Origin of the sequence: Ensifer sp. MJa1 (assembly GCF_037026475.1) — a bacterium.
Classification (GTDB): Bacteria; Pseudomonadota; Alphaproteobacteria; order Rhizobiales; family Rhizobiaceae; genus Ensifer.
Genome location: NZ_JAKUMO010000001.1, coordinates 1 through 56,296, shown reverse-complemented (window position 1 = coordinate 56,296; position 56,296 = coordinate 1). Strand labels below are relative to the sequence as shown.

Sequence of the window (56,296 nt, the reverse complement as noted above, 5' to 3'; positions counted from 1 at the left end):
GTATTTTCTGCGCGGCCAGATGCACATGCGCGGCTACGCCCCCGACGACAACCGGCTGGCCCACGCGATGTTTAAGGAAGCCGTCGACCGTGACCCGCATTTTGCGCTCGCCCACAGCTACCTGGCTCTCTCCGACCTGGCCCGGCATGGCTACGGCAACGCCCCGCCGGAAATCCTCGACGAAGCCCTGGCGATCGCCCGCAAGGCGGTCGCGCTCGATGAAAGCGAAGGCGGCTGCCAGCGCCTGCTGGCGCTTGTTCATGTCAATCGCCGGGAGTTCGATCTCGCCGAGCGCCACTATCGCCGCGCCTATCTCATCAATCCCAACGATGCCAATACGCTGGTGCAGATGGGCGGGCTTTATGCCCGGCGCGGCAATCTTGCCGAGGCGATGGAGTGGATCGACGAGGGTTTCCGGCTGAACCCCTTTCCGCCGCCCTGGTACAGCGCGACGCTCGGCAACGCGCTCTATATCCTCGGCCGCTTTGACGAGGCGGCAGCCGCCCTCAAGGAACTGCCCAATCCGGGGGCCTTCACGCTCGCCCGGCTGGTTGCCTGCCATGCCCAGTCCGGCAATACGGCCGCCGTCGAGAAGATCAGGCGCCAACTCCTGCAGCTAAAGCCCGATTTCTCGACCGAGGATTTCGTCCAGCATGGACTGTTGCTCGAGCAGGACGAGCTTCGCGATCTCTTTCGCCAGGGACTGCTGAAGGCGGGGCTCCCCGCTTGACGTCTGCCTTCGCCACAGCCGCTCGTTGTCTGAACCGCGAAAACCCGAGCAGCGGCGGCATGATGAAGCCGCGTCCGTCGTAGACCTCCAGTCGTTCCACGGTGCAGTGGGCGGATACGTCGTTGATATGCGCATCCGACATCTGCCAGTGGCTGAGCACGTCCCCGGAATTGCGATAAAGCTGAATGCTCACCGCCTGCATCGCCTTCTCGTCGATGAAGGCCTGCACCATCAGCCGCGGCGCGTGGTCTTCGACGAAGGCAATCGCGCGCGCCACGGCTTCACGAAACGCGTCGAGATGGCCTGGGGTGGTGATCGTCATCAGGTTTCGCAAAAGCAGCTGCTCGCTCATGCGTCCTCCATGCGGTTGCTCCCTGGAGCGGATTCGAACCGGGAAACCGACGCTCGGTGCGTCATCATGGAGGTGTGTAGGACCTCAACCGATCTTGAGGTCAAGCCGCATCGAAGCCCCAAAGTTTTTACGGGTCGGCGCCCACGCATGCACCTCGCATTAACACTTGCCGTGGAAGATTAGCATTGCTGCATGAAGCAGCTTCCAAACAAAGGCAATGATATGCTTGACCTCTCCGTGCTCACACCACTGCTTCTCAGTTTCGGCGCGATCTACCTGTTCTTCCGCTGGGTCGTGTTCGACATGAACGCCCCGAAATAGCCCCAAGCATCCCAGTCTGCCTCCGTGCAGGCCTGCGATCCATGCGGAGCGCACGGAGGCTTCCCCAACGCGTTGGCCCTATTCGCCGCCTCCTATTCGTTGACAAGGCGGGCGACGAGATCGCCAAGCACGCGCTCCAGCGCGGCGTCGTGATCCTTGCCGAGGGCTTGAAGCCCCACCACCTGGCGCATGATCTGCACTCCGGCGACGAGCGACATCAAAAGCCCCGCGCGCTGAGCGGCATCCGGGCCTGAAAGGGCCTCTGTCACGTTCTTCTGGTGGTGGCTTTCCACCACCTTTCGCGCGATCTCGACCGCGCGCTCATTGGAAATCGACCGGAGCATGATCAGGAAGCCGTCGAGCGCGGTTGCCTCCGGTTCCGTCACCTTCAAGAGCGCCTTGCTCATGCGGGCCGCCCTGTCCTTCGCAAGGGCCGACCTGACGGATGATGACGGCTGGGCCGAAGCGGTAAGCGGCTGTACCTACGTGCTGCATGTCGCCTCGCCGCTCGGCGTCGCCACCGGCAGCGGTCGCGACGCCTATGTGCGCCCCGCGCGCGAAGGCACGCTGCGGGTACTGTCTGCTGCCGTCGATGCCGGTGTGCGCCGCGTGGTGATGACCTCGGCTGCGGCGACGACGCGACCGCCGCTTGCCTCCGGCCTTGTCAGCGACGAGACCCGCTGGACCGACCCGGACGACCCGCAATTCGACAATTACCGCGTGTCGAAGATCCTCGCCGAGCGCGCCGCCTGGGCGTTCATGGCGGGCAAGCAGACGGAACTGGCGACCGTGCTGCCCGGCGCCGTCTTCGGTCCGGTGCTTGCGGCGGACAATCTCGGCTCCGTCCGGATCATCGGCGATCTTGTCGCCGGGCGTCCCCGCTTCCTGCCGCGCCTCGGCTTCTGGGTGGTGGACGTGCGCGATCTCGCCGATCTGCACGTGACCGCCATGATCGCGCCTGAAGCCGCCGGCGAGCGTTTCATCGCCGCCGGCGACTTCCAGTGGATGGGGGATATCGCCGCCACGCTGCGCACGGGCCTTGGCCCGGACGGTCGAAAGGTGCCGACGCGACGGTTGCCGACAACGCTGGTGCGACTGCTGGCACCGCTAAGCGCCGATTTGAAGCCGCTGGCACCGCTTCTTGGCCGCAAGTTTGCGCTGACATCGGAAAAAGCGCGGCGCGTGCTCGGCTTTGCGCCCCGGCCGGTGAGCACGACCGTTATCGATTGCGCCCGCAGCCTGATTGCGGCCGGCGGGCGCTGAGGTTCTCGGCCAGCCTTAGGGCTGCACCTGCGGCGGCAGCAGAAACAGCGTCATGGCGAAGATCACATAGACGGTGAGCGCCAGGACGCCCATGTACCAGGCGGAGCGCCCGCCGTTGGAAAGCAGCGTCGCGGCCATGGTCGCGACCAGCATCATCACGACGGCGCCCGGCCAGAACTGCAGGTCCATCGGCTGCGGCCCGAGCACGTAGCTGAGCAGCACCAGCAGCGGCGCGACGAAAAGCGCGATCTGCACGGCACTTCCAAGCGCGATGCCAACGCTCAAATCCAGCCTGTCCTTGCGCGCGGCGGAAAACGCCGTCGCCATTTCGGCCGCAGCACCAACCAGCGCCACCACCACGAACCCGACAAAGGCGGGCGTCATGCCGAGCTCTTCGGCTGCCACCTGCACCGAGCCGACGAAGACCTCGCTGACGAGCGCGACGAGCACGGTGACGACCAAAAGCACGCCGATACCGGTGGCCAACGGCCAGTGCGCTTCCTCCCCACCATGCTCGGCCCCGGCAGAGACAAAGAGTTCGCTATGGGTCCGGAGCGAAAACAGCATCCAGAGCCCATAGGTGACAATCAGGACGACCGAGAGGCCGGCGCTCAGTTGCTGGGTGAAGGCCGTCTGCGGCTGGCCGTCGGCGGCACCGATCAATGAGGGCACGAGTACGGCGACCGTCGCCATGAACAGAAGGCTCGCCAGGAAGCGCGCGTTCACCCGGTTGAACTCCTGCAGATGAAAACGGAGCCCACCCAGGAGAAACGAGCCGCCAAGCATGAACAGCGTATTGGTGACGATGGCGCCGGCGATCGAGGCCTTGACCAGAAGATATTGCCCGGCGGCAAGCGCCATCAGCGCGATGACGAGTTCCGTCAGGTTGCCGAGCGTGGCGTTGAGCAGTGCCCCGACCGTGTCGCCGGTGCGCGCCGCCACCGCCTCCGTCGCCTGGCTCAACAGTGCGGCCAGCGGCACGATCGCCGCAACCGACAAGAGAAAGAGCAAGGTATGCGCTTCCGGCCAGATGTGTTCGCCGGCAATGGCGATGGGCACGAAGATCAGCAGCCATAAAATGGGCGTCCGGATGATCGTGGCAATCGCACCGCTCATGGCTTCCCCCTCGCCCGTTGAGCATCCTCGGCCAGCGACACCTCTCACGGTCATTTGAACGCCGATGCTTGGCCTATGGTTGAATTATCCCGCGTCGGGCCCCGATCCGCATTGACTTTCGTCAAGTCGAACGGCGCCGTTTTCTCTCGCCTGGAACCAGGATCAAACCCGCTGGATCAGCGCCCGCCCGATCGGCTTCGGTGCTTCGCCGCTCAAGACCAGCGACGTCGTCACCGCCCCATAGCGCGCAATCGTGTCGACGATCGTCTCGAGTTCGCCGGGCGTCGGCACCAGCACCTTGAGGAGAAAGCAGTCCTCCCCCGTCAGCCGCAGCACCTCGATCACCTGCGGCATCTCGGAGAACTGCTTGAGGCAGGCGCGGATATGTTCGTGCGTCGTCTTCAGCCGGATCACCGCCATCATGCCAAGGCCGAGGCTCGCCGCGTCGATGCGCGCGCCATAGCCCGAGATGATGCCGCGCTCCTCCAGCCGCTTGACCCGTTCCGAGGTCGCCGGCTGCGACAGGCCGATGCGCCGGCCCAGTTCCGAAATCGCGATGCGCCCGTCCTCCTGCAGCACCTCGATGATGGCGATGTCGGTCGGGTCGATCGGGGAACGGTCGATGCGGGCAATTGCCATGTCTCACCTTTAATCCATCGGCAAACGGGTGCGTTTGCCGATGATTGCGCATTCCAGCTTCCAGCGGAAGCTGTCACTCTCGCGGAAATCGAAGATGAGAGGAAAGCATGAGCGAAATCATCATCCTGCCCGGCATCGGCGGCTCCGGCGAGACTCATTGGCAGACCCACTGGGAGCGTCATTACCCGCACGCTCGACGCTTCCAGCCGGAGAACTGGGACCGACCGGACCGTGCCGACTGGATAGCAGCACTCGACCGCGCCGTTGCCGAAACGGAGGCACCACCCCTGCTTGTCGCCCACAGCCTCGCCTGCCTGCTCGTCGCGCATTGGCAGAGGGTTTCCGCCCGCCTCGTCGCCGGCGCCTTCATGGTCGCCGTTCCAGACCCGGGCTCGCATGCTTTTCCGCTTGAGGCGGCAAGCTTTGCAGGCGTGCCTGAAGAAGCATTCCGCTTCCCCTCCCTCATGATCGCAAGCTCTGATGATCCCTATGGCAGCCTCGCCTATGGGCGGCTGCGAGCGGCCCAATGGGGCAGCCGCATCATCGAAGTCGGCGCGCTCGGGCACATCAACGGCAAGAGCGGGCTTGGCGATTGGCCGGCAGGACGTGCTCTCTTCCAGTCATTTGCCATGGAGGCAGTCTGTCCAAAGGCGGCGCCCGGCGAGTAAGGTTTGGCGCAATCCCATTTCGTGACACACTCTCCTTTGCGGCAACGCCAGGAAACCACTTGTTAAATCCCTTGGGCTAACATGAGTAGCGGTATTGCCGGGGTTTGTGCGTTGCTGAACAATGAACTTCATTCCTCGATCCGTGCCGGAGAGCAGGATCGCCGTGATGGCCTGAAACGAGGCAACCGGTTCCTCGGACGGGTGGTCGCGTGCAACGGCTCGCGCGCCACGGTCGCCGCGGTCGCCGAAAACGGCGAAACGTCACTCACCGAACTCTGGTCCGTCGGGCGGCTGATCTCGATCTCGGTCGGCAGGAACCGCGTCGTGGCGCTGGTCTATTCCATGCAGACCGCCTCCAGCGAATGGGGCGAGGAAACCAGCAACGTCTTTCGCATCGAAGTCGAGCTGATGGGCGAAGTCAACGTCGGCCCCGATGGACGCGAGACGTTTTCTGCCGGTATCAGCCAGTATCCCTATCTCGGCGCGCTCGTGCACCGCATTCGCGCGGCCGACCTTGCCCGCATCTACGATTCCGGCCGCAACGACAGTTGCATCATTGGAAAGCTCACGCAGGACGAGAGCCTCGACGCGACCATCCATGTTCCCTCGATGCTGGCCAAGCACTTCGCCATCGTCGGCACGACCGGTGTCGGCAAGTCGACCGCAGTCACGCTGCTGCTCAACAAGGCGATCGCCTCGGATCCGAAGCTGCGCGTACTGATCCTCGACCCGCACAACGAATTTGCCGCCGCCTTCCCGGAGCTTGCGGTCGTCATCGACACCGACACGCTCGACCTGCCCTTCTGGTTCTTCCGCCTCGATGAATTCGCCGAGGTGATCTTCCGCGGCCGCCCGGCACCGCCGGACGAGCTCGACATGCTGCGCGACATCATTCCCGAAGCGAAGAAGGCCTTCCGGGGTGGCGAATCCGGCCTGATGCGGCGCCAGACGGAGAAAAGCTCGATCACCGCCGATACGCCGGTGCCCTACCGCATCGCCGACCTTCTGGCGCTGATCGACGAACGTATCGGCCGGCTCGAGGGCCGCAACGAGAAACCGCACCTGCGCTCGCTGAAGGTCAAGATCGTCTCGGCGATCAACGATCCGCGCTACCATTTCATGTTCTCCTCGAACACGATCACCGACACGATCCAGGACACGATCGCCAAGATCTTCCGCATCCCCGGCGACGGAAAGCCGATCGCCACCTTCGAGCTTGCCGGCATTCCCTCGGAAGTCGTCAATTCCGTCGCTTCTGTGCTCTGCCGCATGGCCTTCGAAATCGGCCTGTGGAGCAATGGCGGCATCCATATGCTTGTCGTGTGCGAAGAGGCGCACCGCTACGTGCCGGCCGATCCCTCGCTCGGCTTCCTGCCGACCCGCCAGGCGATCGCCCGCATCGCCAAGGAGGGCCGCAAATACGGCGTCTCGCTCGGCGTCATTACCCAGCGCCCCGGCGAGCTTGACCCGACGATCCTGTCCCAGTGCTCGACGGTCTTTGCCATGCGCCTTGCCAACGACCGCGACCAGGAAATCATCCGCTCGGCCATTCCGAACTCCTCGACCTCGACCACCAGCTTCATCTCCTCGATCGGCAATGGCGAAGCGATCGCCTTCGGCGAGGCCGTCGCGGTGCCGATGCGCATGCGTTTCAACCGCATAGCCGAGGAGCGCCTGCCGCGCGCCCACGGCATCGTCGACCGGATCGACGAGGATGCACCGCCGACTGTCGATCTCAGATCGATCGTCAGCCGCATGCGGTCGATCAGCGGGCCGGATATTTCCGGCTTCCAGCAGAGCTACATGGCGGCAACGACCGGCAGCGAAGAGCGTCTCTGGGACAGCGAACTCGGAGCCACATCTGCAGGCGAGACGGAGCATGGCTTCGCCGACGCGGCGCTTGCCACAGAGCCCTATCGCCCGGACATGCTGCCACGCAGCACCATTTCCGCCAATCCGGAACTCGAACGCTTCAACCAGATCCGCCAGCAGTTGCTGAATGAAAAGCCCGCAGCCGCGGACCCGGCGCCCCGCTACGGATCATTTGCAGCATCTGCCGGCCAGGCGCCGTCTGGCACCACCAGCGATAGGCCGCGCGAAGGGTCGCTGCGTGAGAGCCTGTTGAAGCGCCCGCTCGGCAGCATCATTCGCAAGCCCTAGACGTGTCGCGCAAAGGTGCGCGGCGGGCTTGCGATAATGACGGGCAGCAAATGCGCTTTCGCCCTTGGTGTCCCGCAACGGAACCTTTGCGCGACCATGTCGTTGAAGGACCTGGAGCAGCCGGCTTGAAGGTGAAGTCGCTTGAAAGCAGGAAGATGCTCTTCAATCAAAGTGCTCCAGCGCCGCGCGTCTTTTAAGACGCGCTAAGGACGCTGTAACACTTTAAAGCTGCTGCATAACCTTACCCTTAGATCGATCCCGATCTAAGGAATTATGCAGTAGGACGCCCCTTGTGCGTTCGTGTCGGCGCAAGGCGCTATAGTCCCTGTGAGTATCCATCGGGCAGGCCCGCCAGTTTGGCCGCAAGCCCGCATGTGGAGGCCGGCATGGTCACAAGCGTTACCCCTTTCCTGATGTTCCAGAACGGCGTGGCCGAGCTCGCCATGGCGTTCTACGTTTCGCTGTTCCCGAATGCCGAGGTGCTGGAAGTCGAACGCTATGGACCGGGCGAACAGGGGCCGGACGGCAGCGTCAAGGTTGCCTTGTTCAGACTCGGGGATCAGCGTGTCAAATGCATCGACAGCCCGGTCCGGCACGCCTTCGATTTCACCCCATCCTTCTCCTTCTTCGTCGAATGCCAGAGCGAAGACGAGCTCATCAGCCTGGCAACACCGCTGGCCGAAGGCGGCATGGTGCTGATGCCGCTCGACAATTACGGCTTCAGCCAGCGCTTTACCTGGGTGAGCGATCGCTTCGGCGTGTCCTGGCAGCTCAATCTCGCCCAATGAGACCAAGCGACCGCATCGACGGCGGCGTCCCTCAGAGTGCGGCTGCGGCGTTTTCGATGCGCATCCAGCTCTCGTCGAGCTGGTTGCGGAACCAGGTCATCTGCCGCTTGGCATATTGCCGCGTGGCCGCCGACGCGGTCTCGATCACCTCGGCCTTGCCGATCTCGCCCTTGAGCAGGGATGCGATCTGGCTGACGCCAATTGCCTTCATCACCGGCATCTCCGCCGGCAGGTCGAGCGCCAGCAAGGCCTCGACCTCCCCGATCGCGCCGCCTGCAAGCATCATCTCGAAGCGGCGGTTGATGCGCTCGTGCAGCAGCTTGCGCTGCGGCAGCACCACATACTTCTGCGACCGGTCGGGGTCGACGATGACGGGGCCGCTCTGTTTTTGAAAGAAGCGGATCGGCCTGCCGGTCGCCTCGACCACTTCGAGCGCCCGCACGATCCGCTGACCGTCGCCGGCCCTAAGCGTCGCCGCCGTCTCCGGATCCGACGTTTCGAGCTCCCGATAAAGACCCTCCGGCCCTTCCAGCTTCAGCCGCTCGCGCAGCCGCTCGCGGATGGCAGCAGGAATTTCGGGCATATCGGAAAGTCCGCCCGTCAGCGCCTTGAAATAGAGCCCGGTGCCGCCGACGAAAACCGGCAAGCGCCCTTCCGTCTTCAGCCGCGCGACGAGCGCCTCTGCCTCGCGGACCCAGGCGCCGGTGGAATAGGCCGATGCCGCCGGAACATGGCCGTAAAGACAGTGCTCGATGCCGGCCATGTCCGCTTCATCCGGCCGCGCCGTCAACAGCCGCAGCGTATCGTAGACCTGCATGCTGTCGGCATTGACCACCACGCCGCCATGGCGCCGCGCCAGTTCGACGGCAAGCGCAGACTTGCCGCTGGCGGTCGGCCCGGTTATCAGGATCGCGTCGCTCTCGGTATCAAGGTTGTTGTCCATGGCTCTCGTTGCCACGCTTATCGCCAATCCGTCAAATCCTGTTCTGACGCCAGCCCTCGCGGAAGCCGCCGCCGATGCCGTCAAGGCATCCGGCCTCTACTGGCTGGCCGACGGCATCGCCTGTGATATCGCACTCACCGACGGCACCGATCCGGATGCCGCCGAAGCGCTGCTGCGTGGCCAGATCGGCAACGCGCCGGTTGATGTCGCCGTCCAGGACGCCGAAAGCCGCCGCAAGAAGCTTCTGATCGCCGACATGGATTCGACCATGATCGGCCAGGAATGCATCGACGAACTGGCCGCCGAAGTCGGCCTCAAGGACAAGGTGGCGGACATCACCGCCCGCGCCATGAACGGCGAGATCGCCTTCGAGCCGGCCCTGATCGAGCGCGTCGCACTGTTGAAGGGCCTGCGGCTTGGCGTCGTCGACGAGGTGATCGCCAAGCGCATCACCCTCACCCCGGGCGGGCAGCAACTGATCGCGACGATGAAGAGCAAGGGCCACTATACCGCGCTTGTCTCCGGTGGCTTCACCGTCTTTACCGGCCCGATCGCCGGCATGCTCGGCTTTGACGAGAACCGCGCCAACACGCTTCTTGCCGAAGGCGGTATCCTCACCGGCGAGGTCGCTATGCCCATTCTCGGCAAGCAGGCCAAGGTGGATGCGCTTCTCGACATCGCCGGCCGCCTCGGCATCTCGACGGCAGAATCCATGGCCGTCGGCGATGGCGCCAACGATCTCGGCATGATCCAGCTTGCCGGCACCGGCGTGGCACTGCATGCCAAGCCCGTGGTTGCCGAGCAGGCCAAGGTCCGCATCGACCATGGCGATCTCACCGCCCTTCTCTATCTGCAGGGCTATCGCAAGACGGACTTCGTCGGATGATCATCTCTGAGACCGAGCGGCTGCGCATCCGGGCCTGGAAGGAAAGCGACCGTGATCTCTTCTTTGCGATCAACAGCGATCCCAAGGTGATGGAGTTCTTTCCCTTCCGCCGCAGCCGCGCGGAATCCGACGCACTCTTCGAGCGCGTCGGCCGCGGCATCGCCGAAACCGGCCTGGGCTTCTTCGCGATTGCGCTGAAGGGCGATGACCGACCGATGGGTTTCTGTGGCCTCGCGCTCACGGATCTGGAACCGCACTTCCCGAATGGTACCGTCGAGATCGGCTGGCGGCTTTCGACCTCCTATTGGGGCAAGGGCTACATCACGGAAGCGGCCCTGGCACTGCTACGCTACGGGTTCGAGAAAAAGGGCTTGAGTGAGATCGTCTCCTTCGCCGTCGCCGCCAACACCCGCTCGACGGCGGTCATGCAGCGTATCGGCATGCACCGCGACGCCAGCCGCGACTTCGATCACCCCCGCGTTTCGGCCGATTACCCGGCGCTGGTGCGCCACGTGCTTTATTGCATCAGCGTCGAGCAATGGCGGGCGCAGCGCGCAGCGGACGCGATCTGACGCGTCTCCAGTCGTTGGCCGTCCCGCTTCCGCGCATTAAGTGAGGCGCCCAACCATCGACGTGGTGACGGAAAGCCCCTCATCCGCCTGCCGGCACCTTCTCCCCGCGCGCGGGGAGAAGGACGCAAGAAGCGAGCTTGCCGACGATGGCGACATCTTACAGGCCCGGTTTCCCTCACCGCACGACTGGCCGTTACATCCGCGGCATGTTCGGCATCTGGACCGGGCAGCGCCAGCGCTCCCAGCGGCTCTCTTCCTGCCTGCGGGGAGAGATGTCCGGCAGGACAGTGAGGGGCAGGTACCAACGCCTGAGCGTGCCTACCGCCCCGCCCCCGGATAGCTGCGTTCGATCCAACCAACAAATGCCCGCGCTGCATCCGTGAGCGCCTCGAAGCGTCGGGTCACAAGAAAGAAAGTTCCATAGGGCACCGAAACATCGAAGGGCTGGATCAGTCTTCCGGCATCGATGTCGTCGCGTGCATGGTCTCGATCGATCAGGCCGACGCCGCTGCCCCTCACCGTCGCCTGCAGCACCATCGAGCCATCGGCAAAGATCGCGCCGCGCTCCAGCCTGATGGGTGCGGCACCCGCGGCTGCGAACCATTGCTCCCAGAGCTGGCGGTTATCCTCGTGCAACAGCGCGTGCTGCAGCAGGTCTTCGGGCAGGTCGAGCGGTCGCCCGGCGGCAGCCAGTGCCGGCGCGATCACCGGGATCATCTCGACCTTGGCCAGCGGCCGCACTTCCACCCGCGGCCAGCGATCGGTGGTCAGGCTGTGGCGGATGGCGATGTCGGCCTCGCCTGCGCGAAACTCGGAAAGCCGCGGGTCGGCGTCGATCACCAGGTCGATCTCCGGGTGTTCCTCCTGAAACGCCAGCAGATGCGGCACCAGCCAGCATCCGGCAAAGGACGGCTCGGCGCTCACCTTCAGCGTCTGCGTGAGCCGATGTCCTGACAGCGCGTCAAGTCCCTCGCTGACCATGTCGAAGGCCGCGGTCAGCGTGCCGAGTAACGCCCGCCCGTCGGCCGTGAGCCGGACGCTCCTGTGATGCCGTTCGAACAGCGGTTGGCCAATCAGGTCCTCGAGTTCGCGCACCTGCCGGCTGATCGCGGCCTGCGACACGAACAGTTCCGCAGCCGCCAGCGTAAAACTCTCCAGCCGCCCGGCCGCCTCGAAACTCCGCAATGCTGTCAGAGGCAGGCGACCGCGCTTCATGCATAACCTCAAGTTATCCGAAGGCGACTGTAAACTCGTTTGAGGGATGCCGGCAAGTGCGGTGAAATGCTAGAGCATCCCGTTTTCAAGTGGATCCACTGAAAGCGGGGAAGATGCTCTGGAATCAAAGTGCTGGAGCGTCCTTTTGCGTTCATGTGAACGCACGGCGCTCCAGTCAGAAAGGAGATGCGGCCATGCTTGTGATCATCGAAATCCTGTTCGAAGCCCTGCGGCTGGCGACCTTCCAGCCGGCGCGCAAGTCGCCTCGCCCGGATCCCGCGCATGTCAGCGGCGACTGCTAAGATTGCCGAATTGCAGAGTTCGCCCTCCCAAGCTTCTCCCTCGCACACTGCCGGATTTCGCCCCTCACGCTAACTCTCCCCGTCAGCGGGGAGAGGGAACGCACACGGCCGCTCAACCTGCTTTAGGAGCTTCGAGAGCGGAGAAGCGGAGAAGCGGAGAAGCGGAGAAGCGTCCGTGGCGAAAACGGAGGGGTGCGACAACGTCTGTTCTCCCCACCTGTAGGGAGAAGGTGCCGGCAGGCGGATGACGGCCACCCCTCACCGCGCGAATTTTCGGTGCAATTGAAGATGGCAGCGACGCTGAATCAAAAGCTGAAGAACCGGAATCGACTTTTCAGCCGAATGAGCGATGCATCTGAAACGATTCCGGAAATCCCATTATGCACCAGTGCGCTGCAGCACACCGCAGATGCCGCAGCCACACGTCGTGGCGGAACTCCTACTCCACCCTCACCGTCACGAAGCGCAGTTCGCCGGTCTTGTTGGAAAGCATCAGCAGCGCATTGCGACGGCCGCTGGACTTCAGTTCCTCCACCCGGTCGGCAACGTCGTCGGGCGTGTCCATGGCTTCCTGCCCCACCTCGACAATCACGTCGCCAGGTTCAACCCGTCGTTCCGCAGCGGCGGAGTTCGGCGCAACCTCGGTGATGACGACGCCGTCCACATCCTCGGCGATTCCGTATTTCTTGCGGGTTTCTTCATTGAGCGTCGTCAGCTTCATGCCAAGGATGAGATCCGTTGCCGGCAGCGGCGCGGCCTCGGGCTTGTCCGATTTCTGCCCCTCGTCGGTGGTTGCCGCCGCAGGCGCGCTTGCGAGTTCACCGTCCTCAAGGCGTCCGAGCGTCACCTTGACGGTCTGCTCCTTGCCGTCGCGGATCACCACCACGTCGACCGCCTTGCCGACGGGGCTTTCGGCAACGGCGCGCGGCAAATCGCGCATTTCCGTGACATCGCGGCCGTCGAACTTGACGATCACGTCGCCCGCCTTGATTTCGCCGTTGGCAATGGGACCGCCCTCGATGATGCCGGAGACCAGTGCGCCCCGCGGCGCGGCCATCTTCAGGCTCTCGGCGATGTCGTCGGTCACCGGCTGGATACGCACGCCGAGCCAGCCGCGCCGGGTCTCGCCGAAGTCCTTCAGTTGCAGCACCACGTTGGCGGCAAGCTCCGTCGGCACCGAGAAGCCGATACCGATCGACCCGCCGGAGGGCGAGATAATTGCGGTGTTGATGCCGATCACCTCGCCCTGCATGTTGAACAGCGGCCCGCCGGAATTGCCGCGGTTGATCGCCGCATCCGTCTGGATGAAGTTGTCATAGGGGCCGGCATTGATGTTGCGGCCGCGCGCCGAGATGATGCCGACGGACACCGAACCGCCAAGGCCGAACGGGTTGCCGATCGCCATCACCCAGTCGCCGATGCGCATCTTGCGGGAATCGCCGAACGAAACGGCCTTCAGCGGCGCCTTCGGCTCCACCTTCAGCACCGCAAGATCGGTCTTGGTATCCTTGCCGATCAGCTTGGCCTTGAGCTTCGTGCCATTGGCGAAGTTGACTTCGATATCGTCGGCGCCTTCGATCACGTGATTGTTGGTGACGATGATGCCCGAGGGATCGATGACGAAGCCGGACCCGAGCGAATCGACCGTGCGCTGGCGGTTACCGCCCTGGCCGCCCTGCCCCTTGAAGAACTCGTCGAAATAAGGCTGGTAGGGCGAGCCCTCCGGCACCTGCGGCGCCGGCGCGTCGTCGTCGTTCTTGACCTTCTGCGAGGTCGCGATGTTGACGACGGCATCAAGCAGACCGGCAGCAAGATCGGCGACGGAAGCAGGTCCGTTCGTCGGCGGACGGAGGGCGGTGTTCTGGGCGAGCGCCGGACTTGCGAAGGCGAGCGCTCCCGTGAGCGCAAGGACCCCCACGGAGACGCCGAGCGAGTGAACTCGGGATTTCGATCGCGTGGACAATTCGCTTAAGCTCCTCTGGCTGATTACCGCGGGCGGCCGCCTGCGCGACCGCTCATTTCCTGCGCTGTGGCATCCCGGCATCCGCCAAGCGGCCCCGAGCGCCATAGCGCTTTGATTCCCCGCATGATTTGCCCGCGGACCGGATCAGTCCAGACGATTATGCGGCAGGTGTCGCCAACGCAATCCGCAGACCGCGCGACGTCCGATTTTCCCCTGAAGATAAGGCGGAATTCGGAAGCGTCCACACACGATTTTCTGATCTGGAGCGCAAGAGGGCAAGAGGCCTGATGACGTCGACCAGGGGCCCTTGAGATCAGGCCCGGCCGGTCAGGTGGTCAGTTCGTGACCGTGCTCTTTCAGCGCACGCACCGCCTTGTCCAGGTCGGAGCCGGCAACGAAGATATAGTCGGTGCTGAAGGTGGAATTGGCAAAGATGCCGACGCCTGCGGCCGAAAGCGGCTCAAGCACGGAAGCAAGTACTCCAGGCACGTCGAAGGCAAAGTGCTGTTCGATGCGGAAGCAGCGCCAGCCGAGCGAACTCTGGACACTGGACGGCACGCGGGCGGCGCGGCAGACCAGTGTCATCTCCTCGCGCGAGCTCGACACGGTCCAGAAGCCCGGCCCCGGCAGCCATTCCGGGAGGCTGGAGCCGATGTTGAGGCGGGTGATGGCGTATTCGGCATCGACCAGCCGGATCAGCAGTTTATGTGGCATTTCGCATTATCCTCGAAGCAACCATACAAGTCCGACCCCGGCAGCCACGGAAATGAGCCCCGCCAGTCGAAGCTGATGCTCGGGGACATACGGCAAACGCTTCGCCATTTCCACCAAAACCAAAGGGGCCAGTGCGTACACCAGCCCCTCGATGATCAGGAAGAAAGCAAATCCCGTCAGAAAGTCTGACATTGCCCGCCTAGTTCCCGGTTGTTGCCTGCGGTGCCGCGTCTGCCGGCGCGGTGCCTTCGGAATCGTTGAAGTAACGGAAGAATTCCGAATGCGGCGACAGCACCAGCGTCGTGTCCGAGCTGCCGATCGACTGGGTATAGGCCGCCATCGAGCGGTAGAATTCGAAGAACTTCGGATCGCGCGCAAATGCGTCGGCAAAGGTCTTCGTCCGTTCGGCTTCGCCCTCGCCTCGCAGGATTTCCGAATCGCGGTTGGCGTCGGCGACGATCTCGACGACCTGGCGGTCGGCAATCGCGCGGCGGCGCTGGCCTTCTTCGTTACCGCGGGCGCGGATCAGTTCGGCTTCCGCCAGACGCTCGGCCTTCATGCGGTCGTAGGTCTGCTGCGAGACTTCCTGTGTCAGGTCGGTGCGGCGGATGCGGACATCCTCGATGTTGAGGCCGAGCGACTCGGCGTCTGCCTTAAGGTCGGTGCGCACTTCGCGCATCATCGATGCACGCTCGTCCGAGAGCGCCGCCTCGAAGCCGCGAAGACCGTAGACGCGACGCAGCGAGGCGTCGAGACGGGTCCGGAGACGCGATTCCGCTGCGTCCCGGTCACCCGAGACGGTTTCGCGGAAGCGGCGGGGATCGGCGATCTTGTAGACGACGAAGGCGTCGACTTCATAGAACTTGCCGCCGGAGACCTGGACGCGGATGTTGTCGAGATCGAAGCGTAGCGCCTGGTCCTCGACATACTGCACGCGGTCAGCGTCCATGAAGGCGAACGGCAGCTTGAAGTACAGACCCGGCTCGGTCTTGACGTCCTTGATCTGGCCGAAGCGCACGACGATTGCCTGCTGGCGCTCGTTGACGACGAAGACCGAGGAATAGATGCCGACGAAGACCACGGCGAGCAGGATCAGGATGACGGAGGTACGATTGTTGATCACTGTGCTGCTCCCGACACTGCTGCGGCACCCGACGACGTGGCCGGACGACCGATTTCATTGAGCGGCAGATAGGGCAGAACGCCCTGGCCGTTCTTCTCGTCGAGGATGACCTTCTTCGACTTGCCGAGAACGCCCTGCATCGTTTCGAGATAGAGACGCTTGCGGGTGACGTCCGGCGCCTTGGAATATTCGTCATAGACCGAGATGAAGCGCTGCGCCTCACCCTGGGCTTCCTTGACGACGCGGTCCTTGTAGGCGGCCGCCTCTTCGCGGATCTGCGCGCCCTGACCACGGGCCTTACCCAGAACCTGGTTGGCGTACTGGTTGGCTTCCTCGACGAAGCGGTCTTCGTCCTGCTCGGCGCGCTGCACTTCGTCGAACGCATCGGCCACTTCGCGCGGCGGTGCTGCGTCCTCGATCGCAACCGTGTTGACGGAAACGCCGGTGCCATAGGTGTCCATGGTCGCCTGGATCGTGCTCTTCACGTCGGCAGCGATCGCCTGACGGTTGTCACGGAAGATGTCCTGTGCCGGACGGCGGCCGACCACTTCGCGCATGGCGCTTTCTGCGACCCGCTGCAGCGTGTCGGACGGGTTCTCGACATTGAAGAGGTAGGCCTTCGGATCGGTGACCGAGTAGAGCACCGAGAACTGCACGTTGACGATGTTCTGGTCGCCCGAGAGCATCAGGCCCGAATTGGACTGACCACCAGTGCGCCCGCCAATGTTTTGCTGCTGCTCCGTCACCTTGACGATCTCGACGGTTTCGAGCGGCCAGAAGTGATAGTGCAGGCCCGGCATCGAGATCTCGTCCTTCGGCTTGCCGAAGCGCATCTCGACGCCACGCTCGTCCGGCTGAACCGTATAGATCGAATTGATCAGGACGAAGCCGACGATCAAAAGGCCGATGATCGCAAAGATGCCGCCGTTGAAGCCGCCGGGAACGACGTTCTTAAGCTGGTCCTGGCCACGACGGATGATCTCTTCCAGATCCGGCGGGCCGCCCTTGCCGCCGCCGCGCGGCCGGTTCGGCCCCTGGCCCCAGGGCCCCCCCTGATTGCCACCGCCGCCGCCCCACGGGCCGCCGCCGCCATTCTGATTGCTCCAGGGCATCAAAACCTCTCTTTTGAAAACTTCCCACGCTGAACGGCCGCGCCACCGCACGGTCGTTCATGATGTGAAACCGTTATAGGTATCCCCTGCACCGCTTTCAACGCGATACGCCCGAGTTCACCGTAAATGGTTCAAAATAGTTGACGATCCGCTGCGTCAGGCTGTCGCACGTCGCCTGAAGGTGACGAAATGCATGCCGTGGCTGTCCCTTTCGCCTTGCGGCAGGTCTTCCTCGAACACCTTCTCGAAGACTTGCGGGTCGATATCCGGGAAACGCGTATCGCCCTCCACCTCCGCCTGAACCTCGGTCACATGCAGGATGTCGGCAAGCGCGATTGCCTGGCGATAGATCTCGCCGCCACCGATGACGCAGATCTCATCCGCCCCGGCTACCGCCGCCTCGCGGTTCGCAAGCGCGATCGCCGCATCGAGCGAGGGCACGACGCTTGCCCCTTCGGCGACGAAATCGGCATTGCGGGTGATGACGATGTTGGCGCGGCCGGGCAACGGTCGGCCGAGCGAGGCCCAGGTCTTGCGACCCATGATCACGGGCTTGCCGATCGTCAGTGCCTTGAAGCGCTTGAGGTCGGTGGAAAGCCGCCAGGGCAGATCACCGTCACGGCCGATGACGCCGTTGGCGGCGACCGCCACGACGATCGATATCCTAGGGGCGGCGCTTTTCGTATCAGTCATGAAATCCATCCGGTTTGCTGTCGATTTCCCGCGCCCGGTCATAGGCCGCCCGGTCCGTCACCACGCGGATGTAGCGATCGACCACCGTGCTCTCGGGCAGGATCTTGCGCATCCATTGCAGCGCACTTGCCAGAAGCAGGTCGGCGGCGCTCATCGTTTCTCCGAGCAGGAAGGTCTGGCGCGTGAGCACGTCGATCACGTGGGCGCACATTTCGCTGTAGAGCCGCGCCTGCGCCGGGTTGTTGATCGTCGCGCCGGAGATATGGGCAAGCGCCGTCGGCTCGATCACGCCGGCATAATAGGCAAGCCAGGAGAGATAGGCGCCACGCTCCTTGTGGCCGGGTGGCCGGCCGAGGCTGCAATCGGGATAGAGGTCGGTCAGATATTGCACGACGGCCGCCGACTCCCAGACCAACGCGCCATTGTGCAGGAGTGCGGGCACCTGCTTGTGCGGATGCGGATTGTTGTCGTCAGGCGCGCCCGAGCCATCCCAGCGGCGGATCGAGACGTAGCGGATCTCGTATTCGGCGCCCAGCTCCTCAAGCAGCCAGACGATGCGCGACGAGCGTGACCGTGGCGCATGGATGAGCGTGAGCATCGATACCTCCCTTGGGCGACAGCCCTCCCCGGCCGGCCCATGCGTTGACCGTCGCCCTTGGTCGGCCTCGGCGACGAAACCTCCCGCCGCGTCCCGCTCCAAGGGACTGCGCGCCACAGGCACGGAAACGAAACCAGGAATGCGGGCCTGGCCCGCCGCAGTGCCAGTATGTCAGACGGCGATCGGCGCCTTGATGGTTGAATCAGCTTCGTAGCCGACGAGCGTAAAGTCTTCGAACCGGAAGGAAAACAGGTCCTTCACGTCAGGATTGATCTCCATCCGCGGCAGCGCCTTCGGGGTGCGCGTCAGCTGCAGCCGGGCCTGTTCGAAATGGTTGTGATAGATATGCGCGTCCCCGAGCGTGTGGACGAAATCACCGAGCTTCAGGCCGGTTACCTGCGCCACCATCATCGTCAAGAGCGCATAGGAGGCAATGTTGAAGGGCACGCCGAGGAAGATGTCGGCCGAGCGCTGGTAGAGCTGGCAGGAAAGCTTGCCGTCGGCGACATAGAACTGGAACAGGCAATGGCACGGCGGCAGCGCCATCTCGTCGACCAGAGCCGGGTTCCACGCAGAAACGATGTGACGACGCGAGTTCGGGTTGGTTTTGAGGCTCTCGACGAGCCCCTCGATCTGGTCGATGTGGCGTCCGTCCGGCGCCGGCCAGGAGCGCCACTGGTAGCCGTAGACCGGACCGAGGTCGCCGTTGTCGTCGGCCCACTCGTCCCAGATGGTGACGCCGTTGTCCTTGAGATAGGCAATGTTGGTATCGCCCTTGAGGAACCAGAGCAGCTCGTGAATGATCGAGCGCAGATGCAGCTTCTTGGTGGTCAGCACCGGGAAGCCTTCGGAAAGGTCGAAGCGCATCTGGTGGCCGAAGACCGAGCGCGTGCCGGTTCCCGTCCGGTCGCCCCGGTCGGTGCCGTTCTTCATCACATGGTCGAGTAGGTCGAGATATTGCTGCATGGTCTGGCGCCGCCGATTCGTATCGTGCCAAATTTAGGGTGAAGCCGGCGGCGAACCAATGACCAGCGGATGATTTTCCCGCGATATTCGCGGTCATCCCGGAAGAAATGAGGAAGTGCACGCCTTTCACCCAGGCGCCCGGGCCTGTCGCTCCGGCTGCCGACCTAGAGCGTCTGCAGCTTTCCGAGATTTTTCGCCACCAGATAGTAGAAGGTCACGCGGGATTTCGAACGGTCGGCAGACATGGCATTGACCGTGGCGGCGATCGCCGCATCGGCATCCGCTCCGACGACGCCGAGCTTCTTTTCGCACCACTTTTCCCTGACGCGTTCGAGTTCCTTCGGATCGGTGGCAGACACCAGCGAGGAATCCTTGTTGCGCAGCGCAATGCCAAGATGGCGCACGATCTTGTTCACAACGGCTTCGTCGGCGCCGCTGTCATATTTCTGCACATCTGCGAGATAGTCAGTCATGATGCCTCCACCTTACGCTTGCTTTCGAAACTGCCGCGGATTTCGCCAATCGCGTGCAGGAGCGGGAGTTTTTCACGGCTGCCTGGCAAGTCAAGGCTTTTGGGACAAAGTCATATATCCGACATATCCCCCTTTTCTTGGGCCCCGGAAAGACCTATATGAACGGTGCCGTCTTCGGGCGGCTATGGCAATAAACGGGCGATGAAATAAACCCATTGGACCCGGGGGCGGTACCCGGCGCCTCCACCAAAAACCGATCCCTGGCGATCGGCTTTTGATGGGGGCGAAATAGGATCGACAAGGGCGTAAAGATCGACTTTTTGCTCGGCATTGTACCACCGTTATCGGGCTAAACTTATAGTTGCAAACGACAACTATGCTGAAGCACGTCTCGCTGCTTAATCGCGGTGCGACACTTCAAATCAAGTCCTTCCGGGTAGCACCGTAAGGCGGGGTCCGAAGGCACCTGGCAACAGAAGCCTTCACCTTCTCCCCCGCCTCGAAATGGTCTATAGATGCTTGAATAATTGACTCGTCTAATCCAGATGGGCAATGAGAAGCCTACGCAGACAGTAAGCCAAGCAAGACAGTAAGATCGAGTTCGAGGAAAGACGGGACGCTCATGGGCCAGGACCACATCCGCTACGACATTCTGGCACAGGACGCACTTCGCAGCGTCATCCGCAAGGTCTTGACGGAGGTCGCAACGACGGGACACCTGCCGGGCGAGCACCACTTCTTCATCACCTTCCTGACCGGCGCGCCGGGCGTGCGCATCTCGCAGCACCTCAAGGCAAAATACCCGGAGCAGATGACCATCGTCGTCCAGCACCAGTTCTGGGAACTGAAGGTTTCCGAGACCGGCTTTGAGATCGGCCTCTCCTTCTCCGATACGCCAGAGCGCCTGGTGATCCCGTTCAACGCCATCCGCGGCTTCTATGATCCTTCGGTCAATTTCGAACTGGAGTTCGACGTGTCGGCCGGCGAGGAGGAAGAACTCGAATCGGCCGAGATCACCGCCTATCCCGTTCCGGAAGAAAACGGCGAGGCTGCCGCCAAGGAAGACAAGCCCGCCGAGCCGAAGAACGGCGGCGGCTCTGTCGTCTCGCTCGATTCCTTCCGCAAGAAGAATTGATCGAACCACTGGCTGCCGGTGTGCTTTGGTCCTAGCCGATCAGGGGACAACGGCATGCAGCCACCCCAAAGTGCTACGGCGACCATTTTAGCGTTCACAAGGGCGCGCGGCGCCGAAGGAGCCTCGGATCATGACCGGCGACGTCGTCAACCTGCGCCAGTTCCGCAAACGCCGTGAGCGCGTGGAAAAGGAAAAGCAGGCCGAGCAGAACCGCATTTCCTTCGGCCGAACCAAGGCCGAAAAATCCCTGACGAAGGCGTTGAACGACAAGGCGGACCGTAGCCTCGACCAGGGGCGATTGGAACGGTCCGCCAAGGATGAGGGCGACGGCGGCACAGAGTGAGCCGCCCTCCCCAACCGGAAAAAGCGATTCCGCGGCAAGGGTTTGCGACAGGATCCCGAATCGACTTGCCAAGCGCTTGAATCAATCTGCGAGCGGATGAGGAATGAGTGTGCGGTTTTCCGCCCGCATCCGCTCTCACTTGTGAGAAACGATCGCGATGATCCGCAAGCACTCCGCCACCCTGCACGGGCACAGAACGAGCTTCTCGCTCGAGGATGCCTTCTGGCAGGAACTGAAGGCCATCGCCACGGCACGGTCGATGCCGCTTGCCCAGCTCATCGCCGAGATCGACGACCAGCGCACGCCCGACAGCAATCTCTCCTCGGCGCTCAGGGTCTACGTGCTCGAATGGCTGAAGTCGGGATCTGCGCCACAGGCATCGACCGATGAAGGCTGACGGACGGGCCCCCGGCCCGCTGGCCGGCTCACTACAAGAAATCGCCTAGCGTGCGCTGCGCCACTGTGTGGCTCCTGCAACAGCCGTTCCGGTTCTGCTCGCCGCGTTGCCTGCGCGCTGTCGAAAACGATTGTTTTCGGAACAACTTATATAAAGATGCGCGTATCGAGGGTGGCAAACCTGAGTCGCCACCACTCACTGCGGGAGGCGTATCATGAGTATCTCGACGCGTATCGGTTTTGCGGCCTGCTTGAGCCTGGTGTCCTGCCTTTCGGCCAATGCGGCCGATATCACTCCGTTGATGGCGCCGGCAGCGCCGGTTGAAGAAACCGAAAGCGGCTGGCAATTCGCCGTAGCCCCCTATTTCTGGATGGCAGGGCTTTCCGGCGATACCAAGCAGTTCGGCCTGCCGACCGTGCATATCGACTCCGACTTCAGCGACATCTGGGACAATCTCGATTTTGCCGCCATGGCGATCGCCGAAGCGCGCAAGGACAAGTTCAGCTTCTATACCGACCTCATCTACACCAAGCTTTCCGGCGACGGCAAAGCGCGCGGTATCTTCACCGACAGTGTCGAAGTGGAATCGGAAACCTTCGCCGGCCTATTGGCCGCCGGCTACACCGTGCTCGAAGACCAGAACTCCTATCTCGACATTGTCGGCGGCGTGAAGATCTGGTCGGTCGACACCACCATTTCCTTTCATGGCGGCCCGCTTGACGGCGTCAGCCGCGACGACGGCAAGACCTGGGTCGACGGCATGGTCGGCTTGCGCGGCGCCTACTACCTGACGCCGGAAATCTATCTGACGGCCTGGGGCCTCGTCGGTGCCGGTGGCGCCGATATCGACTGGGACACCGCATTGGGCATCGGCTATCGTTTCAACGACACGGTTTCAGCAGTGCTTGGCTATCGCGCGCTCGGCGTCAACTACGACAACGACGGCTTCATTTTCGACGCCGTCCAGCAGGGCCCGATCCTCGGCGTTTCCATCCGCTTCTGAGCACAGACGGCACGCTCCTGCGACTTCCTTGAACGATGGAACCCGGCCCGGCAGGCCGGGTTTTTCATGAGCCGGGGGTACGGTCTTGGTCGTTGCCGGCAACCGGCGCGCGTGGACGGGCTACTGCACCGTGACGTCGGGCAATACGTCGAAGTCGAGCTTTTGACCGGGTGCGCCACCGGTGCTGCCGCCCTCGACGCCATCGACCCCCGTCTGTGGTGATGTCGGTTGCTGTTCCTGGCCGGCGCCGCGCACGCGTGCCTGGCCTTCCAGCGCCCGCCGATCCGCCTCGGCCTTACGCTCCGCTTCAGCCTTGCGCTCGGCTTCCGCACGCGCATCGGCCTCGGCCTTCAGCCGAGCGGCTTCGGCGGCGGCTGCCGCACGCTTGCGTTCTTCGGCAACCGTGCGGCGCTTCTCCAGTTCCCGCGCCTCGGCCTTTGCCCTGTAGAGCGCCACCTCACGGCGAAGCCGCTGCTTCTCCAGGACATTGGCCTGCAGGATCTCGACCCGCCGCCGCTCACGCTCGAAGGCGCGCAGCGACAGGAAATTGGCAAGATCGGCAACGTCGAGGCTGACGCCGGGCGCCTCAAGCAGGCCGGCATAGCCGATATGCACCCGCGGCTCGGCGCCGGCGATCGCTTCTTCCCCCGGCCGGAAGGTGAGGTCGATGCCGGCATCGATACGGCCGGCAGAAAGATCGAGCGAGGCTCCACCGCTGAAGACCGCATTGCCATCGCCGGCCGTGACGTTCTGGGCGCGCAGCACGCCGCCCGCGATGCTGAAGGGTACCTTCACCACGCCAATGACCGATTGGCCGGCAAACACCGCCGCATCCGCGGCATCGCGGATCGTATCCGGCGAGATCTGCGTCTTCATCGTATCGGCTGCCGTCAGGAGTTGCGGCAGTGCCGCGCTATTGACGCCGTTCAGCGTCACGCCGTTGAAGGTCGCCGTGCCCGAGCCGCTTGCCGACTGCGCCATCGCCTCAGGCGTGGCGCCCGATGCCTCGAGCGCAACCGAGAGATCAAAAGTGCCGGTGGCGACCGCTGCGCCAGCATGCGTCCAGCCGGCCTGGGTCATGTCGCCGCCCTTGAGGTCCAGCCGCGAGCGCAGGAAGCCCGAGCCGTTGGCGTTGCCGATCTGCACCCGTCCGTTCAGCTTGCCGCCCAGCCAGTCGCCGGTCGCATCGGAAAGCGACAGCTCGTCGCCCTTCCACTCCAGCTTTCCGGCGAAGCCCGAGATCGCGCCGTAGAGGCCGGGCCAGAACTTGCCGGCCTGGATATCGAGCACCACGTTGAGGCCGGTCCAGGCCGGTTGCGCCAGTGCGGCCTTCGAAAATGAACCATCCGTCGCGTTCTCGACCGGCCCGAGGATCGCTTCGCCGAGCCAGGCGAGGTCCAGCGTGTCGAGGGTGAGCTGGCCGGTGGCAGCGCCCGGCGTCTTGCGGTCGATCGTCAGCGCACCGGTGAAAGCGTTGCGGTCCGCCTTGCCTTCGACCGCCGTCAACGCCACCGCCTCCGGCGTCGTGGCAATGTCGGCCGAAAGCGTCAGCGGCAGGCCACTGCCCATCTGCGGCGGCGCCACGCCCTGCAACAGCAGATAGGGCTCCAGATCCTGCGTCTGCAGCGTTACCTTGGCCTGTCCTTCAAGGAAGTGGTCGCGGGAAAGGTCGACGCTGCCCTTGGCGGCAAGCGACGTCTTTTCGGTGGTGAAGGTCACCGTGCCGTTGGCCTTCGGCCCGTCGGTGCTTTGCAACTTGATCGACAGGATACCGTTGGCATCCGCATCGAAAGGCAGCGGATCGAAACCGGCCTGGCCGAACAGCAGGCGCGTCTCCGGGTTCTCGAGCGTCGCCTCCAGCAGCATTGCCTTGCCGGTCAGCGCCTGGGCAATGTCCGGCGCCTGGTAGCTGGCGGCGATCTTGGTGCCGTTGGCGGTACCGAAGATGCCGAAGGTCGCCGGCGCATTGCCCTCCTTGTTGCCGGCCGTCAGCGTCACGTCGAAGGCGGCGTCGCTATAATAGGGACCGGCCCGCATCAGTTGCCGAAGTGCCGGGTGATCGACGGCGTGACGGCCGATCATGTCCAGGAACGGCGTGAGGTTCTTGGCGGCCAGTTTCATCTTGGCCGAGACGACGGGCTTTTCCAGATCGCCGCTGGCCCGGCCGGAAAAGGCGAGTTGCGCGCCGGCGAGCGAGCCGATCGCCACGCGCTCGGCCTGGAGCTGGCCGTTCTTCAGCGTCAGCACCGCCTGCACGTCCTCGGCCTCTTCGCCGAAGGCCGAAAACTCGTCGGCCGAAAGATCTGCGGCAATCGCGTGCTGCAGCAAGGTTGCGGTGGACGCATCGCCGGCCACCAGCCCCGTCAGAGCCTGCAGCGCCTCGTAGTCGATGCGGTTGCCCTTGAGCTGCAGGGTGATGTTGGGCTGCTGTTCGGCAAAGGACTGCCGCTCGAGCCTGCCCTTGAGGCTCGCGTCGCCGACGGCAAGCTCGAGGTCCTCGAACTGCTGCAACGTCTCGGTCAGGTTCACTTTGGCCGAAAAGCCTGCCGTCTTCAGCTTGCGGATCGCCGGATCGACCGAGCCTGCCAGCCAGTTTGCAAGACCCGAGGGCTGGTTGGAGGCAAGCAGCAGATCGCCGCGGAAGATCCTTTGTCCCTTCAGGTTCAGCCGGCCCGTGGCCTCGAGCTGGGTCCGTCCCGGCAGCAGTGCCACGACATTGTCGATCACCCAGCCGGCGCCGTCGGGTTGCACGTCGATGCGCACGTCGCGCACCGTCGTATCGCCAACGACGATTGCCGGCAGTTTCAGGCTGGCGCGGCCGGGCACCTGCGGAATGGGAATCTCGGCGGCAATCGCCAGCATGGCCTCCAGCCGCTGACGCAGGGAGACCGCCGGGTCGCGGCCGGTCTTGACGTTGCGGTTCGGGCCGATGCGACTGACATCGATCTGCTGGCCATCGGCAATCAGCAGGAACTTCTGGTCCTTGCCGGTATCGAGCGTCGCCTCGCCGGTCACCACATAGGGATCGTCGGACGGGCCGATCTCGAAACGATAGTCCGGAACGCGGATGCTCTCGTTGGTAAGCTGGAAGTCACCGTTGATGCGCAGCGGCGCGCGTTCGCCGTCCTTGTCCTCGCTCTGCGGCCGGTTCTCCGTCAGCGTGAAGCGGCCGCTATAGACCGGCTTGAAGTCGACGATCTTCAACGCCCCGTCGGTCTCGACGCCGAAGGGCCGCTTGTCCGGCGTTACCCGCGCCTTGAGGCTGAGTGCGCCCTCTTCGTCGACCTCGTTGCTTGTGAGCGAGAAGCTGCCGCCCTCGCCGTCGAGCGCGGCGCGCCCCTCCACCTTCCAGGGGCCGGCGAGCGACCGGGCCGAAACGTCGGCGGAAAGCCCGCTCACGCGCCGGGTCCGGCCGGTCTGTTCGTCGACGAATTCGATCTGCCCGTTGCTGATCTCGACGTTTTCGAGCACGACGGTCTTGGCGGGGATCGACGCCCGGCGGCCACGCGCCCAGTCGAGCGTACCGTCAGGCAGGAGCCGGACCTTGGCCTTCGGTCGGTCGAGGCGCATATCGAAGATCAACGCTTCGCCGCTCAGGAACGGCGCAAGCTCGGCGCTCATCGAAAATTTCGCCACCTGGATCAGCGGCTCGCCGTCTTCGCTGGCGCCGACACGCACATCGTTGAGCGTCACGGTCGGAAACGGGATCAGCCGTGCATCGACGCTGCCGTGAACGACGACGGGCTTGCCCATGATGCGCCCCGCCTCGCGTTCGAACTCCTTGCGAAAGTCCGTCCAGTCAATGAACCACGGAGCGATCAGCGCCGCAAAAAGCGCAACGACCACAAGTCCACCGACGGCAAGCAGAATTCGCGAAAGCACCGTGCTTACATTCCCATCCAGTTCATCGGCCCCCAAAGGCGCCGCACATCGCTTGTGAGTGCCGCGGCCGGCGCTCACTCACAGCGCGGCGCATCCGTTCGGCTCGCGCGCTGTGATTTTCATCATAATTCATCGGGGGTCGATTCCGACATTGGAACTATGCACTACCACACTTTGGCGCCGGCGCATTGCCCCAAAAAATGCAACGCGCCCGGCGTCCCTTCTCCTGCCCGATCTCAGGAGAAAATCTTGCCGGGATTGAAAATGTTGTCCGGATCAACCCCGCGTTTGATCTGGCGCATCAGGTCGAGCGCATCGCCAAGCTCGGCCTCAAGGAACGGCATCTTGCCCTGGCCGATGCCGTGTTCGCCGGTGCAGGTTCCGTCCATGGCCAATGCCCGGGCGTTCAGCCGCTCGACGAAGGCCTCGGCGCGCGCGACGTCGGCGGGATCCTTGTCGTCGAACAGCAGGCCGACATGGAAGTTGCCGTCACCGGCATGGCCGACGATTGGCGCCGTCAATCCATGCGCGGCGCTGTCTTCCTGCGTCGCTGTCACGCAATCGGCCAGCCGCGAGATCGGCACGCAGACGTCGGTCGACAGAATGGCCGCGCCGGGGATCAGGCTCTTTTGCGCCCAGTAGGCATTGTGCCGCGCCTTCCACAGCCGCGCCCGCTCTTCCGGGTTGGTCGTCCACTGGAAACCGCTCGATCCGAACTCGGCCGCGATTTCGCCGAAGTGGCGCGACTGCAGCTCGACGGTCTCGGCACTGCCGTGGAATTCGACGAAGAGCGTCGGCGTCTCTTCGTAGGAAAGGCCGGAATAGGCGTTGCAGGCCCTGATCTGCACCGCATCGAGCAGCTCGATACGCGCAACGGGAATGCCCGACTGGATGGTGAGGATCACCGCATTGCAGGCATCGGCAATCGTCGGGAACGGGCAGACGCCGCCCGAGATCACCTCGGGAATGCCCTGAAGCCTAAGCGTGATCGAGGTGATGATGCCAAGCGTGCCTTCGGCACCGACGAAAAGCCGGGTGAGATCGTAGCCGGCAGACGACTTGCGCGCCCGGTGCGCGGTGCGGATCTCGCGGCCATCGGCCGTCACCACGGTCAGGCCAAGCACATTGTCCTTCATCGTGCCGTAGCGCACCGCATTGGTGCCCGACGCCCGGGTCGAGGCCATGCCGCCGATCGAGGCATTGGCGCCAGGATCGATCGGGAAGAACAGGCCGGTGTCGCGCAGATAGGTGTTGAGCTCTTCGCGGGTAATGCCCGGCTCCACCCGGCAGTCGAGATCCTCGGCATTGACCTCGAGCACCCTGTTCATGCGGGAAAGATCGACCGAGATGCCGCCATGGGGCGCGTTGACATGGCCTTCGAGCGACGAGCCGGTGCCGAACGGGATCAGCGGCACCTTGTTGCGCGCCGCGATCTGAACGATCTCGCGCACATCATCGGAGCTTTCGGCAAACACCACGCCGTCGGGCAGCTGCGCCGGAATATAGGTGGTGGTGTGGGCATGCTGGGCACGGATCGCCTCGCCGGTCTGGAACCGGTCACCAAAGCGGGCGGAAAGCTCCGCCTTCGCGGCCGTTATGCCTGCCTCGTTTCTCGCGCCAGTCCTGATTGCCTTCAACGCCACGGCAAACGCCCTTCCTCTCGCATCTGCGCTCCCACAGGGCAAGCGCCCGGGAAGCACAGTCATTTCAAGGCGCTACTGTGCAAATCGGAATCACTTTGTCCAGACGCTCGCGCACTTCTTCAGAAAAAGGTAGCGCAGGAAAACGCCTGACGTGAGACCGGAGTGTCACAAGAGCGCGCTTCATGCCGTTTCGACCGGTGGCGTGACGCCCTACGGGCCGGTTCCCCGCCATTTGCCGATGCCACGTATGAGGGCGCGGCGGCAGAATGCACCTGCCGCTTTTCCGGAGTTGGATTATCATGGCGGCATGAAAGGAAGGAGTGGCGAATGTTAGGCCTTCTCGCTTTGCTCACCGCGTCGGTCTTTTTCGGCGCCGCGATCTACATCACCTGGGCCGAACAGCCGGCAAGGCTTCACCTCGATCATCGCGCCGCACTTCTACAGTGGGTTCCGTCCTACCGCCGCGGCTTCGAGATGCAGGCGACGCTGGCGGTGGTCTCGGGGCTGCTCGGCGATGCCGCCTGGGGTGAGACCGGGCACGTGCTCTGGGGCCTGGGCGCGGCCATCATCATCATGAACTGGCCCTACACGCTGCTTTTCATCATGCCGGTCAACCGCCAGTTGGAGGCAACGCGACCGGACGACGCCGGCGACGAAAGCCGCGAACTGCTGAGGCTCTGGGGCAGGCTTCACGCCGGGCGCAGCGCGCTCGGCGGGCTGGCGGCAGCGATCTTTCTCGTTGCCGCCTGGCTTGAACTGTAGCGGACCGCTGACGGTCTGCGCGGGATCAGCGCACCTCCAGTGCCGCCTCGGCCGCTTCCATTTCCTCGTGCAGCTTGCGCTCCTCGTCGGCATGCGGCTTCGTAAAGCGGGCAATGACGAGATAGGCGACCGGCGTCAGGTAGAGCGTGACGATCACCGCCAGCCCCAGGCCGCCGACGAGCACCCAGCCGAGCGCGATGCGCGCTTCGGCACCGGCACCGCTTGCCAGCACCAGCGGCACCGCGCCGACGATGGTGGCGATCATCGTCATCATCACCGGCCTCAGCCGGATGTTCGCAGCGTTCTCGATTGCCGTGCGCACGTCCTGGCCACGATCGCGCAGCTGGTTGGCGAATTCGACGATCAGGATGCCGTTCTTGGCCATGATGCCGACGAGCATCACGAGCCCGATCTGGCTGTAGATGTTGAGCGTGTTGCCGGTCATGATCATCGCAAACACCGCGCAGGCAAGCCCCAGCGGCACCGTCGACATGATGATGAGGCCGCTGACGAAGCTTTCGAACTGGGCGGCCAGCACCAGGAAGATGATCACAAGCGCAAAGCCGAAGGTCACGAACAGGCCATTGGCGTTTTCGTTGAGCGTCGCGGCTTCGGCGAGCGGCATGATGCGCGATCCCGGCGGCAAGAGCGGCTCGGCCATCTGCTCGACCATCGTCAGCGCCTCGCCAAGAGCCAGGTCGGACTTGAGGCCGGCCGAAAGCGACACGGCGCGAAGCTGCGATTCCCGCGAAAGCTGCGGCGCCACGGCCCGCTCCTCGACGCTCGCGATCGTCGACATCGGCACCATCTTGCCATCGCCGGCCTTGAGGAAGATGTTCTGCAGGTCGGTCGGGTCGTTGACCGGGTTGGTCGAGGACAGGAGCTTCACCGGGTAGGACTCGCCGTCAACATAGACGTCGACGACGCTGTTGCCGTCGAGCATCGCCTGCAGCGCCCAGGCAAGGCCGCCGATATCGACGCCCATGTCGGAGGCGCGCTCGCGGTCGATGGTGATCGAAAGCTGCGCCTGGTTGGCCTCGTAGTTGAGGCGGACGTTCTCGAATCGGCCGCTATCCTCCATCTGGCGCACCAGCTTGGCGGCTGCATCGCCGAGCTTGTTGTAGTCGTTGCCGACCAGCGCCACCTGCAGGCCGCTGCCGGCGCCGCGAATACCCAAGCTGTTCGGCTGGATCGCAAAGACACGCACCGACGGGATGCGCTGCGTCACCCTGTTGATGTCGGCAACGATCTCCTGCTGGCTGCGCTCGCGCTTGTCCCAGGGCGCCAAGGTCAGCACCATGAAGCCGCTATTGGCCGAGCCGCCCTGCCCCGAGATCGAGAAGATATTGTCGATCTCGCCGGATTTGACGAAGGGCTGCAGGCCGTCCTCGATGCGACGCATCTGCGCCTGGGCATAGTCGAGCGACACACCCTGCGGCGCGTTGATGCGCATCATCACAGCCGAGCGGTCCTCGCTCGGCGTCAGCTCCGATTTCAGCGTCAGGAAGCCGGCAGCCCCCATGGCGGTGAAGAAGCCGGCAACGACGAAGACGATCAGTGGCGAATTCAGGCAGGCGCGTAGCGTCACCCGATAGAAGCCGGCCGCCCGCGCCCCCAGCCGCGCCATCGGCCCCGGCACGGAATGCGTCTCTTTTGTCAACATGCGCGAGGCAAGCATCGGGCAGAGCGTCAGCGACACGAAGGACGAAAGCAGGATCGAGAAGGCGAGCACGAAACCGAACTCGCGGAAGAGGCCGCCCGTCTGCCCCGGCAGGAACGACAGCGGCACGAACACGGCGGCAAGCGTGGCCGTTGTCGCCAGCACCGCGAAGAACACTTCGAGCGTGCCGTGCACGGCTGCCGCCCGCGGGCCGAGACCTTCGGCCCGCCTTCGCACGATGTTTTCGAGCACCACGATGGCGTCGTCGACCACGAGGCCTGTCGCAAGCACGATGGCAAGCAGCGTCAGGATATTGATCGAGAAGCCGGCAAGATAGATCGCCGCCACCGTACCGATCAGCGCGATCGGCATGGTGATCGTCGGGATCAGCGTCGCCCGCCAGTCGAGCAGGAACATGTAGATGACCAGCGTCACGATGAAGACCGCGACGATCAGCGCGATCTCCACCTCGTGGATCGCACCGTTGATGAAGACGGCATCGTCGCTGGTGATCCTAAGCTGCGTGCCTTCAGGCAGGATCTGCGTCTGGATCGTGTCGACGACCTTGCGCACGCCTTCGGAAATATCGACCGTGTTGGATTGTGCCTGGCGGATGATGCCAAGGCCGATGCCCTGGCGACCGTTGGAGCGCAGCGCCGTCGTGCCAGTATCCGGCCCGAGCGTCACCGTGCCGATATCGCGCAGCCGCACATTGTTGACGAGGATCAGGTTCTCGAACTGCTCCGGTGTCTGCAGGTCGGCGGTGGCGCGCACGGAAATGTCCTGGCTGGCGCTGGTGAGCGAGCCGGCGGGAACGTCATAGGAGGCGTTGGCAAGGGCGGTGCGCAGATTGGCGACCGTCACCCCGCGCCCGGCGAGCTTCGCCTGGTCGAGATCGATGCGGAAGATCTTCTCCTGGTCGCCATAGACGGCAACGTCGGCAACCCCTTCGACGGCGGCCAGCCGGTCGCTGATCTCGTTTTCGACGAGCAGCGTCATGTCTTCCATCGACATGGTGTCGGAGGTGAGCGCCAGCCGCATGATCGGCTGGCTGTCGGCATCGGCCTTGACGATGCTCGGCTCGTCGACATTGTCGGGCAACTGGTTGCGCACCCGGCCAAGCGCATCGCGGATGTCGTTGGAAGCCTGGCCGATATCGGTGGTGTCGGAGAACTGCAGCGTCACGCGGCTGCGGCCGAAGGAGGAGGTCGACGAGATGTCGCGGATGCCCTGGACGCGCGAAACGGCCCCTTCGACCACCGAGGTCACCTCGCGGTCCATCGTCTCGGGCGCTGCACCATCGAGCGTGGTGGTGACCGAAATGACGGGCTGGTCGACCTGCGGCAGCTCGCGGATCTCGATGCCGTTCCAGGCGGCAAGGCCGGCAACGACGATCAGTGTGTTGACGACGAGCGCGAAGATCGGGCGGCGAATGAAGAGTGCGGTAAATCCGGTCTTGCCGCGCTCACGGGCGGACGCCTTCTCGCCGCCGCTGCCGTGGCCGCTACCGTGGCTGTCGCCGCCGCTCACTTGGTTTCCTCCGCAACCTTCTGCGTCGCTTCCTGATTGCGCTCGCGCCCGGCGATGCGCACCTCGCCGCCGTCGCGCAGCCGCTGAACGCCTTCGGTGACGACTTCGTCGCCTTCGGAAAGTGCTGCATCGACCAGCACCTTGTCGGGATTGCGCTGGATGATCTTGACCGGCACCTTCTCGCTTCTGTCGCCGGAAACGCGCCAGATATAGGAGCCTTCCGAGCTCCACTGGATCGCCAGCGGATCGACGGTCGGATAGGTGTCGCCGTCAAACGCCATGGTGACAGAGAAGGACATGCCGGCCCTGAGCGTATCCTCGGGGTTTTCGAGCCGTGCACGCACGCGCAGCGTCCGGCTTGCCTGGTCGAGACGGTTGTCGATCGCGTGGATTACGCCTTCGAGCTGGTTGCCCGGCTGGGCAATGGCAAAGGCGGTGACCGGCTGGCCGACGGTGATCTTGTTGGCGAAGCGCTCCGGCACCCAGAAATCGACGAGGATTTCCGAGCGGTCGTCGACAACGGCGATCGGCGTCGTGGTGGTGACATAGTCGCCGACATTGACGGTGATGATGCCGACGATGCCCTTGGAGGGTGCCACGATATCGCGGCGCTTGAGGTCGAGCTCGGCGGTCTTCAAGGCGAGCTCCGCCGTCTGCATCGCGATCTCCGCATCCCGCACCTCGACGGCCGTCACCGCCCGCGCGGTGCTCAAGTTGCGGTAGCGCTCGACCTTTTCGCGGGCGCTGTCGCGCGTCAGCCGCGCCTGGTCGGCGGCAATTTTCTGGTCGTCGCTGTCGAGCCGGGCAATCACCTGCCCCTCAGCCACCCGGTCGCCCGAGCGAACCAGGATCTCGGTGAGGTTGCCGGTCGCCGTCGGCGTGACGCTGACGGAATGAATCGCCTCGCCATTGCCAATCGCGTTCAGCCGGTCATTGACGACCGATGTGCCTGATGGACGCACCATGACGAGAATGGCGTTGTTGCCACCCTGGCCGCGGCCATTGCCGCGCTCGCCGCCCTGCCCACCGCCTGAAGTCGGCTTGGACAAGGCATCGATCAGCGGGTGCGAAACGCCGATGGCGGCAAGCGTTTCACCGGCGCCGGGCACGAACCGCACCCAGACGGTTGCGCCCACGAGAAGCACAGCGGCGCTCACCGCAAGCTGTTTCCAAACCCGCATTCAAGTCTCCGAATAAGCATAAAACACGCCCCAGCGCGGCGCGGCCGGCGGTTCGTTCCGATTGCGCGGAGTATCCCTGTTCGCACCCGCCGGGGCAATGACCGAATGCCATCATTACGCAATTGTAATAAAAGCGATTTTGGTGGCGGCATGATGACGTGTTTCTACAGACTTCGGGCAGTGCGCACTTCCCATAGCATTTCACTAGACAATCACCGTTTACAGCCGCGAGGACTGCGCTATCTTGCAACCACCGGCTACAACGTCCGGCCGGTTTCGGCCTGGTTTTCAGGCGCCTTGCGGAGGAGAAAACGCGATGTGCGACGCCTGTGTGATGGAAACGGTCAAGGCGCGCATGCTGTCGCGCCGCGGCTTCTTCAAAGCCGCCGCGGTCGGGACCGCTGGTCTTGCCGTGACAAGCGTCGGTGCAGCGCCGCAGGCCCTCGCCCAAGGGCATTCGAGCGTGACCGACCTGACGCACGAGCTGCATGAAGACTTCCCGACCTTCTTCGGCCAGCAGCAGTTCTTCCGCGAGGAGAAATTCAACTACGCCAAGGACAAGTTCAACATGTTCGAGCTCAGGGTGAACGAACACACCGGCACCCATGTCGACGCGCCGCTGCACTTTTCCGCCGACGGTCTCTCGGTCGCCGAACTGCCGGTGGAAAAACTCGTCGTTCCGCTCGTCATCGTCGATATCCGAAAGAAGGCAGCAGCCGACGCCGATGCCCAGGTGACGCCCGATGACATCAAGGCCTGGGTCGCCGCCAATGGCGAGATTCCGGAAAACGCCTGCGTCGCCATGCTCTCGGGCTGGGGCGCGCATATGGGCACGGACAAGTTCCGCAACGTCGATAGCGGCGGCAAGCTGCATTTCCCCGGCTTTCATGTGGAAGCGGCGAAATATCTGCTTCAGGAGAGCAAGGCCGCCGGCATCGCCGTCGACACGCTGTCGCTCGACTATGGCCCCTCGCCCGATTTCGCCACCCATTATGCCTGGCTGCCGGAGGGCCGCTGGGGGCTGGAAGCGGCCGCCAATCTCGACAAGCTGCCGATGAAGGGCGCAACGCTCGTGCTCGGTGCCCCGAAGCATCGTGGCGGCACCGGCGGCCCGGCCCGCGTCTTCGCGCTTGTTTGAACCATGTTCTTCAATCCGGCGGCGCAGAGCCGCCGGCAACACCCTGCAGGAACTCCATGAGCACCGTCACTTCGCCTGAGAACCCGGAATCCGATCCACGCGTGAAAGCCGTGTTCGACGACATCCGTGCCACCCGCAAGTCCGATTTCATCAACAATATGTGGCTGTGGCTCGCCTTCGACCCGGAGCTTTTGGAGCAGACCTGGCGGGACGTCAAAGCCGTGATGGCAACGCCCTCGGCGCTCGATCCGCTGGTCAAGGAGATGCTCTACATCGCCGTCTCCGTCACCAACGGCTGCGGCTACTGCGCCCATTCCCATACGGCAGCGGCAAAGGCCAAGGGCATGAGCGATGCCGAGCATGCGGATCTCATGCGGGTGATCTCGCTTGCCGCCCGCACCAACCAGCTGGCAACGGCCTTGCAGGTGCCCGTCGACCCCGTCTTCGATAAATCGGCCGGGTGAAAGCATGTCGCGCAAAAGTGTGCAGCGGTTTTGCGATAACGACATGCGACAAACGAAACAGCCCCAAGAATAAGCGGTCTCGAAATCGCCTGTCTTTCCACAGGCTTGGTGCGTCCGGCGCAGAAAACGGAATAAAAGAAGAACATCCTTTCTGGCCTTTCGCGACCGAATCACTACATTGAGCCGCATGATGAGTGGTTTCGACGACATTCCTTTCTTCGACGAGGAGCCGGCGCCGCGCAAGCAGCAGCCCGCCCCCGGAGGTGTTCCTGCTGCCGGCGGCATCGCCGCACGCGCGATGGCGGCGCGCGATCGCGCCCAGCCGCGCCCGGATTATCTCTCCGGTCTCAACCCGGAGCAGTCGGAAGCGGTCGAAACCCTCGATGGCCCGGTGCTCGTTCTTGCCGGTGCCGGCACCGGCAAGACCCGGGTGCTGACGACCCGCATCGCCCATATCCTTTCCACCGGCCGCGCCTTCCCCTCGCAGATCCTGGCGGTGACATTTACCAACAAGGCGGCGCGCGAGATGAAGGAGCGCATCGGCGTGCTCGTCGGCCATGCGGTCGAGGGCATGCCCTGGCTCGGCACCTTCCACTCGATCGGCGTCAAGCTTCTGCGCCGCCATGCCGAGCTTGTGGGCCTGCGCTCCGATTTCACCATTCTCGACACCGACGACGTGGTGAGGCTGATCAAGCAGCTCATCCAGGCCGAAGGCATCGACGACAAGCGCTGGCCGGCCAAGCAGTTCGCCGGCATGATCGACGGCTGGAAGAACAAGGGCCTCGACCCTGCCCAGATCCCCGAGGGCGACGCCCGCGCCTTTGCCAACGGCAAGGGCCGCGAACTCTACGCCGCCTACCAGAACCGGCTGTTGACGCTGAACGCCTGCGACTTCGGCGACCTGCTGCTGCATCCGATCCGCATCTTCCGCATGCATGCTGACGTGCTGAAGGACTATCACGACAAGTTCCGTTACATCCTCGTCGACGAGTACCAGGACACCAACACGGCGCAGTACATGTGGCTGCGGCTTCTGGCCCAGCGCTCCCGGCCATCAACCGCCGCCACCAATCCGGGCGCAGCCCGGCAAGGCCAAGCGGCCGCCGCGCCTGATGGCGCGCCCCCGCGGAGCGAGCCGCGCAGCGGCGACAGCGTGAGCGCAAACAAACAGCAGCAGATCAATATCTGCTGCGTAGGCGACGACGACCAGTCGATCTATGGCTGGCGCGGTGCGGAAGTGGACAACATCCTGCGCTTCGAAAAGGATTTCCCGGGCGCCAAGGTCATCAAGCTCGAGCGCAACTATCGCTCGACCGAACATATCCTGGGTGCTGCCGGCCATCTGATCGCCCACAACGAAGGCCGCCTCGGCAAGACGCTCTTTACCGACCGCACCGATCCGGATGACGAAAAGGTGCAGGTGCATGCCGCCTGGGATAGCGAAGAGGAAGCCCGCGCCGTCGGCGAGGAAATCGAGCAGCTCCAGCGCCAGAAGCACAATCTGAACGACATGGCGATCCTGGTGCGCGCCTCGTTCCAGATGCGCGAGTTCGAAGACCGCTTCGTCACGCTTGGCCTCAACTACCGCGTCATCGGCGGCCCGCGCTTCTACGAGCGCCTCGAAATCCGCGATGCCATGGCCTATTTCCGCCTCGTCTGCCAGCCGGCCGATGACTTGGCTTTCGAGCGCATCATCAACACGCCGAAGCGCGGCCTCGGCGACACCACCGTGCGCACGCTGCACGACTATGCCCGCGCCCGCGACATTCCGATGCTGGCGGCAGCCTCCGAGATCATCGAGACCGACGAGCTGAAGCCGAAGGCGCGCAAGGCGCTCTTCGACGTCGTCACCGATTTCCGCCGCTGGCAGACCCTGCTTGAAACCACCGTTCACACCGAACTTGCCGAGCAAATCCTTGAGGAAAGCGGCTACACCGACATGTGGAAGTCCGACAAGTCGGCCGAAGCCCCCGGGCGGCTCGAAAACCTCAAGGAACTCATCCGCTCGATGGAAGCCTTCGAGAGCCTGCGCGGCTTCCTCGAGCACGTCGCCCTGGTCATGGACGCCGAGCAGAACGAGAACCTCGACGCCGTCTCGATCATGACGCTGCACTCGGCCAAGGGCCTGGAGTTCGACATCGTTTTCCTGCCCGGCTGGGAGGAAGGCCTCTTCCCGCATCAGCGCGCGCTCGACGAGGGCGGCCGCTCCGGTCTCGAGGAAGAGCGCCGCCTTGCCTATGTTGGCATCACCCGCGCCAAGCACCGCTGCCACATCTGGTTCGTCTCCAACCGCCGCATCCATGGCCTCTGGCAGTCGACCATGCCGTCGCGCTTCCTCGAGGAGCTGCCGCTCGCCCATGTCGACGTCGCCGAGAACGAGCAGTCCTATGGCGGCTATGGTCGTGGCGGCTACGGCCAGTCACGCTTCGACAAGGCCGATCCGTTCCAGAACAGCTATTCGACTCCCGGCTGGAAGCGCGCCCAGCAGCACCGTTCCGACGCCACCCGCGACAACTGGGGTACCCGCTCCGGCCACGCGGTCGAGCGCATCGGCTACGGCGAAAGCGGCCCGCGCGGCCGCACCATCGACGGCGAGCTGGTGGCGAAATCGACGGCCACCGAACCCTCGCGCTTTTCCGTCGGCGACCGCGTCTTCCACATGAAGTTCGGCAACGGCAACATCGCGGCAATAGAAGGCAACAAGCTCACCATCGACTTCGACCGCGCCGGCCAGAAGCGCGTGTTGGACGGGTTTGTCGAGAAGGCGTGAGCAATGTTCTCTCAGGACGATCTCGTCAAGAAATATGTCCTTGGTGCGTGGTTCCTGAAAATTCGGCTGATCAGTTGCCGTAGGCAGCTGTGGGCGAGCGAGACCTCACTTATCCATCTCGAGAACGCCGCTCTTCAGCTTCGAAAAGTCTGCGAGATGATCTCGTACTTGTGCATTGCGGCTGCTGCTATCGAAGAGAAGGACTTTTCGATTCCGCGACAGGGCTTCAAAGTTGGCGCTACCTTCAAACATCTGAAGCGCACGAACAAACTTGTGTTTCCGCAATTTGCCAGTCTCACGCCAAACGAAGACGCTGGCTGCAAAACAGACTGGCATTTAGACGTAGCGCCGCATAATGCCGACGACGTGGAAAGAGTCGAACTAATCCATGAGCTTACTCACCGCGTGCTTCATGAATTCTCACCTTTCCGTCCCTTTCCCGTCCCCGCAGACGCGCCAGCTTCCATTCGAGCTGATCTGAACGCTCTACGAAGTGATCATCAGTGGCTGTGGAACAGGTTTTGGCAACACGCTGTTACTATTAAGGATACAATCTTCTTTGTTAGCCTCGGAGATCCATCGGACAGCAGCGGCCCGCATGTGATGAAGCATGTCTCGTTACTTCCTGGAAACGTCGAAATCGCATTCGATCCAGAGTATTTGGCCGATTTCACCGGTCCGGTAGATTGGGCTCAGTTCGACAATTAGGCGTTTTTGCGACTTGACGAATTTTGCCAATCCAGCTCAAACCACCTTCCGATACACCAGAAACCCCGACTTTTCCGCCACCTTGTCGTAGAGCGTCATCGCCGTCTCGTTGGTCTCGTGCGTCATCCAGTAGACACGCGGTGCACCGACGGCGCGTGCCGCCTCGTAGACGCCCGCGATCAGCGCCCGCCCGACACCCTTGCCGCGCGCTTGCGCATTGGTGAAGAGGTCCTGCAGGTAGCAGTTCGGCTGGATCATCGTCGTGCTGCGGTGGAAGAGATAGTGGGTCAGCCCGATCAACTGCCCCTCGCTTTCCGCCACCAGCGCATGCACAGGCTCGTAGGCATCGAAGAAGCGCGACCAGGTCATGGCGGTGATTGCGGGATCGAGTGCGGTTGCGCCCGAGCGTCCGTAAAAGGCGTTGTAACCATCCCAGAGCGGCAGCCATTGCTCATAGTCGGTCCTGGCAAGCGGGCGAATGTTAAGGGCGTCGGTCATGTTGGCTCCTGCTCGATGGCGGCCGATTTGGCTTTGCCGGCAGCATCCCGGATAAAAGCGCAAAGCGCATCTTTGAGACTGACTTTTCCCCTACAAATTGAGAATATTACACGCTTCTGAAATGACCGTTGGGATGTTCAACGACCGAGGGCGGGCGATGAGATGTCTTGGACAAGCACGACACGCTGGCTGGCGGAACTGGGCCTGACGCAGACAAATGAGGCTGATCGCCAGGGAATACTGGTGGCAAACCTGGCGGCAGCGGTCATTGCCGTTTCCTCGGTCGCCTTCGCCGTCATCTATGCGCTGCACCAGCAGCCGAGCCTGCGGATTCTGGTGGTCTGCAATGTCCTTTTGGCGGCAGCCGCGATGATGACGCCGCTCTTGCACCGGTTCGGCAAGATTACCTCGGCGCTTTGGGAATTTACCATCTGCGCCGTGGCGCTCTCGATCGTCAGCGTGCAGATCGGCGGGAATTCGGGCGCCCTGTTCAACCTGCTCGGCGTCACGCCCGTTGCCTTCGCCATTCTGGGCCTTCAGCACTGGAAGCTGGTCGCCAGCCTCGGCCTCCTCTCCGCCATCATCATTGTCGTCGGCGTTGCCGTCTTTCCCGACCCGCGGCCCGGCGTCTATCACGACGAAAGCTTCCTGCTGCTGATCACCACCTCCACCATCTTCACCGTCACGCTTTTGATGTTCGCCACCATGCACTACGCCCTGTCGCTGGCGCGCGAGGCCCAGATGCGGCTGAGCAACCTCATGCTGTCGATCATGCCGGCGGAAATCGTCGAGAAGCTGCACAGCGACGACCATGCCGCGACCGTGAAGAAATTCGACATGGCGACCGTGCTGCTCATCGATATCATCCAGTTCGTGAGGCTCTCCAACGAGATCGGCCCGGAGCGGACGGTAGCGCTGCTGGATGAATTCTTCTCGGCCCTTGATGCGGCCTCGGCCCGCTTCGGCGTCGAGAAGATCAAGACCATCGGCGATGCCTACCTGGCGGCCGCAGGCGTGCCGAGCGCCCATCCCAATGGCGTCGAAGCCGCTGCCGCCTTCGGTTTCACCGCCTTCGACATCGCCGATCATGTCGGGAGAACACATGGCGTCGCCCTTGGCCTCAGGATCGGCATGGCCTCAGGCGCGGTGACGGCCGGCGTGCTCGGCCGCACCCGCTATGCCTATGACATCTGGGGCGCGCCCGTGAACCTTGCAGCGCGGCTCGAAGCGATCGGTGAGGCCGGATGCATCGTCACGACCCGCGAGGTCAAGACGGCACTCGAGGGCAAGTTCGCCTTCGAGGAAGGCGAACTTGCCGATATCAAGGGCTTTGGCAACACCGAGACCTGGCGGATGGTCCAGCGCCGCGAGCGATAGAGGGGCGCACGGCGCGCAAGCGACCGCGTCCGGCCCACGGTGCAGTTGCGCCGGGTCGCCGGGCCCTGCGCGTCCACCAGCGCGGGATCTCTCAGCCTCTGGCCATCGCTGCCGTGATCGCGTGAACGTCGGTCATGACCGCATCACCCATGAAGACGATATTTTCCATCGCGCGCTCGCCGGCCTCGTGGTGCCCTGCCCCGCAAGCATCGCGCACGACGACGGGCACGAGGCCGAGGTCGGTCGCATGCCGCACCGTCGGGTCGATGCCGATCTCGGTGGCGATGCCGCAGATGGCAAAGGAGGTGAGCCCGAGATCGCGCAGGATCATCGCGAGCGGCGTGCCCTCGAAGGCGGAAAACGTGATCTTGTCGAGGATCGCCTCATCCGCGCGTGGTGCAAGCTCCGGCACCAGTTCGAAGCCCGGCGTTCCGCGCAGGAACCAGGGGTGCACCGCATCCGGATCGTCGGTACGCTGCCAGGCCATCGCCTGGCGCATCTGGAAGGCGCCCATCAGCGGCTTCGGCATCGACAGGTGCCTGAGGAAGATCACCGGGAAGCCGCCTTTTCGCGCCGCCTCCAGCACCTTCAGCACTTCAGAAAGGATCGCCGGGCCGTTCTTGACCTGGTTGGTGATGCCCACCTGCATGTCATAGACAATGAGTGCCATCCGGTCCGGGCGGCAGAAGTCTTCAAGCGTCTTTCCGATTTCCAGTTTCAGAGCCATTGCCTCTCCTCCGGTCGCCTCCTCCGGCAACCGCTCCCGCAACATCGCGCGCCGGGAATGTGGCGCGCGATGTTGACGGTTTCAACAAGGCACGGCCCCTTCGCACAACTATTCGGGGATGAGCTGCCGGACACAACAACTTTCCGGCCGATGTCGGCGCCACAATCGCTCAAGGGGGACTATTGCGCTGCCATGCCTTCTCCATCAGCGCGATCACCTCCTCGTCGCTCGTCTGCTCGAAGTCGCGGTAGTGCAGCCCGACGGCACGGAAGTTGAAGGGGGTCGCAAGACAGATGATGCGGTCGACGGCGCCGCGGAGTTCCGCAAGCTCGCTTTTCGGCGCCACCGGAACTGCTAGCAGCAGACGGCGGGCGCCCATGCGGCTGAGCGCCTTGATCGCCGCACGAACGGTTCCGCCCGTGGCAATGCCGTCGTCGACGAGGATGACGTCGCGATCCCTAGGCGACGTCCAGGCGCGATCGCCGAAATAGAGGGCCCGGCGACGCAGGATCTCGGCGTGCTGGCGTTCGGTCTCGGCCTTGACGTAGCCCTCGGGCGGCCGCACCAGCCGGACCGCCTGCGGGTTCAGCACCAGTTCCGGTTCCTCGCCATCGACCAGTGCGCCAAGTCCGAACTCCTTTTGTCCGGGCGCCCCGATCTTGCGCACGATCAGGATCTCGAGCGGCGCGCCAATATGCATCGCGATCTCGTAGCCAACCGGCACGCCACCGCGCGGCAGCGCCATGACGAGAGGATCCGTGAGGTCCTCACTTTCGATCGCTCTGGCGAGCTGACGCCCGGCATCCGCCCGATCCTCGAAAAGCCATGTTCCCGTAAACACCTCGTTCCTCCCGCTCGCGCTGCCGGCCCAGTTTCAGGGCGATCCGTGCAGAAATATGGCTCGGCCCTCAATGACCGCAGCCGGCGCCTAGCGGTTGCCCCTGCGGCGCTGTGAACAACCGTGCCAATCTGGCCAATCGCTAAAATTGCAGCCGATTTCGCCGACTTTCGTTAAGGCGCCGTCGCTACCAATTGCGCTTGCATATCTGGCTGTGACGCAAGCCGCCTTTGTTGACTTTAGCACGACAGGCCGTTTCGAAATGAGCTTTCTCCCTGCCATATCGATCATTGCCCTCCTGGCGATGCTGCCGGTGCTGATTTCGCTGCGCGCCTCGATGGTTGAGGGGGGCACGGAATTTGCCGTCGCCTGCGCCATCGCCGGCGTGGCCATGCTGTTTCTGATGCTCTCCGAACTGCCGGCGCTTCGGCCGCTTTCACTGATCGGCATCGCCTTCCTCGCCGGTGCCTGCCTGTTCGTGCTTTCAGGCTTTCGCCGCGCGCTCGGCGTCGTGGAGCCCCTGTCGACCCCTCTCGTCACGTCCGCTTGCCTTGTTGCCGTCGTGCTGACGGTCGCGGTCCTCGGCGCCAACAGCACCACCTTGCATGCGCTATCGGCCGTCGGCATTACAGCCGCCTTCGTCCTGATCATCGCCGTCTGTTCCCAGCACCGCCGACAGCTGCCCGGCCCTGTCGAACGCCTTTGCACCATTGCCTGCGTGGCGCTCGGCTGTTCGGCACTGATCGCCGTTACCGCGCTGTCGTCCGTGACGCACGTATCCGCGTCCGCGCCGCTGGCGCCGGTCGCCTGGGATTTCGCCTGCGCGGCCATGGACTACTTTTATTTGCCGGCGCTGTTTCTCGGCGTGATCCTGATGATCCAGAACCGGGTCATCACCGATCTCAAGAGTGCGATCGCCCGCGACGAGCTGACCGGCGTATTGTCGCGTCGCGCCTTGCTCGATCTTGGCCAGCGCGCGCTCACCAACAGCCAGGCGCGGCGACAACCGGTCGCCTTCCTGCTGCTCGATCTCGATTATTTCAAGCAGATCAACGACCGCTATGGCCACGCGGTCGGCGATGCGGCCCTTGGTCATTTTGCCGGCACCGTCAGCGCCTGTCTTGCCGGGCGCGGCACGCTCGGGCGCATCGGCGGTGAAGAATTCGGGATCGTCCTTTCCAATCACAATGAAGACGCCGCCTTTGCGCTCGCCGAAGAGATCGGCCGCACGGTCCGCGACACGCCGATCGGTCGCTTCGATCGCCCGATCCGGTTGACGGTCAGCATCGGCCTTGCCGAAGCCGCACCCGGCGACACGATCAGCGACGTGATGATCCGCGCCGACATGGCACTTTACGATGCCAAGGCCGACGGGCGCGACCGCTGCACGATTGCCGGCCGCTTCCAGCCGGACGCCAGTTCCCGGGCGCTTGCCGGTGCGGCCGCGCAACTGCGCGCCGCCGACAGTCGCACCGCAGAGCCACGCCTGCTGCGCGGCACCGGCTAGACCGTCGACACGACCGCATCCCTCGCAACAGTCGCCTTCTAACAGTCGCCTTGTAAAGCGGTTCGCCGAACCTATGTGAACGGGACTGTCGCCCTGTGCGTTCCTTCAGCCAGACCCGACGGAAGGGTAACGCTCACCATCTTACGAGGCGACAGCGAGCTCGCGCCAGACGGCGCACAACGCCCGCAGGAGGATATACATGCTGCCTTCGTTTCGTGCCTTCGTCCTTGCCGGTTTCGCAGGGTTTGCCGCCCTCACGGTTGCCACCCTGCCGGCCCGCGCCGATACCGTCGGTGAAGTCGGGGTCGATTGGCTCGGCAACGACATCATGATCGACGCCGTCAGCGACCCGAAGGTCAAGGGCGTCACCTGCCACGTCACCTATTTCGACCGCAGCGTCATCGACCGGCTGAAGAACGGCAACTGGTTTGAGGATCCGTCGAACAATTCGATCGCCTGCCGCCAGACCGGGCCGATCGAAATCGGCGATATCGAGCTTTCCAAGGAAGGCGAGGAAGTCTTTCGCGCCGGGCTGTCGCTTGTCTGGAAGAACCTTTTGGTCACGCGCATCTATGACCGCAAGAACGATACCCTGATCTATCTCGCGCATTCGCGCGAACTGACCGACGGATCGGCCAAGATGTCGATTGCCACCGTCCCGCTCTACGGACAGTCGATCGTATGGCAGAACGGAAAGCCGCAATAAGGCGGCCGCAGATCTGCTTTGCTGAACGAATGTGCTGGACGATCGGGCCGAACGGTCGGGCGAACCGCTGGCCGCACCACTGGCTTGAAGCGCCCGCCCTTCTGCGGGCGCTTCGCAAACCTGACCTGAGCGAAACGGGGGACTGCCGTCAGTCCCACGCTGCACGCCGCTCGAAATCACCCTCGCCTGCTGCAGGTGTCCATTGATCGTCGCCGATCAAGGGACAAATACATGCAGAAACTCAATGTGCCAAAGCGTCCTTCATGCGTTCAAATGAACGCTCAGCGCTCTAGTAGGAACTCGGCGGGACAATGCCCTGGTAGTAGTCGCCGTCACCGCCCTGGTAACCACCGTAGGGCTGGCGATCGCGATAGACCGGGGTCGGCGTCACGGTTCTGTTGATGCTGCCCGTCGACATCGTGTCAACCGGCGCTGTGGAATTGCGCATCATCGGCATTGCCCGGTGGTTCTGCGTTCCGGGAGGATTGTTGGGATCGATGCCCTGATAGTAGCTGTCGGCCAGAGCCGGCCCAGCCATCAGCATCGTTACGGAGAGCGTGGCGATGAGTTTCCTTACAGAGATTGTCATAGGTTCAACTCCTGTTGTTGGGACCAGGCACACGGCCTCCGTTCGGGCGCCCGGCAACAACGCTAAATTAGTACAAGTATTCCCACTGACCACATGACGTTTTGTCACAATGGCATCGCCCAAGCGTGAAATTCATTGCGGAAGTTTAACTTGACCCCCGGGTTCCACTACCTGGGCGAATGACGGTAGTTGTGTGCCAAAACGCAAAGACGCCCCGGCACGCTAACCGGGGCGTCTTTGAAATCGCTGTCCTGATCGGGATCAGGCGGCGTGGGCCAGCTCGTCGGCGATGACCGTGTCGAGGTTGAGGAAGCACACCATGGTCTTCTCCAGCGCGACGATGCCGCGGCAGAAGGCGCGTTGCGCTTCCGGAATGATCTCCGGCGCCGGCTGCAGCGCTTCGCTCTTGATCGTCATCATGTCGGAAACCTGTTCGACCAGCAGGCCAACCAGCTTGCCGGCGATGTCGGTGACGATGATCGCCGAGCGCTCGGACGGCTCGGTCATCTTCATGCCGAGGCGGGCGGCCATGTCGATGACCGGGATCACCGCACCGCGCAGGTTGATGAGGCCAAGCACGTAAGGAGGCGTGTGCGGCATCGGGGTGACCGGCGCCCAGCCGCGAATTTCGCGGATCGCCATGATGTCGATGCAGAATTCCTGGTCGCCCAAGTGGAACGACACGATTTCGAGATAGGCACCGGACTGCTTGATTGCGTTGCTCATGATCAGAATTCTTCCCAGTTCTCACCGGAGGCCGTCGTCGACGGCACGGAGCCCGGTTTGTTGCCGAATGCGCCCGCAAGCTTGCCCATCAGGGCCTTGGCGGGAGATGGAGTAGGAAACGAGGCCATTTTGGCGGAGCCGATCTTGCGCAGCGGCACCGGCTCGCTGGTGCCGGTGGCAGCCGGGCGCTGACCGACGGCCGGGCGCTGGGCGCTCGTTGCCGACGAGGGTCTTGCCTGCATGGACGTGATGGGTTTTGCAACAGACGGCACCGGCGTGGGCGCCGACGTGTGCATCGCGCGCTGCATGCCGTGGCCTTCGCGGAACTGGCCGACAAGCCCGGTCAGGCGCTCGGCGTCCTGCGCCAGCGTGTGGCTGGAGGCGTTGGTCTGCTCGACCATGGCGGCGTTCTGCTGCGTCATCTGGTCAAGCTGGCCGACAGCGGTGCTGATTTCACCAAGCCCGGTCGATTGCTCGCGCGCCGCCATGACGATCGAGGTCATGTGTTCGTTGATACGGGCGACGTCGGCGCCGATGCGACCGAGCGCCTCCCCCGTCGCCTGGACCAGCTTGACGCCGCTGCCGACTTCGGTGCCGGAGCGGCTGACCAGCGCCTTGATGTCCTTGGCGGCACCGGCAGCGCGCTGCGCCAGCTCGCGCACTTCCTGCGCCACGACGGCAAAGCCCTTGCCGGCTTCGCCCGCCCGCGCCGCCTCGACACCGGCGTTCAGCGCCAGGAGGTTGGTCTGGAAAGCGATCTCGTCGATGACGTTGATGATCTTGCCGATTTCGTTGGAGGCGCCTTCGATCCGCGCCATGGCAGCGATCGCCTCGCCGACGATGCGGCCGGACTCTTCCGCATTGGTGCGGGTCTCGTCGACCATGCGGCTCGCCTCTTCGGCGCGCTGCGTCGCGGTACGCACCGTCACGGTGATTTCGTCGAGCGCGGCCGAAGTCTGCTCCAGTGAGGCGGCCTGCCGCTCGGTGCGGCGGGCGAGATCGTCTGCGGCCGAGCGCATCTGGCGGCCGTTCGATTCGATCGAAAGGGCGTTCTCTTTGACGCTCGAAAGCACCACGCGCAGCCGCTCGACCGTCTGGTTGAAGTTCTGCCGGAGCTGATCGAGATTGCCGTCGAACGGCCGGTCGATCGCCACCGCAAGGTCGCCGTCGGCAAGCTGGGTCAGGGCGCGGCCGAGGCTGTCGGTCGCCGCCTGGATGCGGCGCACCACCTCCTCGCGCTCGCTCTGCTGCTGTTCCCGTTCCTTCTCGATCTCGCGGCGGCTGTGGGCAGCACTCTGCTCGAGCGATTGCTTTTCGATCGCCGCCAGGCGGAAGAGGTCGACGGAGCGCGCCATCGCGCCGATTTCGTCGCCGCGGTCGAGCGCTTCGATCTTGGTCGTCAGGTCGCCGTTCTGGATCCGCTGCATGCCGTTGCGCAGATTGAGGATCCCGGCGCGAAGCGTGCTGCCGTGGAACCAGAGAAGATAGAGCAGCGTCGCCATGGCGAGCAGTCCGGCCGCCACCTGAAGCTGAAAGGCATGGTCGGACACGGCGCGCGCCTCGGCAACGCGCGTCTGCACCAACCCGGTTGCTGCTTCAGAAAGTGTCGTCAGCGCCGTTGCCACCCGTTCGCCGGCGCCATCGATCGCGTCGTCGATCTTGCCGAAGTCGTCGGCCGAAGCCTTGCCCTCGATCAGCGTCTTCAGGTCCGTGCCGATCGCCTGACGCAGTTCGGCGACATCGGCGTCAAAGGTAAAGAGCGCGTCGCTGCGGCCAAGCAGGGTCGCGAGCACCTTGATGTCGGCCGATTTCGTTTCGAGCAGCTTCAGGAGCTGCGCGATGCTGGCCGCGCGTGCCGGCTGGATCGCCCCCTCGTCGCGGTCGATGATGCTGTCCATCGCGTTGAGCACGAGATTGGTGGTCGCCAACCGCACCTCGTCGACGCTCGTCAGGCCATTCTGCGCCGCGATCGCCCCTTGCAGGGCGTTGCTGGCCTCAATGCCCTGATACCAGCCGACCCCGAGCACGGAGCCGAAACCGACGAAAGCGGCACCGGCAAGCGTCGCCAGCCGTTGGCTCACGGAAAGATTGCGCTTCAGGGGGGTAGATGTGGCAGTCATAGGGAGTCCATGGTCACGGATCCGCCTGAAGCGGGATCCTCCTACGATCGATGCGGAAAGCCGGGGCCGGTCGAACCGGATGACCTCATGTCATGTCGAGGTGCGAACACTCTCCCCGCGTGGAAAAACACTGGCAAACAGACCTTAAGCATTCGCTAAGGCGGGCGCCTTATCCCCAGGGGACACGGTTATTTGCGTATTTTCGCATATGCGCTGCAAGCGCCGGTTTTCCCGGCATTTGCGGGCACAATCCATCAGAGCACCCGGGGTGCATTGCCAATTCATCCATCCTCCGACGGAAGCGCTCCCGCGGTCTCATCAAGAACGGGCCGCTTCCCCTCACCGGCCGACCTGCTATGATGGCGCCATGAATACCAAGACGCAGCGCTCGATCCGCCTCCCTCTTGTCGCGACCATCGCCGCCGCGATCGCCATTGTGCTGTTGCTTGCCTTCCGCGGCTGGATGGAGAACGGCGCCGAAATGTTCCTGGCGCTCGCCCAGTCCGGTCTTTCGTGGTGTTTCTGAAGCAACATTCGCCCACCCTTCACCACAACTGATTTGCCCGCCCGCTTTGGAAAAGTGGCCGCGATGAAACGGCATTGAGTTGGCCGCCGCGGCTCCGCGAGTCTCCTTCTCCCCGTCAAAACGGGGAGAAGGTGGCCGGCAGGCCGGATGAGGGGCAACCGGCGGCGACCACCTTCCCACAACCTGCGGCAATTGTCCCATTTGCGCGGTCTCCGTGAAGGCGGTATCAAGGCCCGATCAACCGGACACGGCCGTTGGGCCCCAACAAAATCGGTAACACGCATGAAAACCATCCGCATCGTCCTTTGGGCCGCCGTCGTCGTCATGGCCGGCATTCTGGGCTGGCTGACCTATGAGATGACGCAATCCAAGCAGCAGGCCGCCTCCGGTCCCTTCGGCGTGCCGTTCACGCTCGTCGCCCAGGACGGCAAGGAGATTACCGAGAAGGCCTTCACCGGCAAGCCGACCGCGCTGTTCTTCGGCTTTACCCATTGCCCGGAAGTCTGCCCGACGACGCTGTTCGAACTGAACGGCTGGCTGGAAAAGGTCGACCCGGAAGGCAACAAGCTGCAGGCCTATTTCATCACCGTCGATCCCGAGCGTGACACTCCGGAGATCCTCGGCCAGTACGTTTCCAACGTCTCCAAGCGCATCACCGGCATTTCCGGCCCGGCCGACAAGGTGATGGAGATGGTGAAGGGCTTCCGCGTCTACGCCAAGAAGGTGCCGGTCGATCCAGCCAAGCCCGATGGCGACTACACCATGGACCACAGCGCCTCGGTGTTCCTGCTCGATGCCGACGGCAAGTTCTCAGGCACGATCGCCTACGAGGAGAACCCGGAAACGGCAGTCCAGAAGCTGGAAAACCTCACCAAGGGCTGAGACGACCAGTTCCCCCCGCGAAAGATGCAGTTGCAAGCGCCGGCCCTGTCCGGCGCTTTGCTTTATGGAGCAATCGTGATAGCGCACAGCACACGATTGCCACCGCCCCACGCGCCGCCTCCATGGCACGGCGCGATGCGAGGTGGTCGGATGTGCCAGCCCGAAGGACAGAGCCTTGAGCGAGATCAGACTTTTCGTCACCACCACCGAGAAGCAGGCGGAAGCCGTGCTCGACCGCATGAGCGAGGTCTTCGGCGAAGAGGACTTTGCCATCGGCACGACGGAAGTCGACGAGAAGCGCGACGTCTGGGAAGCCTCGATCTACATGATGACGGTCGACGAGGAGAGCGTGAACGCGCGGCTGAGCGAAGCGCTGGCAGGCGATTTCTCCCATCTTCCGATCGAACGCGAAGTTCTGCCGGACATCGACTGGATCGCCAAGTCGCTCGAAGGCCTGGCGCCGGTGCGCGCCGGCCGCTTCGTCGTGCACGGCTCGCACGACCGTGACAAGGTCAAGACCGGCGAGATCGCCATCGAGATCGATGCCGGCCAGGCTTTCGGCACCGGTCATCACGGCACCACCGCCGGCTGCCTCGAGGTGCTCGCCTCGGTCGCCCGCACCCGCACCATTCGCAAGGTGCTCGACCTCGGCACCGGCAGCGGCGTCTTGGCGATCGCCGCCTGGAAGCTCATGCACGTGCCGGTGCTTGCCACCGACATCGACCCGATCGCTACCCGCGTCGCCCGGGATAACGCCCGGGTGAACGGCGTCGTCACCGGCATGACCTTTGCCACCGCGCCCGGCTTTCATTCGACAGCGTTTAGCACCAACGGTCCCTTCGACCTCATCATCGCCAACATCCTCGCCCGGCCTCTGATGAAGATGGCGCCGCAACTCGTCGCCAACCTCGCCCCCGGCGGCTCGGTGATCCTGTCAGGCATTCTCGCCGAACAGCGCTGGAAGGTGCTCGCCCATTACAACGGCCAGCACCTGCGCCACGTGCGCACCATCTGGCGCAACGGCTGGGTGACGATCCATCTGGAGAAGTGAGGCGCGGGCGCGGATGTTTGGGGCTGCCCCTCATCCGCCTGCCGGCACCTTCTCCCCCGCAAGTGGGGCGAAGGGACGCGCAGCATCCGTGCTGTCCACACATCAAGCTCCCATTCGTCATTGCCACCTCTAGGAGCGCTCCCGGCCGACAACCAACGTCAGCGCATGGCGGCCGCGGTCGGGCACGTCCCCTCGCCCCGCCTGCGGGGAGAGGGTTAGTCCTCGGGTTAAACCCGAGGAGAGGGGCGCTTTCCAGGCGCAGCGCGGGTACCGCCACCTTCACCAAGCAAAGCCGGAAAAAACGAAAAGGCCGCCACGTCCATCATGACGGGCGGCCTTTCGAAACAAAGGCGATGCCAATGGCATCGCCTGCTGGCTGGCTTGTGGCCAACCATGCCCGCGAGCCTGAGGAGGAGGAGCGCTCGAGCGGGCGTCTACCGTTCCGAAGCTGACCACCCTTGAGGGAGGAGGAGAACAGAATGATCAACTATTCTCGGAACTGCAGGCTTTTGAACCACCGGATGTTCGTCCGTGTTCGTTGAGCGGGCTTATAAACCATTATTCCGATAGAGAAAGGGACTTCTTAGCATGGGTGCCATGCACTGGGCGCATATGTATGATCAATGGGCAATTGCTCCTAAATGTGCGCACAACCTGAAGCGTTGCAAGAGCGGTGGGCGACGCGCCCCCGCAGGATATCGCCTCTTTCCCGCCACGGGCCATTTCCGCTAACATGGCGCCACATCTTTCCCGCGGTTTGCCGCTCACTCTACCGGAATTCCCCCATGTTTCAGTCTTTCGAAGTCACCTCCACGCCGCAATTTGGCAAGGAGCGCACCGAAGCCCTGCGCGCGTCCTTCGCAGCGCTTAGCATCGATGGCTTTCTCGTGCCGCGCGCCGACGAATTCCAGGGCGAATACGTGCCCGCCTCCTCCGAGCGGCTTTCCTGGCTGACGGGCTTTACCGGTTCGGCCGGTGTCGCGCTCATCACGCAACGTGAAGCGGTCGTTTTCGTCGACGGACGTTACGTCACGCAGCTGAAGGAACAGGTGGATGGTAGCGTCTTTACCGGCGGCGACCTCATCGGCGAGCCGCCGCATCTCTGGCTGGAAAATCATGGCTCCAAGGGCTTCAAGCTCGGCATCGATCCGTGGCTGCACTCAGGCGCGGAAGTGCGGCGGCTGGAAAAGGCGCTCGCCACCATCGGCGGCGCGCTCGTCTTCCTCGACCACAACCCGCTCGACAGGATCTGGGCGAACCGGCCGGCCGCCCCGCTCGGCAAGGTAACGATCCAGCCGATCGAGCATGCCGGCGAACTTGCCAAGGACAAGATCGCGACGATCGCCGCCGGCCTCGGCAAGGCGGGCGCTTCGGCCGTCGTCTTGACCGACCCCTCCTCCGTCGCCTGGACCTTCAACATCCGCGGGTCCGACGTGCCGCATACGCCGCATCCGCTCGCTCGCGCCATCATCCACGCCGACGGCCGCGCCGAGCTCTTCCTCGACAAGCGCAAGACCGGTATCGAGCAGGAAGCCTATCTCACCCAGATCGCCGACATCGTCGCGCCGTCGACCTTTGACGATCGTCTGCGCGCACTCGGTGCTGCCGGCGCCGCGGTCATGCTCGATCCGGATCTCGCATCCTTCGCCATTTCCGAGCTGATCCGCTCCAAGGGCGGCAAGGTTGTCGAAGCCGTCGATCCCGCCCGCCTGCCGCGCGCCCAGAAGAACAAGGCCGAAATCGAAGGCTCGACCCGCGCCCACCTGCAGGATGGCGCCGCCATGGTCGAGTTCCTCGCCTGGCTCGACCGCCAGCAGCCCGGCACCGTCACCGAGATCGCCGCGACGAACCAGCTTGAGGCCGCCCGCGCCACCGTCGGCGAGCGCATGCAGAACCCGCTGAAGGACATCTCCTTCGACACGATTTCGGGCGCCGGCGCCCATGCGGCGATCATGCACTACCGCGTGACCACGGCCACCGACCAGCCGATCGAAGCGGGCACCATGTTCCTGATCGATTCCGGCGCCCAATACATCAACGGCACCACCGACATCACCCGCACGGTCGCAATCGGCGCCGTGCCCGAAGAGCAGAAGCGCTTCTTCACCCTCGTCCTCAAGGGCATGATCGCGATCAGCCTCGCGCGCTTCCCCAAGGGTTCGCGCGGTGTCGATCTTGATCCGCTCGCCCGCATCGCGCTCTGGAAGGCAGGCGCCGACTATGCCCACGGCACCGGCCACGGCGTCGGCTCCTACCTCTCGGTGCATGAAGGCCCGCAGCGCATCGCAAGGCTTTCGACGCAGGAGCTGCTGCCCGGCATGATCCTCTCCAACGAGCCCGGCTACTACCGCCCGGGCGCCTTCGGCATCCGCATCGAGAACCTGATTGTGGTGCAGGCGGCAGAGATGGTTGCCGGTGGCGACCTGCCGATGCTCGGCTTCGACACGCTGACCTTCTGCCCGATCGACCGCCGCCTGGTGCTGCCGGCGCTTCTGACCGACGAGGAGCTCGGCTGGCTCAATGCCTACCACGCCGAGACGCGCGAAAAGCTCCTGCCGCTGCTGGCCAGCGACGACACCCGCAACTGGCTGAAGGCCGCAACGGAAGCGCTTTCACGCTGAGTCATGCTTTCTGCTGGGCTCCTGCTGTCGTGGGAGCCCAGACAAATAGGCGTCACGCAGCCGCTAGCGTGCTGCGCCCTCTCTTGCCAGACCTTGGCCTCCGGAAATGCCGGATTCTCGTTTAGATGCCCAGAAGCTTCTTCGCTTCGCCGAGTGTCGCCTCTGAACCGGCGTGGTCGCCAGCCTGGTGCTGCGCCTCACCCTTGGCGCGCAGTTCCTTGACCTTCGCCATGTCGGCATCGGACAAGGACGCGGTCTGCATGGCCGCGTCGATCGCGGTCATCATCGTCGGGCACTGATTGGCAAAGGCCGCGGCCGGCGCGAGCGCCAGCAACAGGACAATCGATAATCTGGTCAACATGATCGCTCCTCCACCGCCGGGAGGCTGCGCGTTGCAGCATCGCGCGCCCTATGGCGCGCGGCTTCGTCCTGCCTCACCGGCAACGAAGGGATGATAATCCAGGATGCATGCGCCGCCAATCGCAACCGGCAACGCAAGCCCTGCCCCGAAGACGTCGACGCAGCGTCGCTTGCGGATGACCTACATCAACACGTGCCGGATGAACATCACCACCGCCCAGCCGATGACGAGCATGCGCAGCGTCGAGAGGTTGAGGCCGAGCGCAATGGTGAAGGCGACGAACATGGCGATGGTCACGTCGAGCCCGCCATAGACGAAGGCGGGTGCGACCAGCGTCGTCAAAACCGCTGCAGGCACGGCGTTGAGCGCCGCCTCCAGCCGCGGCGGGATCTCCTTCATCTGGGTGATGAGGATGTAGCCGCCGACGCGCGTGAGAAAAGTCGCAACCGCCGCCGCGATGATCAGGTAGATGAGGTTGAGGTGTTGCGGATCCATGCTCACGCCTCCTTCTCGATGCCGGTGGGTGCGGGCGCCTGATTGCTCGGCGGCAGGCAGGCGGCAAGCACGATGCCGGCAAGCGCGCCGATGCTCACATGCCAGGGCGAACCGACGAAATGCATGCCGGCGACCGACGCAAGCCCCGAGACGGTGACGATCGGCAGGAACCGGTCACGCTTGCGGAAGCCCATGACCAGCCCCATGAAATAGACCGGCAGGAGCACGTCGAGGCCGATCGCCTTGGGATCGCCGATCAGCTGGCCGAAGATCGCACCGGCAAGCGTGTTGATGATCCAGGGAATGTAGATGATGAGCGCAAAGCCGAGATACCAGGAGAAGGTGATCGGCAGGCCGCGCTCGCCGCGCTTCTCGGTTTCGGCATATTGCGGATCGACCAAGAGGAAGAAAGCCAGGAACTTCTGCCCGGGGGTGAAGTGCCGGACATATTTGGCAATCGAGGCCGAATAGAGCACGTGACGGAAGTTGACCGCAAAGACCGAAAGCACCACCAGCCAGGGCTGGACGTGATTGCCGAAGAGCTCGATGCCGACCATCTGGCTGGCACCGGCATAGACGGTCGCGCTCATGAACACCGCATCGGCAATGGTAAAGCCGTTATCAACAGCAAGTGCCCCGAAGAGCGCGCCGAAGGGTGACGCTGCCAGCATGATGGGAAAGCCGCCGCGCACACCCTCCCAGAAATCGTCTTTTGTCATGGAAACCTCCGCCGGCCGCGGCATATGCGCGTTCAGCCGGTGCCGGACTGATAGGCGCTTGCGCCCCCGGCAACAATTCAATTGCGCTGATACAATGATTGAATTTTATGATGCCTCGGCGAACGAGGCTTGAACAAAAGGCGCACCGATCAAGAAACCGGTGCGTATTGCATCAAGATCCTGGAGGTCCCTGCGGACTGCCGCCGCTCACTTCTTGACCTGGAACGTGTGCTCGATGCCCGGGAAGCTACGCGCCTTCACCTCGGCGGCATAGTCCTCGGCGGCCTTCGAGATCGCCGGCGCAAGCTCGGCGAAGTGCTTGACGAAGCGCGGCTTGAAGTCGTTGAAGAGCCCGAGCATGTCGTCGGAGACGAGGATCTGGCCGTCGCAGGCAGGCGACGCGCCAATGCCGATCGTCGGCGACCTCAGTTCCGCGGTGATCTCGCGGGCAACCGGCTCGACCGTGCCCTCGATGACGATGGCAAAGGCGCCGGCATCGTCGATCGCCTTGGCGTCGCGGCGGATCTTTGCCACTTCCTTGTCGTTGCGGCCGACCGAGCGGTAGCCACCGGTCGTGTTGACGAGTTGCGGCATCAGCCCGACGTGACCCAGAACCGGGATACCGCGGCTGACGAGGAATTCGACCGTCTCGGCCATTTCCGCGCCGCCCTCGAGCTTCACCGCGCTGCAGCCGGTTTCCTTCAGGATCCGCGCGGCACTGCGAAACGCCTGCTCCTTCGATTCCTGATAGGAGCCGAAGGGCATGTCGATGACGACGCAGGCCTGCTGCGAGCCGCGCATGACCGCCTGACCGTGGGCAATCATCATCTCGAGCGTCACGCCGACCGTGGTGTCGAGACCGTAAAGCACCATGCCGACGGAATCGCCGACGAGCAGGAAATCCACATGCGGATCGAGCAGCCTTGCGATCGGCGTCGTATAGGCCGTGAGGCTGACGATCGGCCGCTCGCCTTTGAGCGCTTCTATGTTGGCGGGGCTGAGGCGGCGCTTCTGTGACTGCACGCTCATGTCAGGCAACCTTTGCAAAGGACGCGGATTTCGGGGCGATCACGCGGTTGTCGAGCAGCTTCGTCGTGCCGAAGCGGACGAAGAGCAGCAGCAGCACCGGCCGCTCGCCAATCGTTTCGATCGTTTCCAGTGTCTCGGGATCGCGCAAGGCGACGACCTCGGGCTTGGCCAGCGGCTCGCTTTCCAGAAACGCGGTGACGGCCTTTTCAAGCGCTGCCACGTCGCTGACGCCGGAAGCGACCAGCCGCGTGGCCTCCTCCAACGCCTTCGGCACGATCGCCGCGGCGCGACGCTCGTCGACCGTCAGGTAGACATTGCGCGACGAGCAGGCGAGCCCATCGGCCTCGCGCACCGTCGGCACGCCGATCACCGTCACCGGCTGGGCGAGGTCTTCCACCATGCGGCGGATGATCTGCAGCTGCTGGAAATCCTTCTCGCCGAAATAGGCGCGATCGGGCTGGACGATGTTGAAGAGCTTGGTGACGACAGTGGCAACGCCGGCGAAATGGCCGGGGCGAACCGAGCCTTCGAGCTCGCTGCCAAGCGTCGGCACGTCGACCACCGTTTCCATCGGCCGCGGATACATGTCGACAACGCCGGGGGCGAACAGATAGTCCACGTCCCCCGCTTCGAGCATCGCCTGGTCACGGGCGAGATCACGCGGATATTTGGAGAGGTCTTCGTTGGCGCCGAACTGCAGCGGGTTGACGAAGATGCTGGCGACGACGACGTCGTTTTCCTCACCTGCACGGCGCATCAGCTCCATGTGGCCGACATGCAGGTAGCCCATGGTCGGCACGAAACCGACCGTCTTGCCTGCCCGCCGATCTTCGGCAAGGGCTGAACGCAACTCGGCAATCGTGGTGAACGTCTTCATGTCCGGACCCTCCAATCCGCGCCGGCGCCCTGCCCTTTGAGCGATGCTGGCGCGATGCCCTCGAGGACAGCGACGACCTGCTCCGCGAAACGGCATTTGCACAAAATTCGGCTGCAATCCTCTATCTTGTGCAGCGCAAAAAAACAATCGGATTGATGACGGGTTGATGACACTGTGCGGTGCTTGACTTCCTTGAGCCGCCTGTCACGGTAATTGACCGACACGGCCACAACTCACACTGGAGACCATGATGAAAACCTCGCTGCGCCTGCTAGGCATCATGATCCCGACACTGGCTTTTGTCGGCGCCGCGGAAGCGAAGATCCCGCTCGTCAACGCCACCTGCCCCGGCAAGATCTAGGGTCAGGACTTCGGTAACGGGGCCGTCTGAGTCAAGTAAAGCAAGTCGACCGCAGTAGCGCAGTCATGCTGCC

General features: G+C 63.7%; 52 protein-coding genes and 1 other RNA gene (1 of these 53 cut by a window edge). 24 read left to right on the top strand and 29 right to left on the bottom strand.

The features are described from left to right. Positions 1–730, top strand: the final stretch of a protein-coding gene (locus MKZ91_RS00265) for an adenylate/guanylate cyclase domain-containing protein (protein ID WP_336166825.1). 1,004 nt of this gene lie to the left of the window's left edge; only the last 730 of its 1,734 coding nucleotides appear in the window; its start codon lies off the left edge, out of view; its stop codon occupies positions 728–730. Between the two features lie 765 nt (positions 731–1,495). Here the strand turns inward: MKZ91_RS00265 and MKZ91_RS00260 are convergent. Continuing rightward, positions 1,496–1,810, bottom strand: coding sequence for a TetR/AcrR family transcriptional regulator (locus MKZ91_RS00260; RefSeq protein WP_336166823.1), 315 nt, complete (start codon positions 1,808–1,810; stop codon positions 1,496–1,498). On the opposite strand from MKZ91_RS00260, the gene MKZ91_RS00255 reads away from it, so the two are divergent. Then, positions 1,809–2,666 carry an NAD-dependent epimerase/dehydratase family protein gene (locus MKZ91_RS00255; RefSeq protein WP_336166821.1) on the top strand — a complete coding sequence of 286 codons (858 nt, stop codon included), beginning with the start codon at positions 1,809–1,811 and terminating at the stop codon, positions 2,664–2,666. The genes MKZ91_RS00260 and MKZ91_RS00255 overlap by 2 nt on opposite strands. Before the next feature lie 15 nt (positions 2,667–2,681). On the opposite strand, the gene cax is transcribed toward MKZ91_RS00255, so the two are convergent. Both cax and MKZ91_RS00245 read right to left on the bottom strand, forming a co-directional pair. Next, a complete protein-coding gene (gene cax / locus MKZ91_RS00250; protein WP_336166819.1) occupies positions 2,682–3,782 on the bottom strand; it encodes a calcium/proton exchanger in 1,101 nt (366 codons plus the stop codon). Positions 3,783–3,944: 162 nt separating this feature from the next. Continuing rightward, entirely contained in the window at positions 3,945–4,421 is a 477-nt protein-coding gene (locus tag MKZ91_RS00245) for an Lrp/AsnC family transcriptional regulator (RefSeq protein WP_336166817.1), read from the bottom strand. 107 nt (positions 4,422–4,528) lie between these two features. Between MKZ91_RS00245 and MKZ91_RS00240 the strand changes: the two genes are divergently transcribed. From MKZ91_RS00240 to MKZ91_RS00230, 3 genes are all read left to right on the top strand, one after another. Next, the gene (locus MKZ91_RS00240) at positions 4,529–5,089 is read left to right on the top strand and encodes an RBBP9/YdeN family alpha/beta hydrolase (protein ID WP_336166815.1); all 561 of its coding nucleotides are present in this window, start codon (positions 4,529–4,531) and stop codon (positions 5,087–5,089) included. Positions 5,090–5,200: 111 nt separating this feature from the next. After that, complete coding sequence (locus MKZ91_RS00235) at positions 5,201–7,249, top strand: ATP-binding protein (protein WP_336166813.1); 2,049 nt, start codon at positions 5,201–5,203, stop codon at positions 7,247–7,249. Between the two features lie 386 nt (positions 7,250–7,635). Next, positions 7,636–8,037, top strand: coding sequence for a VOC family protein (locus tag MKZ91_RS00230; protein WP_336166811.1), 402 nt, complete (start codon positions 7,636–7,638; stop codon positions 8,035–8,037). A 31-nt stretch (positions 8,038–8,068) separates the two neighbouring features. On the opposite strand, the gene miaA is transcribed toward MKZ91_RS00230, so the two are convergent. After that, entirely contained in the window at positions 8,069–8,980 is a 912-nt protein-coding gene (gene miaA, locus MKZ91_RS00225; protein ID WP_336166809.1) for a tRNA (adenosine(37)-N6)-dimethylallyltransferase MiaA, read from the bottom strand. On the opposite strand from miaA, the gene serB reads away from it, so the two are divergent. Both serB and MKZ91_RS00215 read left to right on the top strand, forming a co-directional pair. Beyond that, complete coding sequence (serB, locus tag MKZ91_RS00220; protein WP_336166807.1) at positions 8,979–9,866, top strand: phosphoserine phosphatase SerB; 888 nt, start codon at positions 8,979–8,981, stop codon at positions 9,864–9,866. The genes miaA and serB overlap by 2 nt on opposite strands. Beyond that, on the top strand, positions 9,863–10,438 hold the full coding sequence (locus tag MKZ91_RS00215) for a GNAT family N-acetyltransferase (protein WP_336166805.1): 576 nt from the start codon (positions 9,863–9,865) through the stop codon (positions 10,436–10,438). The genes serB and MKZ91_RS00215 overlap by 4 nt, the downstream gene beginning before the upstream one ends. A 318-nt stretch (positions 10,439–10,756) precedes the next feature. Here MKZ91_RS00215 and MKZ91_RS00210 read toward each other — a convergent pair whose 3' ends face one another. The 10 genes from MKZ91_RS00210 to MKZ91_RS00165 form a co-directional block, all read right to left on the bottom strand. After that, positions 10,757–11,653, bottom strand: a complete 897-nt coding sequence (locus MKZ91_RS00210) for a LysR substrate-binding domain-containing protein (RefSeq protein WP_336166803.1) — start codon at positions 11,651–11,653, stop codon at positions 10,757–10,759. Positions 11,654–12,394: 741 nt separating this feature from the next. Then, positions 12,395–13,999, bottom strand: coding sequence for a DegQ family serine endoprotease (locus MKZ91_RS00205; RefSeq protein ID WP_442892182.1), 1,605 nt, complete (start codon positions 13,997–13,999; stop codon positions 12,395–12,397). Between the two features lie 246 nt (positions 14,000–14,245). Then, positions 14,246–14,632: an ACT domain-containing protein gene (locus MKZ91_RS00200; RefSeq protein ID WP_336166802.1), complete on the bottom strand. Its 387-nt coding sequence runs from the start codon at positions 14,630–14,632 to the stop codon at positions 14,246–14,248. Between the two features lie 6 nt (positions 14,633–14,638). Beyond that, positions 14,639–14,824 carry a DUF2065 domain-containing protein gene (locus tag MKZ91_RS00195; RefSeq protein WP_336166800.1) on the bottom strand — a complete coding sequence of 62 codons (186 nt, stop codon included), beginning with the start codon at positions 14,822–14,824 and terminating at the stop codon, positions 14,639–14,641. A gap of 7 nt (positions 14,825–14,831) precedes the next feature. Further along, positions 14,832–15,755 (bottom strand): protease modulator HflC, encoded by a 924-nt coding sequence (gene hflC / locus MKZ91_RS00190; RefSeq protein ID WP_336166798.1) that lies wholly within the window; start codon positions 15,753–15,755, stop codon positions 14,832–14,834. Next, complete coding sequence (gene hflK, locus MKZ91_RS00185) at positions 15,752–16,867, bottom strand: FtsH protease activity modulator HflK (protein WP_336166796.1); 1,116 nt, start codon at positions 16,865–16,867, stop codon at positions 15,752–15,754. The genes hflC and hflK overlap by 4 nt, the downstream gene beginning before the upstream one ends. A 156-nt stretch (positions 16,868–17,023) precedes the next feature. Continuing rightward, complete coding sequence (locus MKZ91_RS00180; protein ID WP_336166794.1) at positions 17,024–17,560, bottom strand: dihydrofolate reductase; 537 nt, start codon at positions 17,558–17,560, stop codon at positions 17,024–17,026. Then, complete coding sequence (locus tag MKZ91_RS00175) at positions 17,553–18,158, bottom strand: glutathione S-transferase (RefSeq protein ID WP_336166792.1); 606 nt, start codon at positions 18,156–18,158, stop codon at positions 17,553–17,555. The genes MKZ91_RS00180 and MKZ91_RS00175 overlap by 8 nt, the downstream gene beginning before the upstream one ends. A 171-nt stretch (positions 18,159–18,329) precedes the next feature. Then, positions 18,330–19,124, bottom strand: coding sequence for a thymidylate synthase (locus tag MKZ91_RS00170; RefSeq protein ID WP_336166790.1), 795 nt, complete (start codon positions 19,122–19,124; stop codon positions 18,330–18,332). Between the two features lie 164 nt (positions 19,125–19,288). Next, on the bottom strand, positions 19,289–19,597 hold the full coding sequence (locus tag MKZ91_RS00165; RefSeq protein ID WP_336166788.1) for a DUF2853 family protein: 309 nt from the start codon (positions 19,595–19,597) through the stop codon (positions 19,289–19,291). 128 nt (positions 19,598–19,725) lie between these two features. Between MKZ91_RS00165 and ssrA the strand changes: the two genes are divergently transcribed. From ssrA to MKZ91_RS00140, 5 genes are all read left to right on the top strand, one after another. Beyond that, positions 19,726–20,084: a transfer-messenger RNA gene (ssrA, locus tag MKZ91_RS00160) on the top strand. Positions 20,085–20,219: 135 nt separating this feature from the next. Further along, entirely contained in the window at positions 20,220–20,732 is a 513-nt protein-coding gene (locus MKZ91_RS00155; protein ID WP_336166786.1) for an SspB family protein, read from the top strand. 130 nt (positions 20,733–20,862) lie between these two features. Further along, a complete protein-coding gene (locus MKZ91_RS00150) occupies positions 20,863–21,075 on the top strand; it encodes a DUF4169 family protein (RefSeq protein WP_336166784.1) in 213 nt (70 codons plus the stop codon). A 157-nt stretch (positions 21,076–21,232) separates the two neighbouring features. After that, positions 21,233–21,472, top strand: coding sequence for a ribbon-helix-helix domain-containing protein (locus tag MKZ91_RS00145; RefSeq protein ID WP_336166783.1), 240 nt, complete (start codon positions 21,233–21,235; stop codon positions 21,470–21,472). A gap of 214 nt (positions 21,473–21,686) precedes the next feature. Further along, positions 21,687–22,475, top strand: coding sequence for a hypothetical protein (locus MKZ91_RS00140; RefSeq protein ID WP_442892163.1), 789 nt, complete (start codon positions 21,687–21,689; stop codon positions 22,473–22,475). Between the two features lie 120 nt (positions 22,476–22,595). On the opposite strand, the gene MKZ91_RS00135 is transcribed toward MKZ91_RS00140, so the two are convergent. Together MKZ91_RS00135 and MKZ91_RS00130 are read right to left on the bottom strand one after the other, a co-directional pair. Continuing rightward, a complete protein-coding gene (locus tag MKZ91_RS00135; protein ID WP_442892181.1) occupies positions 22,596–26,321 on the bottom strand; it encodes an AsmA family protein in 3,726 nt (1,241 codons plus the stop codon). A 272-nt stretch (positions 26,322–26,593) separates the two neighbouring features. Further along, positions 26,594–28,000, bottom strand: coding sequence for an FAD-binding oxidoreductase (locus tag MKZ91_RS00130; RefSeq protein WP_336166780.1), 1,407 nt, complete (start codon positions 27,998–28,000; stop codon positions 26,594–26,596). Between the two features lie 327 nt (positions 28,001–28,327). On the opposite strand from MKZ91_RS00130, the gene MKZ91_RS00125 reads away from it, so the two are divergent. Further along, positions 28,328–28,762, top strand: coding sequence for a DUF1772 domain-containing protein (locus MKZ91_RS00125; protein WP_336166778.1), 435 nt, complete (start codon positions 28,328–28,330; stop codon positions 28,760–28,762). 25 nt (positions 28,763–28,787) lie between these two features. Here the strand turns inward: MKZ91_RS00125 and MKZ91_RS00120 are convergent, their stop codons facing one another. Both MKZ91_RS00120 and MKZ91_RS00115 read right to left on the bottom strand, forming a co-directional pair. Then, on the bottom strand, positions 28,788–31,952 hold the full coding sequence (locus MKZ91_RS00120) for an efflux RND transporter permease subunit (protein ID WP_442892162.1): 3,165 nt from the start codon (positions 31,950–31,952) through the stop codon (positions 28,788–28,790). Further along, entirely contained in the window at positions 31,949–33,133 is a 1,185-nt protein-coding gene (locus tag MKZ91_RS00115; RefSeq protein ID WP_336166777.1) for an efflux RND transporter periplasmic adaptor subunit, read from the bottom strand. Before MKZ91_RS00115 ends, MKZ91_RS00120 begins: the two co-directional genes overlap by 4 nt. Before the next feature lie 316 nt (positions 33,134–33,449). On the opposite strand from MKZ91_RS00115, the gene MKZ91_RS00110 reads away from it, so the two are divergent. The 4 genes from MKZ91_RS00110 to MKZ91_RS00095 all read left to right on the top strand — a co-directional run bounded on the left by MKZ91_RS00110 (position 33,450) and on the right by MKZ91_RS00095 (position 38,213). After that, positions 33,450–34,271: a cyclase family protein gene (locus tag MKZ91_RS00110; RefSeq protein WP_336166776.1), complete on the top strand. Its 822-nt coding sequence runs from the start codon at positions 33,450–33,452 to the stop codon at positions 34,269–34,271. Between the two features lie 56 nt (positions 34,272–34,327). Continuing rightward, the gene (locus MKZ91_RS00105) at positions 34,328–34,735 is read left to right on the top strand and encodes a carboxymuconolactone decarboxylase family protein (RefSeq protein ID WP_336166774.1); all 408 of its coding nucleotides are present in this window, start codon (positions 34,328–34,330) and stop codon (positions 34,733–34,735) included. A gap of 187 nt (positions 34,736–34,922) precedes the next feature. After that, positions 34,923–37,505: an ATP-dependent helicase gene (locus MKZ91_RS00100; protein WP_336167732.1), complete on the top strand. Its 2,583-nt coding sequence runs from the start codon at positions 34,923–34,925 to the stop codon at positions 37,503–37,505. Positions 37,506–37,508: 3 nt separating this feature from the next. Continuing rightward, positions 37,509–38,213, top strand: coding sequence for a hypothetical protein (locus MKZ91_RS00095; RefSeq protein WP_336166772.1), 705 nt, complete (start codon positions 37,509–37,511; stop codon positions 38,211–38,213). A 36-nt stretch (positions 38,214–38,249) separates the two neighbouring features. Here MKZ91_RS00095 and MKZ91_RS00090 read toward each other — a convergent pair whose 3' ends face one another. Next, a complete protein-coding gene (locus tag MKZ91_RS00090) occupies positions 38,250–38,711 on the bottom strand; it encodes a GNAT family N-acetyltransferase (protein ID WP_336166770.1) in 462 nt (153 codons plus the stop codon). A 162-nt stretch (positions 38,712–38,873) separates the two neighbouring features. Here MKZ91_RS00090 and MKZ91_RS00085 point away from each other — a divergent pair, with 162 nt between their 5' ends. Further along, entirely contained in the window at positions 38,874–40,088 is a 1,215-nt protein-coding gene (locus MKZ91_RS00085) for an adenylate/guanylate cyclase domain-containing protein (RefSeq protein ID WP_336166768.1), read from the top strand. A 91-nt stretch (positions 40,089–40,179) separates the two neighbouring features. On the opposite strand, the gene MKZ91_RS00080 is transcribed toward MKZ91_RS00085, so the two are convergent. Beyond that, the gene (locus tag MKZ91_RS00080) at positions 40,180–40,815 is read right to left on the bottom strand and encodes a cysteine hydrolase family protein (protein WP_336166766.1); all 636 of its coding nucleotides are present in this window, start codon (positions 40,813–40,815) and stop codon (positions 40,180–40,182) included. A gap of 169 nt (positions 40,816–40,984) precedes the next feature. Then, positions 40,985–41,656, bottom strand: coding sequence for a phosphoribosyltransferase (locus MKZ91_RS00075; protein ID WP_336166763.1), 672 nt, complete (start codon positions 41,654–41,656; stop codon positions 40,985–40,987). A gap of 259 nt (positions 41,657–41,915) precedes the next feature. On the opposite strand from MKZ91_RS00075, the gene MKZ91_RS00070 reads away from it, so the two are divergent. Together MKZ91_RS00070 and MKZ91_RS00065 are read left to right on the top strand one after the other, a co-directional pair. After that, positions 41,916–43,160, top strand: coding sequence for a GGDEF domain-containing protein (locus MKZ91_RS00070; protein WP_336166762.1), 1,245 nt, complete (start codon positions 41,916–41,918; stop codon positions 43,158–43,160). Positions 43,161–43,359: 199 nt separating this feature from the next. Then, a complete protein-coding gene (locus MKZ91_RS00065) occupies positions 43,360–43,866 on the top strand; it encodes a CreA family protein (protein WP_336166760.1) in 507 nt (168 codons plus the stop codon). A 289-nt stretch (positions 43,867–44,155) separates the two neighbouring features. Here the strand turns inward: MKZ91_RS00065 and MKZ91_RS00060 are convergent, their stop codons facing one another. The 3 genes from MKZ91_RS00060 to MKZ91_RS00050 all read right to left on the bottom strand — a co-directional run bounded on the left by MKZ91_RS00060 (position 44,156) and on the right by MKZ91_RS00050 (position 47,301). Then, complete coding sequence (locus MKZ91_RS00060) at positions 44,156–44,455, bottom strand: hypothetical protein (protein ID WP_336166759.1); 300 nt, start codon at positions 44,453–44,455, stop codon at positions 44,156–44,158. Between the two features lie 261 nt (positions 44,456–44,716). Next, positions 44,717–45,181 carry a chemotaxis protein CheW gene (locus MKZ91_RS00055; RefSeq protein ID WP_336166758.1) on the bottom strand — a complete coding sequence of 155 codons (465 nt, stop codon included), beginning with the start codon at positions 45,179–45,181 and terminating at the stop codon, positions 44,717–44,719. 2 nt (positions 45,182–45,183) lie between these two features. Continuing rightward, positions 45,184–47,301 carry a methyl-accepting chemotaxis protein gene (locus MKZ91_RS00050; RefSeq protein WP_336166757.1) on the bottom strand — a complete coding sequence of 706 codons (2,118 nt, stop codon included), beginning with the start codon at positions 47,299–47,301 and terminating at the stop codon, positions 45,184–45,186. Positions 47,302–47,668: 367 nt separating this feature from the next. On the opposite strand from MKZ91_RS00050, the gene MKZ91_RS00045 reads away from it, so the two are divergent. From MKZ91_RS00045 to MKZ91_RS00030, 4 genes are all read left to right on the top strand, one after another. Continuing rightward, complete coding sequence (locus tag MKZ91_RS00045) at positions 47,669–47,827, top strand: hypothetical protein (RefSeq protein WP_336166756.1); 159 nt, start codon at positions 47,669–47,671, stop codon at positions 47,825–47,827. A 282-nt stretch (positions 47,828–48,109) separates the two neighbouring features. Beyond that, complete coding sequence (locus tag MKZ91_RS00040) at positions 48,110–48,709, top strand: SCO family protein (protein ID WP_336166754.1); 600 nt, start codon at positions 48,110–48,112, stop codon at positions 48,707–48,709. Between the two features lie 175 nt (positions 48,710–48,884). Then, complete coding sequence (locus MKZ91_RS00035; protein WP_336166752.1) at positions 48,885–49,760, top strand: 50S ribosomal protein L11 methyltransferase; 876 nt, start codon at positions 48,885–48,887, stop codon at positions 49,758–49,760. 785 nt (positions 49,761–50,545) lie between these two features. After that, positions 50,546–52,381, top strand: a complete 1,836-nt coding sequence (locus MKZ91_RS00030) for an aminopeptidase P family protein (protein WP_336166751.1) — start codon at positions 50,546–50,548, stop codon at positions 52,379–52,381. A gap of 121 nt (positions 52,382–52,502) precedes the next feature. Here MKZ91_RS00030 and MKZ91_RS00025 read toward each other — a convergent pair whose 3' ends face one another. The 5 genes from MKZ91_RS00025 to panC form a co-directional block, all read right to left on the bottom strand. Further along, positions 52,503–52,742 carry a hypothetical protein gene (locus MKZ91_RS00025; RefSeq protein ID WP_336166750.1) on the bottom strand — a complete coding sequence of 80 codons (240 nt, stop codon included), beginning with the start codon at positions 52,740–52,742 and terminating at the stop codon, positions 52,503–52,505. Between the two features lie 180 nt (positions 52,743–52,922). Then, the gene (locus MKZ91_RS00020; RefSeq protein WP_336166748.1) at positions 52,923–53,237 is read right to left on the bottom strand and encodes an AzlD family protein; all 315 of its coding nucleotides are present in this window, start codon (positions 53,235–53,237) and stop codon (positions 52,923–52,925) included. A 2-nt stretch (positions 53,238–53,239) separates the two neighbouring features. Beyond that, the gene (locus tag MKZ91_RS00015) at positions 53,240–53,956 is read right to left on the bottom strand and encodes an AzlC family ABC transporter permease (RefSeq protein WP_336166746.1); all 717 of its coding nucleotides are present in this window, start codon (positions 53,954–53,956) and stop codon (positions 53,240–53,242) included. A gap of 207 nt (positions 53,957–54,163) precedes the next feature. Next, complete coding sequence (gene panB, locus MKZ91_RS00010; RefSeq protein ID WP_336166745.1) at positions 54,164–54,985, bottom strand: 3-methyl-2-oxobutanoate hydroxymethyltransferase; 822 nt, start codon at positions 54,983–54,985, stop codon at positions 54,164–54,166. Between the two features lies 1 nt (position 54,986). Beyond that, positions 54,987–55,862 (bottom strand): pantoate--beta-alanine ligase, encoded by an 876-nt coding sequence (gene panC, locus MKZ91_RS00005; RefSeq protein ID WP_336166743.1) that lies wholly within the window; start codon positions 55,860–55,862, stop codon positions 54,987–54,989. Positions 55,863–56,296 lie beyond the last annotated feature (434 nt).

Bases quoted from the DNA above. Each gene is read 5' to 3' on its own strand.
- MKZ91_RS00030 (WP_336166751.1), top strand. From the start codon at position 50,546: ATGTTTCAGTCTTTCGAAGTCACCTCCACGCCGCAATTTGGCAAGGAG.
- MKZ91_RS00230 (WP_336166811.1), top strand. From the start codon at position 7,636: ATGGTCACAAGCGTTACCCCTTTCCTGATGTTCCAGAACGGCGTGGCC.
- MKZ91_RS00175 (WP_336166792.1), bottom strand. From the start codon at position 18,158: ATGCTCACGCTCATCCATGCGCCACGGTCACGCTCGTCGCGCATCGTC.
- MKZ91_RS00145 (WP_336166783.1), top strand. From the start codon at position 21,233: ATGATCCGCAAGCACTCCGCCACCCTGCACGGGCACAGAACGAGCTTC.
- MKZ91_RS00165 (WP_336166788.1), bottom strand. From the start codon at position 19,597: ATGACTGACTATCTCGCAGATGTGCAGAAATATGACAGCGGCGCCGAC.
- MKZ91_RS00090 (WP_336166770.1), bottom strand. From the start codon at position 38,711: ATGACCGACGCCCTTAACATTCGCCCGCTTGCCAGGACCGACTATGAG.
- MKZ91_RS00070 (WP_336166762.1), top strand. From the start codon at position 41,916: ATGAGCTTTCTCCCTGCCATATCGATCATTGCCCTCCTGGCGATGCTG.
- serB (WP_336166807.1), top strand. From the start codon at position 8,979: ATGGCTCTCGTTGCCACGCTTATCGCCAATCCGTCAAATCCTGTTCTG.
- MKZ91_RS00080 (WP_336166766.1), bottom strand. From the start codon at position 40,815: ATGGCTCTGAAACTGGAAATCGGAAAGACGCTTGAAGACTTCTGCCGC.
- panC (WP_336166743.1), bottom strand. From the start codon at position 55,862: ATGAAGACGTTCACCACGATTGCCGAGTTGCGTTCAGCCCTTGCCGAA.
- MKZ91_RS00060 (WP_336166759.1), bottom strand. From the start codon at position 44,455: ATGACAATCTCTGTAAGGAAACTCATCGCCACGCTCTCCGTAACGATG.
- MKZ91_RS00110 (WP_336166776.1), top strand. From the start codon at position 33,450: ATGTGCGACGCCTGTGTGATGGAAACGGTCAAGGCGCGCATGCTGTCG.
- MKZ91_RS00025 (WP_336166750.1), bottom strand. From the start codon at position 52,742: ATGTTGACCAGATTATCGATTGTCCTGTTGCTGGCGCTCGCGCCGGCC.
- MKZ91_RS00050 (WP_336166757.1), bottom strand. From the start codon at position 47,301: ATGACTGCCACATCTACCCCCCTGAAGCGCAATCTTTCCGTGAGCCAA.
- MKZ91_RS00085 (WP_336166768.1), top strand. From the start codon at position 38,874: ATGTCTTGGACAAGCACGACACGCTGGCTGGCGGAACTGGGCCTGACG.
- MKZ91_RS00045 (WP_336166756.1), top strand. From the start codon at position 47,669: ATGAATACCAAGACGCAGCGCTCGATCCGCCTCCCTCTTGTCGCGACC.
- MKZ91_RS00040 (WP_336166754.1), top strand. From the start codon at position 48,110: ATGAAAACCATCCGCATCGTCCTTTGGGCCGCCGTCGTCGTCATGGCC.
- MKZ91_RS00155 (WP_336166786.1), top strand. From the start codon at position 20,220: ATGGGCCAGGACCACATCCGCTACGACATTCTGGCACAGGACGCACTT.
- MKZ91_RS00180 (WP_336166794.1), bottom strand. From the start codon at position 17,560: ATGACTGATACGAAAAGCGCCGCCCCTAGGATATCGATCGTCGTGGCG.
- hflK (WP_336166796.1), bottom strand. From the start codon at position 16,867: ATGCCCTGGAGCAATCAGAATGGCGGCGGCGGCCCGTGGGGCGGCGGC.
- MKZ91_RS00255 (WP_336166821.1), top strand. From the start codon at position 1,809: ATGCGGGCCGCCCTGTCCTTCGCAAGGGCCGACCTGACGGATGATGAC.
- MKZ91_RS00240 (WP_336166815.1), top strand. From the start codon at position 4,529: ATGAGCGAAATCATCATCCTGCCCGGCATCGGCGGCTCCGGCGAGACT.
- MKZ91_RS00215 (WP_336166805.1), top strand. From the start codon at position 9,863: ATGATCATCTCTGAGACCGAGCGGCTGCGCATCCGGGCCTGGAAGGAA.
- MKZ91_RS00105 (WP_336166774.1), top strand. From the start codon at position 34,328: ATGAGCACCGTCACTTCGCCTGAGAACCCGGAATCCGATCCACGCGTG.
- MKZ91_RS00095 (WP_336166772.1), top strand. From the start codon at position 37,509: ATGTTCTCTCAGGACGATCTCGTCAAGAAATATGTCCTTGGTGCGTGG.
- MKZ91_RS00205 (WP_442892182.1), bottom strand. From the start codon at position 13,999: ATGCCGGGATGCCACAGCGCAGGAAATGAGCGGTCGCGCAGGCGGCCG.
- MKZ91_RS00015 (WP_336166746.1), bottom strand. From the start codon at position 53,956: ATGACAAAAGACGATTTCTGGGAGGGTGTGCGCGGCGGCTTTCCCATC.
- MKZ91_RS00170 (WP_336166790.1), bottom strand. From the start codon at position 19,124: ATGCAGCAATATCTCGACCTACTCGACCATGTGATGAAGAACGGCACC.
- MKZ91_RS00150 (WP_336166784.1), top strand. From the start codon at position 20,863: ATGACCGGCGACGTCGTCAACCTGCGCCAGTTCCGCAAACGCCGTGAG.
- MKZ91_RS00200 (WP_336166802.1), bottom strand. From the start codon at position 14,632: ATGCCACATAAACTGCTGATCCGGCTGGTCGATGCCGAATACGCCATC.
- MKZ91_RS00245 (WP_336166817.1), bottom strand. From the start codon at position 4,421: ATGGCAATTGCCCGCATCGACCGTTCCCCGATCGACCCGACCGACATC.
- MKZ91_RS00210 (WP_336166803.1), bottom strand. From the start codon at position 11,653: ATGAAGCGCGGTCGCCTGCCTCTGACAGCATTGCGGAGTTTCGAGGCG.
- miaA (WP_336166809.1), bottom strand. From the start codon at position 8,980: ATGGACAACAACCTTGATACCGAGAGCGACGCGATCCTGATAACCGGG.
- MKZ91_RS00125 (WP_336166778.1), top strand. From the start codon at position 28,328: ATGTTAGGCCTTCTCGCTTTGCTCACCGCGTCGGTCTTTTTCGGCGCC.
- MKZ91_RS00115 (WP_336166777.1), bottom strand. From the start codon at position 33,133: ATGCGGGTTTGGAAACAGCTTGCGGTGAGCGCCGCTGTGCTTCTCGTG.
- MKZ91_RS00055 (WP_336166758.1), bottom strand. From the start codon at position 45,181: ATGAGCAACGCAATCAAGCAGTCCGGTGCCTATCTCGAAATCGTGTCG.
- MKZ91_RS00140 (WP_442892163.1), top strand. From the start codon at position 21,687: ATGAGTATCTCGACGCGTATCGGTTTTGCGGCCTGCTTGAGCCTGGTG.
- MKZ91_RS00260 (WP_336166823.1), bottom strand. From the start codon at position 1,810: ATGAGCAAGGCGCTCTTGAAGGTGACGGAACCGGAGGCAACCGCGCTC.
- MKZ91_RS00020 (WP_336166748.1), bottom strand. From the start codon at position 53,237: ATGGATCCGCAACACCTCAACCTCATCTACCTGATCATCGCGGCGGCG.
- MKZ91_RS00065 (WP_336166760.1), top strand. From the start codon at position 43,360: ATGCTGCCTTCGTTTCGTGCCTTCGTCCTTGCCGGTTTCGCAGGGTTT.
- MKZ91_RS00100 (WP_336167732.1), top strand. From the start codon at position 34,923: ATGATGAGTGGTTTCGACGACATTCCTTTCTTCGACGAGGAGCCGGCG.
- panB (WP_336166745.1), bottom strand. From the start codon at position 54,985: ATGAGCGTGCAGTCACAGAAGCGCCGCCTCAGCCCCGCCAACATAGAA.
- MKZ91_RS00195 (WP_336166800.1), bottom strand. From the start codon at position 14,824: ATGTCAGACTTTCTGACGGGATTTGCTTTCTTCCTGATCATCGAGGGG.
- cax (WP_336166819.1), bottom strand. From the start codon at position 3,782: ATGAGCGGTGCGATTGCCACGATCATCCGGACGCCCATTTTATGGCTG.